General features: G+C 58.4%; 55 protein-coding genes (2 of these 55 only partly in view). 24 read left to right on the plus strand and 31 right to left on the minus strand.

Annotated features, from left to right (window positions below; genetic code table 11):
- Positions 1–676, minus strand: the 5' portion of a protein-coding gene (locus tag DI396_RS05015) for a DUF6456 domain-containing protein (protein ID WP_235851747.1). 458 nt of this gene lie to the left of the window's left edge; only the first 676 of its 1,134 coding nucleotides appear in the window; the start codon lies at positions 674–676; its stop codon lies off the left edge, out of view.
- A gap of 258 nt (positions 677–934) precedes the next feature.
- Between DI396_RS05015 and DI396_RS05020 the strand changes: the two genes are divergently transcribed.
- Complete coding sequence (locus DI396_RS05020) at positions 935–1,222, plus strand: DUF6477 family protein (protein ID WP_110795089.1); 288 nt, start codon at positions 935–937, stop codon at positions 1,220–1,222.
- Positions 1,223–1,577: 355 nt separating this feature from the next.
- Here DI396_RS05020 and DI396_RS05025 read toward each other — a convergent pair whose 3' ends face one another.
- Complete coding sequence (locus tag DI396_RS05025; RefSeq protein ID WP_110795375.1) at positions 1,578–3,125, minus strand: trimethylamine methyltransferase family protein; 1,548 nt, start codon at positions 3,123–3,125, stop codon at positions 1,578–1,580.
- A gap of 196 nt (positions 3,126–3,321) precedes the next feature.
- Here DI396_RS05025 and guaA point away from each other — a divergent pair, with 196 nt between their 5' ends.
- The 10 genes from guaA (at position 3,322) to DI396_RS05070 (ending at position 13,719) form a co-directional block, all read left to right on the plus strand.
- Positions 3,322–4,884, plus strand: a complete 1,563-nt coding sequence (gene guaA / locus DI396_RS05030; RefSeq protein WP_110795376.1) for a glutamine-hydrolyzing GMP synthase — start codon at positions 3,322–3,324, stop codon at positions 4,882–4,884.
- 149 nt (positions 4,885–5,033) lie between these two features.
- On the plus strand, positions 5,034–5,954 hold the full coding sequence (locus DI396_RS05035; protein WP_110795090.1) for a DMT family transporter: 921 nt from the start codon (positions 5,034–5,036) through the stop codon (positions 5,952–5,954).
- 117 nt (positions 5,955–6,071) lie between these two features.
- Positions 6,072–7,025 (plus strand): DMT family transporter, encoded by a 954-nt coding sequence (locus DI396_RS05040; protein WP_110795377.1) that lies wholly within the window; start codon positions 6,072–6,074, stop codon positions 7,023–7,025.
- A gap of 72 nt (positions 7,026–7,097) precedes the next feature.
- Positions 7,098–7,958, plus strand: coding sequence for an ATPase (locus DI396_RS05045; RefSeq protein ID WP_110795091.1), 861 nt, complete (start codon positions 7,098–7,100; stop codon positions 7,956–7,958).
- A gap of 72 nt (positions 7,959–8,030) precedes the next feature.
- Positions 8,031–8,954: a homoserine O-succinyltransferase gene (locus DI396_RS05050; protein WP_110795092.1), complete on the plus strand. Its 924-nt coding sequence runs from the start codon at positions 8,031–8,033 to the stop codon at positions 8,952–8,954.
- 197 nt (positions 8,955–9,151) lie between these two features.
- Positions 9,152–10,021: a polyphosphate kinase 2 gene (gene ppk2 / locus DI396_RS05055; protein ID WP_110795093.1), complete on the plus strand. Its 870-nt coding sequence runs from the start codon at positions 9,152–9,154 to the stop codon at positions 10,019–10,021.
- Complete coding sequence (locus DI396_RS05060) at positions 10,014–10,634, plus strand: TetR/AcrR family transcriptional regulator (RefSeq protein WP_110795094.1); 621 nt, start codon at positions 10,014–10,016, stop codon at positions 10,632–10,634. The genes ppk2 and DI396_RS05060 overlap by 8 nt, the downstream gene beginning before the upstream one ends.
- Before the next feature lie 102 nt (positions 10,635–10,736).
- Positions 10,737–11,030 carry a hypothetical protein gene (locus tag DI396_RS16400; protein WP_162617159.1) on the plus strand — a complete coding sequence of 98 codons (294 nt, stop codon included), beginning with the start codon at positions 10,737–10,739 and terminating at the stop codon, positions 11,028–11,030.
- The gene (locus tag DI396_RS05065; RefSeq protein ID WP_162617160.1) at positions 11,030–12,784 is read left to right on the plus strand and encodes a methyl-accepting chemotaxis protein; all 1,755 of its coding nucleotides are present in this window, start codon (positions 11,030–11,032) and stop codon (positions 12,782–12,784) included. The genes DI396_RS16400 and DI396_RS05065 overlap by 1 nt, the downstream gene beginning before the upstream one ends.
- 293 nt (positions 12,785–13,077) lie before the next feature.
- On the plus strand, positions 13,078–13,719 hold the full coding sequence (locus tag DI396_RS05070) for a hypothetical protein (protein WP_162617161.1): 642 nt from the start codon (positions 13,078–13,080) through the stop codon (positions 13,717–13,719).
- Positions 13,720–13,936: 217 nt separating this feature from the next.
- Here DI396_RS05070 and rpsI read toward each other — a convergent pair whose 3' ends face one another.
- From rpsI to DI396_RS05085, 3 genes are all read right to left on the minus strand, one after another.
- Entirely contained in the window at positions 13,937–14,428 is a 492-nt protein-coding gene (gene rpsI / locus DI396_RS05075; protein ID WP_110795097.1) for a 30S ribosomal protein S9, read from the minus strand.
- Positions 14,429–14,431: 3 nt separating this feature from the next.
- Positions 14,432–14,893, minus strand: a complete 462-nt coding sequence (gene rplM / locus DI396_RS05080; RefSeq protein ID WP_110795098.1) for a 50S ribosomal protein L13 — start codon at positions 14,891–14,893, stop codon at positions 14,432–14,434.
- A gap of 174 nt (positions 14,894–15,067) precedes the next feature.
- On the minus strand, positions 15,068–15,505 hold the full coding sequence (locus DI396_RS05085; protein ID WP_235851748.1) for a PaaI family thioesterase: 438 nt from the start codon (positions 15,503–15,505) through the stop codon (positions 15,068–15,070).
- Positions 15,506–15,565: 60 nt separating this feature from the next.
- Here DI396_RS05085 and DI396_RS05090 point away from each other — a divergent pair, with 60 nt between their 5' ends.
- From DI396_RS05090 to gluQRS, 4 genes are all read left to right on the plus strand, one after another.
- Entirely contained in the window at positions 15,566–16,351 is a 786-nt protein-coding gene (locus DI396_RS05090; protein ID WP_110795099.1) for an enoyl-CoA hydratase, read from the plus strand.
- A gap of 299 nt (positions 16,352–16,650) precedes the next feature.
- The gene (locus DI396_RS05095; RefSeq protein WP_235851749.1) at positions 16,651–17,970 is read left to right on the plus strand and encodes a cytochrome-c peroxidase; all 1,320 of its coding nucleotides are present in this window, start codon (positions 16,651–16,653) and stop codon (positions 17,968–17,970) included.
- 46 nt (positions 17,971–18,016) lie between these two features.
- Positions 18,017–19,366: a methylenetetrahydrofolate--tRNA-(uracil(54)-C(5))-methyltransferase (FADH(2)-oxidizing) TrmFO gene (gene trmFO / locus DI396_RS05100; protein WP_110795101.1), complete on the plus strand. Its 1,350-nt coding sequence runs from the start codon at positions 18,017–18,019 to the stop codon at positions 19,364–19,366.
- Between the two features lie 4 nt (positions 19,367–19,370).
- Positions 19,371–20,216, plus strand: coding sequence for a tRNA glutamyl-Q(34) synthetase GluQRS (gluQRS, locus tag DI396_RS05105; RefSeq protein WP_110795102.1), 846 nt, complete (start codon positions 19,371–19,373; stop codon positions 20,214–20,216).
- A gap of 36 nt (positions 20,217–20,252) precedes the next feature.
- On the opposite strand, the gene hisI is transcribed toward gluQRS, so the two are convergent.
- Positions 20,253–20,645: a phosphoribosyl-AMP cyclohydrolase gene (hisI, locus tag DI396_RS05110; protein ID WP_110795103.1), complete on the minus strand. Its 393-nt coding sequence runs from the start codon at positions 20,643–20,645 to the stop codon at positions 20,253–20,255.
- Between the two features lie 90 nt (positions 20,646–20,735).
- On the opposite strand from hisI, the gene DI396_RS05115 reads away from it, so the two are divergent.
- Both DI396_RS05115 and DI396_RS05120 read left to right on the plus strand, forming a co-directional pair.
- On the plus strand, positions 20,736–21,188 hold the full coding sequence (locus DI396_RS05115; RefSeq protein ID WP_110795379.1) for an iron-sulfur cluster assembly scaffold protein: 453 nt from the start codon (positions 20,736–20,738) through the stop codon (positions 21,186–21,188).
- A 73-nt stretch (positions 21,189–21,261) separates the two neighbouring features.
- Positions 21,262–22,677 (plus strand): methyl-accepting chemotaxis protein, encoded by a 1,416-nt coding sequence (locus DI396_RS05120; RefSeq protein ID WP_110795104.1) that lies wholly within the window; start codon positions 21,262–21,264, stop codon positions 22,675–22,677.
- A gap of 284 nt (positions 22,678–22,961) precedes the next feature.
- Here DI396_RS05120 and DI396_RS16835 read toward each other — a convergent pair whose 3' ends face one another.
- The 5 genes from DI396_RS16835 to sciP form a co-directional block, all read right to left on the minus strand.
- Complete coding sequence (locus tag DI396_RS16835) at positions 22,962–23,084, minus strand: hypothetical protein (RefSeq protein WP_268876830.1); 123 nt, start codon at positions 23,082–23,084, stop codon at positions 22,962–22,964.
- 147 nt (positions 23,085–23,231) lie between these two features.
- Positions 23,232–25,322: an ATP-dependent DNA helicase RecG gene (gene recG, locus DI396_RS05125; RefSeq protein ID WP_110795105.1), complete on the minus strand. Its 2,091-nt coding sequence runs from the start codon at positions 25,320–25,322 to the stop codon at positions 23,232–23,234.
- Between the two features lie 8 nt (positions 25,323–25,330).
- Entirely contained in the window at positions 25,331–27,469 is a 2,139-nt protein-coding gene (gene ligA, locus DI396_RS05130) for an NAD-dependent DNA ligase LigA (protein ID WP_110795380.1), read from the minus strand.
- 305 nt (positions 27,470–27,774) lie between these two features.
- Complete coding sequence (gene ctrA, locus DI396_RS05135) at positions 27,775–28,491, minus strand: response regulator transcription factor CtrA (protein WP_110795106.1); 717 nt, start codon at positions 28,489–28,491, stop codon at positions 27,775–27,777.
- Between the two features lie 100 nt (positions 28,492–28,591).
- Entirely contained in the window at positions 28,592–28,870 is a 279-nt protein-coding gene (sciP, locus tag DI396_RS05140; protein ID WP_110795107.1) for a CtrA inhibitor SciP, read from the minus strand.
- 210 nt (positions 28,871–29,080) lie between these two features.
- Here sciP and mnmA point away from each other — a divergent pair, with 210 nt between their 5' ends.
- Positions 29,081–30,226 (plus strand): tRNA 2-thiouridine(34) synthase MnmA, encoded by a 1,146-nt coding sequence (mnmA, locus tag DI396_RS05145; RefSeq protein WP_110795108.1) that lies wholly within the window; start codon positions 29,081–29,083, stop codon positions 30,224–30,226.
- A 44-nt stretch (positions 30,227–30,270) separates the two neighbouring features.
- On the opposite strand, the gene lpxB is transcribed toward mnmA, so the two are convergent.
- The 13 genes from lpxB to pyrH all read right to left on the minus strand — a co-directional run bounded on the left by lpxB (position 30,271) and on the right by pyrH (position 42,833).
- Positions 30,271–31,428, minus strand: a complete 1,158-nt coding sequence (gene lpxB / locus DI396_RS05150) for a lipid-A-disaccharide synthase (RefSeq protein WP_110795109.1) — start codon at positions 31,426–31,428, stop codon at positions 30,271–30,273.
- The gene (locus DI396_RS05155) at positions 31,425–32,351 is read right to left on the minus strand and encodes an LpxI family protein (RefSeq protein ID WP_110795110.1); all 927 of its coding nucleotides are present in this window, start codon (positions 32,349–32,351) and stop codon (positions 31,425–31,427) included. The genes lpxB and DI396_RS05155 overlap by 4 nt, the downstream gene beginning before the upstream one ends.
- A gap of 8 nt (positions 32,352–32,359) precedes the next feature.
- The gene (gene lpxA, locus DI396_RS05160; protein WP_110795111.1) at positions 32,360–33,160 is read right to left on the minus strand and encodes an acyl-ACP--UDP-N-acetylglucosamine O-acyltransferase; all 801 of its coding nucleotides are present in this window, start codon (positions 33,158–33,160) and stop codon (positions 32,360–32,362) included.
- Between the two features lie 5 nt (positions 33,161–33,165).
- Positions 33,166–33,627 carry a 3-hydroxyacyl-ACP dehydratase FabZ gene (gene fabZ / locus DI396_RS05165; RefSeq protein ID WP_110795112.1) on the minus strand — a complete coding sequence of 154 codons (462 nt, stop codon included), beginning with the start codon at positions 33,625–33,627 and terminating at the stop codon, positions 33,166–33,168.
- Positions 33,628–33,745: 118 nt separating this feature from the next.
- Positions 33,746–34,399 carry an OmpH/Skp family outer membrane protein gene (locus tag DI396_RS05170; RefSeq protein ID WP_235851750.1) on the minus strand — a complete coding sequence of 218 codons (654 nt, stop codon included), beginning with the start codon at positions 34,397–34,399 and terminating at the stop codon, positions 33,746–33,748.
- A gap of 64 nt (positions 34,400–34,463) precedes the next feature.
- A complete protein-coding gene (gene bamA, locus DI396_RS05175) occupies positions 34,464–36,824 on the minus strand; it encodes an outer membrane protein assembly factor BamA (protein WP_110795114.1) in 2,361 nt (786 codons plus the stop codon).
- 170 nt (positions 36,825–36,994) lie between these two features.
- Positions 36,995–37,129 (minus strand): hypothetical protein, encoded by a 135-nt coding sequence (locus DI396_RS16840; protein WP_268876832.1) that lies wholly within the window; start codon positions 37,127–37,129, stop codon positions 36,995–36,997.
- A gap of 172 nt (positions 37,130–37,301) precedes the next feature.
- Entirely contained in the window at positions 37,302–38,639 is a 1,338-nt protein-coding gene (rseP, locus tag DI396_RS05185; RefSeq protein WP_110795116.1) for an RIP metalloprotease RseP, read from the minus strand.
- 61 nt (positions 38,640–38,700) lie between these two features.
- The gene (gene dxr / locus DI396_RS16575) at positions 38,701–39,870 is read right to left on the minus strand and encodes a 1-deoxy-D-xylulose-5-phosphate reductoisomerase (RefSeq protein WP_204362795.1); all 1,170 of its coding nucleotides are present in this window, start codon (positions 39,868–39,870) and stop codon (positions 38,701–38,703) included.
- A 3-nt stretch (positions 39,871–39,873) separates the two neighbouring features.
- Positions 39,874–40,665, minus strand: a complete 792-nt coding sequence (locus DI396_RS16580) for a phosphatidate cytidylyltransferase (protein ID WP_204362796.1) — start codon at positions 40,663–40,665, stop codon at positions 39,874–39,876.
- An 11-nt stretch (positions 40,666–40,676) separates the two neighbouring features.
- Entirely contained in the window at positions 40,677–41,426 is a 750-nt protein-coding gene (locus tag DI396_RS05195; RefSeq protein ID WP_110795117.1) for an isoprenyl transferase, read from the minus strand.
- Between the two features lie 21 nt (positions 41,427–41,447).
- Positions 41,448–42,014 carry a ribosome recycling factor gene (gene frr / locus DI396_RS05200; RefSeq protein WP_110795118.1) on the minus strand — a complete coding sequence of 189 codons (567 nt, stop codon included), beginning with the start codon at positions 42,012–42,014 and terminating at the stop codon, positions 41,448–41,450.
- Between the two features lie 81 nt (positions 42,015–42,095).
- Positions 42,096–42,833: a UMP kinase gene (pyrH, locus tag DI396_RS05205; protein ID WP_110795119.1), complete on the minus strand. Its 738-nt coding sequence runs from the start codon at positions 42,831–42,833 to the stop codon at positions 42,096–42,098.
- 151 nt (positions 42,834–42,984) lie between these two features.
- Between pyrH and miaA the strand changes: the two genes are divergently transcribed.
- Both miaA and DI396_RS05215 read left to right on the plus strand, forming a co-directional pair.
- Positions 42,985–43,884, plus strand: coding sequence for a tRNA (adenosine(37)-N6)-dimethylallyltransferase MiaA (gene miaA, locus DI396_RS05210; protein WP_110795381.1), 900 nt, complete (start codon positions 42,985–42,987; stop codon positions 43,882–43,884).
- 79 nt (positions 43,885–43,963) lie between these two features.
- Positions 43,964–44,806, plus strand: coding sequence for a helix-turn-helix transcriptional regulator (locus DI396_RS05215; RefSeq protein ID WP_235851751.1), 843 nt, complete (start codon positions 43,964–43,966; stop codon positions 44,804–44,806).
- Between the two features lie 41 nt (positions 44,807–44,847).
- Here DI396_RS05215 and DI396_RS05220 read toward each other — a convergent pair whose 3' ends face one another.
- Positions 44,848–45,450, minus strand: a complete 603-nt coding sequence (locus tag DI396_RS05220; protein ID WP_110795121.1) for a lytic transglycosylase domain-containing protein — start codon at positions 45,448–45,450, stop codon at positions 44,848–44,850.
- 324 nt (positions 45,451–45,774) lie between these two features.
- On the opposite strand from DI396_RS05220, the gene ssb reads away from it, so the two are divergent.
- Positions 45,775–46,266: a single-stranded DNA-binding protein gene (gene ssb, locus DI396_RS05225; RefSeq protein ID WP_110795122.1), complete on the plus strand. Its 492-nt coding sequence runs from the start codon at positions 45,775–45,777 to the stop codon at positions 46,264–46,266.
- Positions 46,267–46,355: 89 nt separating this feature from the next.
- Here the strand turns inward: ssb and DI396_RS16585 are convergent, their stop codons facing one another.
- Complete coding sequence (locus DI396_RS16585) at positions 46,356–46,493, minus strand: hypothetical protein (protein WP_204362797.1); 138 nt, start codon at positions 46,491–46,493, stop codon at positions 46,356–46,358.
- Between the two features lie 46 nt (positions 46,494–46,539).
- Between DI396_RS16585 and DI396_RS05230 the strand changes: the two genes are divergently transcribed.
- Together DI396_RS05230 and typA are read left to right on the plus strand one after the other, a co-directional pair.
- The gene (locus DI396_RS05230) at positions 46,540–47,562 is read left to right on the plus strand and encodes a lipid II:glycine glycyltransferase FemX (protein WP_110795123.1); all 1,023 of its coding nucleotides are present in this window, start codon (positions 46,540–46,542) and stop codon (positions 47,560–47,562) included.
- A gap of 83 nt (positions 47,563–47,645) precedes the next feature.
- On the plus strand, positions 47,646–49,469 hold the full coding sequence (gene typA, locus DI396_RS05235) for a translational GTPase TypA (RefSeq protein ID WP_110795124.1): 1,824 nt from the start codon (positions 47,646–47,648) through the stop codon (positions 49,467–49,469).
- A gap of 73 nt (positions 49,470–49,542) precedes the next feature.
- Here typA and DI396_RS05240 read toward each other — a convergent pair whose 3' ends face one another.
- From DI396_RS05240 to recA, 3 genes are all read right to left on the minus strand, one after another.
- A complete protein-coding gene (locus tag DI396_RS05240) occupies positions 49,543–49,830 on the minus strand; it encodes a DUF1330 domain-containing protein (protein ID WP_110795125.1) in 288 nt (95 codons plus the stop codon).
- 4 nt (positions 49,831–49,834) lie between these two features.
- The gene (gene alaS, locus DI396_RS05245) at positions 49,835–52,477 is read right to left on the minus strand and encodes an alanine--tRNA ligase (RefSeq protein ID WP_110795126.1); all 2,643 of its coding nucleotides are present in this window, start codon (positions 52,475–52,477) and stop codon (positions 49,835–49,837) included.
- Positions 52,478–52,634: 157 nt separating this feature from the next.
- Positions 52,635–53,726 carry a recombinase RecA gene (gene recA, locus DI396_RS05250; RefSeq protein WP_110795127.1) on the minus strand — a complete coding sequence of 364 codons (1,092 nt, stop codon included), beginning with the start codon at positions 53,724–53,726 and terminating at the stop codon, positions 52,635–52,637.
- A 195-nt stretch (positions 53,727–53,921) separates the two neighbouring features.
- On the opposite strand from recA, the gene DI396_RS05255 reads away from it, so the two are divergent.
- Positions 53,922–54,515, plus strand: a complete 594-nt coding sequence (locus DI396_RS05255) for a gamma-glutamyl kinase (RefSeq protein WP_110795128.1) — start codon at positions 53,922–53,924, stop codon at positions 54,513–54,515.
- Between the two features lie 9 nt (positions 54,516–54,524).
- On the opposite strand, the gene DI396_RS05260 is transcribed toward DI396_RS05255, so the two are convergent.
- Together DI396_RS05260 and DI396_RS05265 are read right to left on the minus strand one after the other, a co-directional pair.
- Positions 54,525–56,828 carry an ATP-binding protein gene (locus DI396_RS05260; protein ID WP_110795129.1) on the minus strand — a complete coding sequence of 768 codons (2,304 nt, stop codon included), beginning with the start codon at positions 56,826–56,828 and terminating at the stop codon, positions 54,525–54,527.
- A 234-nt stretch (positions 56,829–57,062) separates the two neighbouring features.
- Positions 57,063–57,671 carry the 3' portion of an RsmB/NOP family class I SAM-dependent RNA methyltransferase gene (locus tag DI396_RS05265; protein ID WP_110795130.1) on the minus strand. The gene runs 576 nt beyond the window's last position, so 609 of the gene's 1,185 nt are visible here — the last part of the coding sequence; its start codon lies off the right edge, out of view — the gene reads right to left on this strand; the stop codon is at positions 57,063–57,065.

A 57,671-nucleotide genomic window follows, 5' to 3' on the forward strand; every position in this document is an offset into this window, starting at 1 on the left:
CATCTTCCGGCATGTCTTCGCGTGTTTCACCCCAAGGCATTTGCGTGCCTTCAAAGGGGGTTTGCGCCTCGGCAAAACCAGTCGCGGCATTTTCGGCGCTGGCGATCAGATGGTTGAGCGCATTACGCCCCGCCGCCGTGATATGATAGCGTGAAATCCGCCCGGGTGCCTTGCAGACAATCCAGTCTTTGAGCGCCATCGCACGTGCAACATTGCGATCCACCACCGCCGTGCGCGTGGTGCGCCCGTCTTCGGTGTCGCGCACGACCACAGCTTTATCCATTTCAGCGGCAACCGCTAAAACGGCGCCGTTTTCGCACAAGCGCCGCAGGATTCGCCGGCCATCACAGGCCAGCACTTCCTCGCTCGGTGCGGTCTCGTCGCAGATCCCGTTTTCCTTCATAGCAGCGGTTTCCTTTCCATCAAAACCGGGGTTTGAGGGAAAATGAATACGGCCGAGAGAACGTAAGGCTTCGTCCACCAACAGATCGTCGCGCAGGTTTTCAAACCGCCGAATCTGTCTTAGTACGGTTGAGGCATGGCACCCTTCGGCACGCGCCAGAGCACGGATCGAAAGACCCGCTTCAGTATGTTTTAGGTAGCGTTTCGCCGCCTGTGGCACCCAAGTCGGCATCCGCGCCGATCTGTGTTTGGTGGACGCTGTCGTCTCCAGCATAATTCATCCCCTATTATTCTGGAAAATAGTGGCCTGCGGGCTGCCCCCAGCTTTCTACACAACCTAAAGCTTAATTGGTTACCCGTAGGTTAATATTTTCGCAATCTTCATCATGGTTGATAAAAGATAAATAAATTCAAAGGCTACGTACGGTCTACCCGCCTCCGCGCAACACCCGCTTAAGTTGTGCAAGAGTTTTTTCATCATGTCGCATAATTGACGCATAAGACGTCCGCGACCCTAAGAATGGGAAGACCAATGCAAGATATCCTCGGTATGCTCACCACTCTCCGCCGCCCTCGTCTTTTGATCCGTGCCGCGCGCATCGGAATGGAGGATTACCGCCGCGATCACCACCTGCGCCGCCTGCTTGGGCACGGTGCGCTGCCGCGCAGCGGCGCCGCCCTGCTCCGGTTGATGGAGATGGAAGCCGATCTCAACGATCTGCGCCGCCAAAGCAACGCGTCCTATTCGGTGATCAATCACGTGGACCTGCTGATTGCGATGATGGCAGAGGCGCAAATCCTGCGGAATACTGCCGGATAAACACCGCCAGCCGATGATTGGCCTGTTTCAACACGGTACGGGGTGGCTTCTTCGCCGCCCCGAACCGTTTCTGCACGGGCCACCCGATACGGTCATAACACCAGCCAATGGCCGCCATCGCAGAACACAGCATCGGCGTCGCGCGGGGGGCTAACCGCCGCGACTATGATCGATATACCCAAAAAGAAACAACGCGCCGATATTCGATCGATATCGCAACGGCACAGATCGGCGGCTCCGAGCACAGGGGAAGCCACATTCATCATCCCGCTGGGACGCGGCGAAAGACCACTGGAGTGTGCCAAACCCAACAGCGCGCGAAACCATTAACGGCGGATTGGGGCGCCCCATCACATCACCCGAACGCATCCGGCATCGAGGCTTTTTTCTCGGCCACATAGGAGTCGAGCCGTGCCTTGATCTCCGGATCCAGCGGCGGCGGCGTATAGTCACCCAGCAGTTTTGCCACCCGCGCCGTGGCCAGGGACGCGGTATCGCGTGCGCCCTCATCGGACCATGTCTCGAACGGTTTGTAATCAAGCAAATCACTGCGCCAAAACGCCTCTTTGAAATTCGCCTGCGTATGGGCACAGCCAAGGTAATGCCCCCCCGGTCCGACCTCGCGCAGCGCATCGAGCGCCTGCGCATTCTCGTCCACTGCGACACCCTGTGCCATTTTATCCAGTGTCCCAAGCTGATCCGCATCCATCACAAATTTTTCGAAACTGGCCACCAAACCACCTTCGAGCCATCCGCAGGCGTGTAACATGAAATTCACCCCTCCGAGCAACCCCGCATTAAGCGTATTTGCCGTCTCGTAAGCCGCCTGCGCGTCGGGCAACTTCGATCCGCACAGCCCGCCACCGGACCGGTATGGCAATCCCAAACGTCGCGCCAATTGTCCCGCGCCATATAGGATTTGACTGGCCTCCGGTGTCCCGAAGGTGGGCGCGCCAGAATTCATATCGATCGAGGTCACAAAGGTGCCAAAAATCACCGGTGCCCCCGGGCGGATCAGCTGGCTATAGGCGATGCCCACCATGACTTCGGCCAAAACCTGCGTGAGCGTCGCGGTCACCGACACCGGCGCCATGGCCCCGCCCACAATAAAGGGAGAAATGATCGCCGCTTGGTTGTTCTTGGCATAGACTTCGAGCGCACCCATCATTGTTTCGTCGAAGGTCAACGGCGAATTGATATTGATCAGTGACGTCATCACCGTATTTTCTTGGACAAAGGCCTTACCGAAGAGAATCTCGCACATCTCGACACAATCCTGCGCCCGGCTGGGTTCGGTGACGGACCCCATGAACGGCTTATCCGAAAGTGTCATATGCGCCAGCAGCATATCCAAATGCCGCTTATTCACCGGCACATCCGTCGGCTCGCAGACCGTGCCCCCCGAATGGTGCAGATATTTCGACATATAGCCGAGTTTCACGAATTTCTGGAAATCCGCCATGGTCGCGTACCGCCGCCCGCCCTCAGCATCGCGCACAAAAGGCGGGCCATAGACGGGCGCCGTCACAAGGTTTGTCCCGCCGATCACCACGTTGCGGTCGGGATTTCGGGCATGCTGGGTAAACTGCGCTGGCGCAGTTTTACATAGATCGCGCACCATACCCTTTGGGAAACGCACCCGTTCGCCTTGCACATCGGCTCCGGCCTGGCGCCAGCGTTCCAAGGATTGCGGATTGCCAGTGAAATTCACCCCGATTTCCTCAAGAACGACTTCGGCATTGGATTCGATGATCGTCAATGCGGCCTCGTCCAACACCTCATAATTGGGGATCTTACGCTCGATATATTTAGCGCATTCAATCTGCACGGCGGAACGCGCCGCGCGCCGCGCCGCGCCGCCACCGCTTCTTGCCCGTCTGGTGGGTGCTGTTGCTTCGGCCATAGAGTGATTCTCCCCTTCCATGCGCAAACCTGCGATCATCTCGCCCTATTTAGCGCCAAAGCCCCAGTCCAAAGCTGCGGTTTTGCGCCCTATGCGAGGCGAAAGCGACATGAACGCGCGCGACCATCCTCGAAAACCGCTCATGAGGGGCCCACGCCCTCTTGCGCGCGCGCGCGCCGCGCCCTATTGCCAAGACATGATCCAGACATCCCATGACCGCCTTCTTATCATTGACTTCGGCTCTCAGGTGACCCAGCTGATCGCGCGGCGCCTGCGCGAGTTGAATGTCTATTGCGAAATCCACCCCTATCAGAACGTCACTGACGCGTTTCTGGCCGACTTTGCGCCGAAAGCCGTGATCTTCTCCGGCGGTCCAGCTTCGGTCATGACCGAAGCCTCTCCACGGCCGCCCGAGTGTATTTTTGACCTTGGCGTGCCCATCCTCGGCATTTGCTATGGGCAGCAAGTAATGATGCATATGCTCGGCGGCAAAGTCGAACGCGGCCATGGAACGGCCGAATTTGGCCGCGCCTATGTGACGCCCTCGGACGACCGCATTGATCTGCTCAGCGGTTGGTTCCTTGAAGGCCGCGAGCAAGTCTGGATGAGCCATGGCGATCATGTCTCTGCCATTGCGCCCGGTTTCGAAGTCTATGGCACCTCGCCCAATGCGCCCTTTGCGATCACCGCAGATACATCGCGAAATTTTTATGCGGTGCAATTCCACCCCGAAGTGCATCACACGCCGAACGGCGCAACGCTTTACGAAAACTTCGTGCGTCTCGCCGGGTTCACCGGCGATTGGACCATGGAAGCCTACCGTGAGCAGGCCATCGCAGCAATCCGCGAACAGGTTGGCGACAAGCAAGTCATCTGCGCCCTCTCCGGCGGTGTCGACAGCTCGGTCACCGCGATTTTGCTGCATGAGGCCATTGGCGATCAACTGACCTGTGTGTTTGTCGATCATGGGCTTTTGCGCCTCAATGAGGCCACCGAAGTCGTCAAAATGTTCAGAGAGAGCTATAATCTCAACCTGATCCATGCGGACGAAAGCGAACTGTTTCTGGGCAAGCTCGAGGGCGTCTCGGACCCCGAAACCAAACGCAAAATCATCGGCGGCCTTTTCATCGACGTGTTCCAGAAATACGCCAATGACATTGAGGGAGCCGAATTCCTCGCCCAAGGCACGCTCTACCCCGATGTGATTGAATCGGTCAGCTTTTCCGGCGGCCCGTCGGTGACGATCAAATCGCACCACAATGTTGGCGGACTGCCCGAAAAAATGGGCCTTAAGCTGGTCGAGCCTTTGCGCGAGCTTTTCAAAGACGAAGTGCGCGCGCTTGGCCACGAATTGGGCCTGCCCGCATCCTTCATCGGTCGGCACCCGTTCCCTGGTCCCGGCCTTGCGATCCGCTGCCCCGGCGAGATCACCCGCGAAAAACTGACGATCTTGCAGCAGGCCGATGCGGTCTACATCGACCAGATTCGCAAACACGGTCTCTATGATGAAATCTGGCAAGCCTTTGCCGCGATTTTGCCGATGCGCACGGTCGGCGTGATGGGCGACGGGCGCACCTATGACTATGCGCTTGCCCTGCGCGCGGTAACCTCTGTCGACGGGATGACGGCAGATTACTACCCCTTCACCCACGAGTTCTTGGGCGAAACCATGACCCGTATCATCAACGAGGTGGATGGCATCAACCGGGTGTTCTACGATGTAACATCAAAACCCCCCGGCACCATCGAACTCGAATAACCCATCCGCCGGATACAGCGTAATGCCCCGCCCGTTTGGGATCGGGGCATTTGCATGTTCGGCGCAAGGATGGCGCGCCCGCAGCTTGCCCTCCGTTGGGATTTTAGCTTAGCTGTCGCGCGTCGCACCATTTGCCGGACACTTTCACGATGACACATGCCGCAGCCATTCCGCACACCACGGGCCCGGAAATTTTGCGCGCGGCGCTTTGGACCTCCGGGGCGATTGCGGCCTTCTCGCTCATGGCAGTGGCCGGCCGCATATTGGGCAGCACCCACGACACCTTTGAAATCATGGCCTATCGCAGCCTCGTTGGGTTTCTCATCGTCTGTGCCATTCTCACCGCGCGCGGCATGTGGGGACAAATCACAACCCGCCGCCTTGGTCTGCACCTGATCCGCAATACGGCACATTTCACCGGTCAGAACCTATGGTTCTACGCCCTTGCCATCACCCCGCTGGCACAGGTTTTCGCCCTCGAATTCACCACGCCGCTTTGGGTTATCTTGTTGTCGCCCCTGTTCTTGGGAGAACGCTTCACGATCATCAAACTTGTCTGTGTGCTGCTCGGGCTTGTCGGCATTTGGGAGGTCACCCAAGTGGGAAATCCCTTCGCAACCGACAGCGCGTTTCAAGGCGGCGCCGGCCTCATCGCCGCCGCCATCTCCGCGATTTTCTTTGCCACGTCGATCATTACCACCAAGAAACTCACCACCATGGCCAGCGTGCCGTGTATCATGTTCTATCTTACCGGCATGCAAGCGCTGCTCGGTCTGGCCTGCGGCTTGGCCGATGGCACAATGGCCCTGCCCACGGCGCAAACCGCACCTTGGCTTATCCTCGTCGGCGCCGCCGGACTGTCGGCGCATTATTGCCTGACCAATGCGCTCAAAACCGCGCCTGCCACCATCGTCGCGCCACTGGATTTCATCCGCCTGCCGGTGATCGCCGTCCTGGGGCTGGTGTTGTTTGGCGAGCCGATCACCCCCTCTTTGATCTATGGCGCGGCGCTGATCTTCATCGCCAATTACATCAACATCTGGTTCGAGACCCACCGCAAGCCCGCCTGATTGCATGTGCTTTTGACCTATGGACGAATGGTTCCATAAAAACGGCTGACCGCTGCGGCCCGCAATTGCGCAACTTCCGGATTGCGTGTGACACGCCTGCGCACCAATACTATGGATATGACACACCCCGTCCCCACGCCCACCACCGCCCAGATCACCGCCTCGCCCCGCGCTTGGGCGGAGCTCATGTTGCTTGCTTTGATTTGGGGCGGATCGTTTTTGTGCAATGCCGTCGTGCTGCGCGAGGTCGGCTTTGCCACCGTTGTTGCCTTCCGTGTGAGCGGCGCGGCTTTGGTGCTTTGGGCCTATGTTCTGCTGCGCGGCCTGCGCGTCCCGATGGACCTGCGAATGTGGGGCGCATTTGCGGTGATGGGGCTTTTGAACAACGCCCTGCCCTTCACCTTAATCACCTTCGGCCAACAACATATTCCCTCCGGCCTAAGCGCAATCTTGAACAGCACGACCGCCGTCTTCGGCATTCTGATCGCCGCGATGGTTTTTGCCGACGAGCGCCTGACCGCGCGCAAGCTCATCGGGGTGAGCCTTGGATTTTGCGGCGCCGCGACCGCCATCGGCGTCAAGGCAATCCATGCCTTTGACATCACCTCGGTCGCGCAACTCGCGTTGATCGGCGCGGCCATCTGTTATGGGCTGTCGGGCGCTTGGGCGCGCGCGCGGCTCACCAACGTCAGCCCGCAAATCGCGACTGCGGGCATGTTGACCTGCTCCAGCGCAATGATGATCCCCTATGCGTTGTGGACCGAAGACCTGCCGCGCCTGACATACTCCGCCGCCACATGGGGCGCGATTGCCTATCTGGCCGTTCTGGCGACCGCAGGGGCATACCTGTTGTATTATCGCATTGCCGCATCGGCGGGGGTTGGCAACCTGCTTCTGGTCACGCTCTTGGTGGCACCGGTGGCCATTGCCCTTGGCGCGCTCGTTTTGGGCGAAAGCCTTGCCCCCAAAGCCTATGCGGGATTTGCCTTACTGGCCGCCGGTTTGGTGATCATCGACGGGCGCATTCCGCGCCGCCTGCGCGCTTGGCGCCACAAAGCCGTGCCGAAGTAATCGCCGCACATGCATTGGGTTTGACCCCCCTGTGTCCACGCGATAGCAACGCAGGGCAGAGAGGGACCTCAGATGATCTATACTTCCGCAGCCGATTGGCGCAGCGCCACGCATAAAAAAGTGCTCTTTTTCGGCATGTCTGGCCTTGGCAAAACCCATGTGTCCAACGTCCTGCGCGACAGCGGAAACTGGTTTCACTATAATGTCGATTACCGCATCGGCACGCGCTACATGGGCGAATTCATCGCCGATAACGCCAAAATGGAAGCCATGAAAAACCCGTTTCTGCGCGATCTGCTGATGTCGGATTCGATCTTTATTGGATCGAACATCACCTTTAACAATCTGGCGCCGGTCTCGACCTATCTGGGCAAACCGGGGGATCCGGCCAAGGGCGGTTTGCCCTTTGCCGAATATTGCCACCGTCAAAACCAATTCCGCGAGGCCGAGATTGCCGCACTTTACGACACCGCGACCTTTAGTGCGCGCGCCGAAGCCCTTTATGGTTATCCGCATTTTGTTTGCGATACCGGCGGATCGATTTGCGAATGGGTCGATGTGGACGATCCCGATGATCCGCTGCTCTGCGCCCTGGAGCAGGAAGCTTTGATGGTCTGGATCAAGGGCAGCGACGCCCATACCGCCGAACTGATCCGACGGTTTGATAAAGCCCCCAAACCCATGTCCTACCAACCCGAATTCCTCGAACGGATCTGGAACGCATATCTTGACCAAGAGCAATGCGCCCCCGAAAAGGTCGATCCCGATGCCTTCATCCGCTGGACCTATGCGCAGGCCCTGGCGCACCGCCAACCGCGCTATGAAAAAATGGCGCGGCGCGGCGTGACCGTGAGCGCCGATGAAGTTTACGCCGTACAAAACGAATCGGATCTCACCGACATGATCGCCACGGCACTAGACCGAGCGGTCTAGGCCCCCTATATCGTAAGACCCGCCCCGAAATCCGCGCGATCGGGGCCGCCCGCCGTTCAAAGGATCTCTGCCATGCCGATCAAAATTCCCGCTGACCTACCCGCCTATGACGTGCTGACGCGCGAAGGTGTGTCGGTGATGACCGAGGATCAAGCAGCGCGGCAAGACATCCGCGCCCTGCGCATCGGGCTTTTGAATCTGATGCCGAAGAAAATTCAAACCGAGAACCAATTTGCACGGCTCATCGGTGCAACGCCGCTGCAAATCGAATTGACGCTCATTCGCATGTCCGAACACGAGGCCCGCAACACCGCCGCCCAACATATGGAAAGCTTTTACCACGCCTTTTCAGAAATCCGTGCCTCGGGTCAAAAATTCGACGGTTTCATCATCACCGGCGCCCCGATCGAACATCTGCCCTTTAGCGAGGTGACCTATTGGGACGAACTCCGCGAGGTATTTGAATGGACCCAAACCCATGTGCATTCCACCGTTGGCGTATGCTGGGGCGGCATGGCGATGATCAACCATTTCCATGGTGTTCAAAAATACATGTTGGAAAAAAAGGCTTTGGGCTGCTGGCGGCATGACAATCTGTCGCCCGCTTCGCATTACCTGCGCGGGTTCTCGGATGATTGCATTGTGCCAGTGTCGCGTTGGACCGAAATGCGCCAACCGGAAATCGATGCGGCCAACGGGCTAATTACTCTGCTCGGCAGCACAGAGGTCGGGCCGTGCCTTGTCGAAGACCCCGCACATCGGGCGCTCTATGTATTCAACCATCTGGAATACGACAGCGACACCATCAAACAAGAGTATGACCGCGACGTGGCCGAGGGCAAACCCATCGACGTGCCGGTAAACTATTATCCTGAAGACGATCCGGCGCAAAAACCGCGCAACCGCTGGCGCAGCCACGCGCATCTGTTTTACGGCAACTGGATCAACGAGATCTACCAAACCACACCCTATGACATGGACGAAATTGGCCGCTAGCCGCACCCACAAGCGAACATATTGAGTGCGCGGATCGGCCGCGCGGGGGGCTCTCTCGCGCCCAACCGTGCCGACATCGGCACGTGGCCCGCGCGTTACGTCCGGGGAGGCCGGCCACAGTCAGCGAGCGCCGAGCGGCAGCGATTGCGCATCCTGCACGCGCTTGCCATAGTGGCAACAACATGAAGGAGAGGCGCATGGAACTGCCCTTTGACGGCGCGATCAGCGCATATTTCAACACCGAGGCCCCCGAGAACATCCGCAACGCCATTCGCCGCAGCGACAAAGATGACATTCTCAATCCCGATTACCCCCATCCCGAACGGATGAAACGCAAAGCCTATGAAGCCGAAATGGCGGCTTTGCAAATAGAGATGGTCAAATTGCAAAGTTGGGCAAAGGAAACCGGCCAACGCATCGCGATTGTCTTTGAGGGTCGTGACGCCGCCGGAAAAGGCGGCACAATCAAACGCTTGCGCGAGAATCTTAACCCACGCGGCGCGCGGATTGTTGCGCTTCCCAAACCGACCGAAACCGAGGCAACGCAATGGTATTTCCAACGCTATATCGACCATCTGCCCGCCGCAGGCGAACTCGTCGCCTTTGACCGCAGTTGGTATAATCGCGGCGTGGTCGAACATGTCTTCGGCTTTTGCACCCCCGCGCAACGGGAACATTTCTTTCATCAAGCTCCGGATTTCGAACGCATGCTGGTGGACGACGGCATTCATCTGGTGAAAATCTGGCTCAATGTCGGGCGCGCCGAACAGCTGCGCCGGTTCATCGACCGCGAACGTGATCCTCTCAAGCATTGGAAGCTGAGCTGGATTGACGTGGAGGGGATGAAGAAATGGGACGCCTATAGCGCCGCCATTCAAGAGACATTGACCCGCACCCATATCGAACAAAGCCCGTGGCACATCATCCGGTCCGACGACAAACGCCGCGCGCGGCTTGCTGCATTGCGGCTGCTGCTGACGGGCTTGGATTACACCCACAAAGACGCAAAGGCTCTGGGTGTGCCGGATCCTAAAATTTGCGGCGGGCCGGACAATTGGGATGCCTAAGAAGCGCGGATATCACCACGGCAACCTGCGACAGGCCTTGGTCGAGGCCGCGCTCGGGTTGATCGAAGCCAAGGGCCCGACCGGATTCACCCTGTCGGAGGCCGCCAAACAAGCCGGCGTCACCCCCGCCGCCGTTTACCGCCACTTCGAAGGCCGCTCGGATTTGATCGCCGAAGCGGCCAGACAGGGCTATGAGATCTTCGCCGATGTGATGCAATATGCCTTTGACAGCGGCCAACCCTCGGCTTTGGCGGCCTTCGAAGCCACCGGGCGTGCCTATCTGGCCTTCGCGCGTAAATACCCCGGCCATTATATTTCAATGTTCGAAAGCGGCATTTCGGTCAATCGCACGCCAGAGCTTGCGGCGGCTTCGGCCCGTGCGCGCGCGGTGATGGAACGCGCTGCGACCGAATTATCGGAACATATCCCACAAGACAAACGCCCCCCCGCCGCGATGTTTTCGGCCCATATCTGGGCCATGTCCCATGGCGTCGTCGAACTCTTCGCCCGCAACAGCCCCGGCAGCCAAAGCCCCTTTCCTCCCGAGGATTTATTGGAAAGCGGCATTGGCGTTTATCTGCGCGGTCTGGGGTTGATTGCACCGGACAGCTGACGCTACGTCAACCGCTAGAGCCAAGTCATTCGACCGCCTCGAATCTGATTTTAAGAACGTTTTAAGGCCAACATGACATCACATCACACGAAAGGTGGTGCGATGCGCGCGATACTCTCTGCTTCGATCTGGCTGATCTGCCTCGCCGTCACACCGGCGTTTATGTTGCTCAAGCCAGCCCCGTTAGAGGGGCTTGTCTTGGTCCTGCATGGGCCGTGGACAGATGGCGCGCACCTCATCGAAACCGCAGGCGGCCATCCGGTTGGCCCCCTGCTCGCCCCAATGGCCACGATGGCCAATGGCGGCCCAGAATTTATCAGCGCCGTGCGGCGTGCGGGGGCATGGGGGGTAAGCGACGCCACCCTCATCGCCCAGATTTGCGGAGTAGAATTATAATGACAGGCACCATTTCAAACGATTTTGAAACCTCCCGAGATCAAGCCTCGCGCATTCTCGGCGTGTTGGCTGTCGCAGCCACGGGGCCGGTCACAGTGGCCGGATGGTTCGCGCAAGGCACCCTCACCGTGACTTTGCTCGCGTCGGTCTTTTTCGCCATCGTCGGCATCGCGGGCGCCCGAATGAAAGGTCGCGCCGCACGCATCACCGTTGCACAGGCCCTAACCGGACAGGCCATCGTTCTCAATGCCGCCCTCATGGGGAATCCGTTGCAAATCGACATGCATATGGTCTATTTCGCTGTTTTGGCGGCGCTGGTAATGACTGCGGGCCTGACGGCCCTGCTACTGTCTGCGGCAACGATCGCCGTGCACCATCTGACGTTGACTTTCCTATTTCCGGCCTTGGTCTATCCTTCGACGGATCTGCTCTTAAACATCGGACGCACCAGCTTTCATGCCGTCATCGTCGTTGCAGAAACGGCTGCGCTTGCCTTTGCCATTCGCACCCGTATCCGGCTTCATAAAGCGGACGAAGCCCGTCAGGCCGAAGTCCGGAAATCCGCCGAAGAAGCACAAGATGCCCTGGCCCGCGCCGAAGCCGAAAAAAGCCGCGCCGAAACCGCGTTGAAAAAGGCCGAAGCCGCGATCAAAGCCGCCGCCCAAGCCCGCGACGACGCCGAAGTCGCCCGAAAGGTCGCCGAGGAAGGCGCCGCAGCAACCCGTGCCGCCCAAGCAGAAAACGACGCACAACGCCAACGCCATTTTGACGAATCGCGATACGCCGTCGGTGTTCTTGTCAGCAAACTTGAGCAATTTGCCGATGGCGACATGACCGCGCGGCTGACCGAGGAGATGCCAGAAGCCTTTATCGAAGGCGCCAAAGCCTATAATGCGGCTGTGGAACGGGTGGCGCCGGTGATGCGGGATGTGATGCATCAAACTCGCCTGATCCAAATGCAGTCCGGCGAAATCACCGCATCGGCCGAAGAGCTCGCCGTGCGCACCGAACATCAAGCCGCAACCCTGACAGGCATTTCCCAATCGCTTGGCGGATTGACGGATCTGGTCGGCGTTGTCTCGCGAGATGCCGAACACGCCCGCAACCAAACCCAAGGCGCCAGCGACAAAGCGCATCACGGCGGCGAAGTCATGGACAAGGCCATCAGCGCGATGGACGAAATCGTCAGTTCCTCCACGGAAGTGCGCAAATTCATCTCTGTTATCGAAGAAATTGCTTTCCAAACCAACCTTCTGGCGTTGAATGCCGGGGTCGAAGCGGCCCGGGCCGGCGAAGCAGGGCTCGGCTTCGCCGTGGTCGCCACCGAGGTGCGGGCTCTGGCCGCGCGGTCCTCTAACGCCGCGCGCAAGATTGATGCACTGATCAACACCTCCTCGGAGCAAATTGCCGGCGGTGTGGTATTGGTCAAACGCACCAGCGAGGCGCTTGATGATATCAAATCCGCCGTCGATGACATCGCCCGAGGGATGCAAACCATCGCAACATCGACCGAGCGACAATCTTCGGAATTGAGCAACGTAAACACCTCGATCAAGGAACTTGATCTGGTGACTCAGCGCAATGCCGCAATGTTTGAAGAAACCACGGCCGCCAACACAAAACTGTCGAACAACGCCAAACATCTGGCGGATCTGACCGGTCGCTTCCGGATCGAAACCGATGACGGCGTGGCACAGGCCGAATGGGATCGCACCGCGCGCCGCCGCGTCCAACCGGACCGCAGAGCCGGGTGAGCCTAAGCAATAAGCAAGCGCGCGTGCGTGTACCCGCATATGCGGCACAACCCTCAGGCGGCTCCACATCGGGGCCGCCTTTTTGTCACCTGCATTCTGTCCGCTGCGCTCTGATCTTTGCACTCTGCACTCTGCGGCAAAAACCGCTCGACAATGCCGGTACCATATCATAGTAAAAAAGTCAGGTTTAAAGCCAGTCTCCGCCAGCCGCACCTACTCCATACACGCATGTCCTAATTGGGCGGCGTGATACGCTTATAGTGCAAGACATCGCACGCATCGGGACACGACAAATGACATATCACCCTCTTACCTTGGCCGCATGTGCGGCGAGTTTCGCCTTGCCCCTTGCGGCAAATGCCGCCCCAACCGTCACCGCAGGGGGCGCGCTCACCTTTGGCTTTGCCGCCGAAGACGACATGAACCACAGCTCAACCACCGGCGAAGCCTTCATCGGCGTCGAAAACAACGGCTTTCATGGTGAATTGTGGATTGGATCACTCTATCAAGACCCTAACGATGACGCGGAAATCGAGCTGAGCTTTGGCTATGGCAGTGAGGCCGGATCGCTCGGATACGACATAAGCTATATCGGCTACTTCCTCTCCGACGACGGCTATCAAAGCAGCGGCATCGGCTTTGAGCTAAGCCATGACTTGACCGCAGGCATCGCCGGCGCGCTCTATTTCGAGGTCGATACCGACACTGGTGATCTGACCAGCGAGCTGTCCCTCTCCGGTGCCTTGAGCGATAAACTCGAACTGCACGGCATGATCGGTGCTGCGGATGCAGATGATAACACCTATGGTGAGATCGGCTTGGCCTATGGCCTGTCCGACACCACCGCGTTGGAAGTGCTCTATGAAGATGCAGATGATAGCGAAGCGACGATCTCGCTGATCCTCAGCTTCGAAATCGGCCTTTTGGGCGGCTAGGCCAAACCCGGCGCCGGCGCAGCCTGTGCCAATAGATGTCAGACCCTGTGCCTGTTTTCCCTCGGAGTGCAAGGTTCGACACCCGAAGGGCCGCTCGATCGAGCGGCCCTTTTTGCCTGCCACGGTGCAACACTCGCCTTCAGAACCACAACAGAAAATGCGAAAGGGCCCGCAAATGCGAGCCCTTTCAAATAGTGTAAGCTTCTGGAAAACCAGATTAACGCTTCGAGAACTGGAAGCTACGACGCGCTTTGCGCTTACCGTATTTCTTACGTTCCACAACACGGCTATCGCGTGTCAGGAAGCCGGCGGCTTTCAAAGCGCCGCGCAAGGAGGGTTCGTAAAGCTGCAAAGCTTTCGAAATGCCGTGCTTGACCGCACCGGCTTGACCCGAAAGACCGCCACCTTTGACCGTGGCAACAACGTCGAACTCACCTTCAACACCGGCAACGGTGAAAGGTTGGCGCAGGATCATTTGCAAAACGGGGCGGGCAAAATATGTGTCTTGCTCCTTACCGTTTACAGTGACCTTGCCGGAGCCCGGCTTGATCCAGACGCGGGCAACCGCATCTTTACGCTTGCCAGTGGCATAAGCACGGCCAAGCGCGTCACGCACCGGCTCACGCGGGGTCAGATCCTCGACGGAAACCGCTGCGGTTTCGGTCACGGCGCCTTGAAGCTCTTCAAGGGAATTGATTTGATCAGCCATTTCTTAGCTCCGCGTGTTCTTGGAGTTCATGGATTTGACGTCCAGCACGGTCGGCGCTTGCGCCTCATGGGGGTGCTCGGCGCCAGCATAAACGCGCAGGTTGGTCATCACCTTACGGCTCAGGCTATTGCCCGGCAGCATGCGCTTGACGGCGGCGGTCACAACGCGCTCGGGGTGCGCACCGGTCAGGATGTCATCGGCGGTGCGGCTTTTGATGCCGCCCGGATGGCCTGTGTGCCAGTAGTATTGCTTTTCGGCGCGTTTTTTGCCGGTCAGCTGGATTTTGTCGGCATTGATCACGATGACATTGTCACCCATGTCCATATGCGGCGTGAAAGTGGCCTTGTGCTTACCGCGCAGGCGCATAGCGATGATCGACGCAAGACGGCCCAAAACAACGCCTTCGGCGTCGATCAGGATCCATTTCTTGTCGATATCTGCCGGTGTCGCAGAGAAAGTTTTCATGGCAGGATTACCCTTGAGTTTTAGTGGAGCGGTAAGGGTCACCCCCCACCTCAAATGTGATGGGCGGGTTATATAGACCCCAATGCGCAGGTCAAGCACAGCAAACACAATTTACATTAATAAAAACAATGGCTTGCAAATTAGGTATCTATATACCCCACAATTTCACACCCTTTAGTCCCGTGGCGGGATCGAATAGGTCAACGTCGCGCGCGCCACCGGCGACTCCATGCCCTCGGAAAGTAAAAGCACATCCCCAACCGCCAAGGCACGGCCCAGTTTCAACAAAGTGCATTTGCCGATCAAATCAACATTCGCCACGGGCTTGCGCATGAAATCGATTGAACAATTGGTGGTGACGCTCATTGCCTTTGGTCCGATCATCGCCAAGACCGCCACATAAACAGAGACATCGGCCAACCCGAACATTGATGGCCCCGACACGGTCCCGCCGGGGCGCAAATGCCGCTCGGCTGTTTTGAGCCGAACCGTGACCTTCATCGGTTCGACATGATCAATCGCGTAATCACCCCGCACCTGAGGAAACACCTCGTCCAAAAATGTCTCAAGCTCTGCGGCCTGCATCAACACGGGTCTTTCGGTATTTGTCATGCTTTCTTTCCTCTCCCTTTTGTTGGCGCTAGACTTTCGTCAACCGGAGGAGAAGACAAGATGGCAATTGTAGAACGTCACGACACGGGCGCAGTCGCGCGGCTGGTCCTCAACACACCCGAAAAGCTCAACGCGCTCAGCGATGCCATGCTGGCCGATTTGCACGACAGCTTTGACCGCATCGCCGCAGATGACAGCATTCGTGCGGTGATTTTGGCCGGCAATGGCAAAGCCTTCTGCGCCGGACATGATTTAAAGGAAATGCAAGCCGGGCGCGCGGCTCCCGATGGCGGTGCGGAATATTTTGCCGATCTTTTTGCCCGCTGCGGCGCATTGATGGCGCGCATTCAGTCCCTGCCCCAACCGGTGATTGCCGAAGTCAGCGGCATCGCCACCGCCGCCGGATGCCAATTGGTCGCCACCTGCGACATGGCCATTGCCGCCAAAGGCACGCGATTCGGCGTCAACGGCGTGAACATTGGCCTCTTTTGCTCCACCCCGATGGTGGCGCTGACCCGCAATGTGCCGCGCAAGCAGGCCTTTGAAATGCTCTCGACCGGCGCATTTATCCTCACCGACCGCGCCATCGAGATCGGGTTGATCAACCGCGCCGTACCCGCCGAGGAACTTGAAGAGGCGACCATGGAGTTGGCGCAAACTGTCGCCAGCAAACTCAAAGCCGCCGTCAAAATCGGTAAAGAAGCTTTCTACACCCAAGCGGCCATGCCAACCGCCGAAGCCTATGCTTATGCTGGCGCGGTGATGGTGGAAAATATGCTCGATACGGACACCAATGAGGGCATCCAAGCCTTTTTGGAAAAACGCAGCCCAGATTGGCGGCAATAACCCGCCGCAGCCAGAGCAAAATTGAACCTACGGCCCCCTTCCGCCGCCATTTGAAACCGTATATGACGCGGTCGAAAAGCCCAATTTGGGCAAAATCATGCCGCTCCTTTCGAATTTTTATTAAATTTTACCTGCTTAAACCCCTATTTTTTATACGCTTTAGGGCTTTGTTTCCAAATTTGCTCCAATCTGTTTTGGACAATGCCACTTTCCTGCCCCAATTGCTTTTGCTATAAAAGCGGTAGGGGCGATAACAAAAGCTAATTATCGCCATGCGAATATGGGTCACCGCCGTCATCATGTCCCTCCAGGCCAGCCTCTCACTGGCTTATGACATACCGAAGCCGGTGACCCATTCGGACTTCCCCACATTGAATATCAATTCTGTGCTGTTGGGCCGTGATCTGTTTTATGATCCGGTGCTTTCGGGCAATCGCAATATATCTTGCGCCACATGTCATCACCCCGCGCTTGGCACCTCTGACGGCATGTCCCTCTCTATCGGCGAAGGCGGTCGCCACCTTGGCCCCGCGCGCGAAGTCATCAACGGCCAAGAGCCTCACACCCGCATTCCGCGCAATGCGCCTGCGCTTTATAACCTCGGCGCCTTTGAATATGTCACCATGTTCCACGATGGCCGTGTGGAATTGGATGCACAGGCGCGGTTCGGCATCCGCATGCCAGAAGGCAGACGCCTCGAGCGCCCTGTGCCGAATGTGTTGGCCGCGCAAGCGATCTTGCCGATCCTCAGCCCCGATGAAATGGCCGGCCAAGAGGGCGAAAACCCCGTGGCCGATGCGGTGGCCGCCGAACGCATTCACGGGCTGAATGGCGCTTGGCAAATGCTCGCCGCGCGCGTCGAGACGATCCGCGCCTATCGCACCCGTTTTGATTGGGTGATTGGCGCGGATGAGCCGATCCATATCACCCATATCGGCCGCGCGCTTGCCGATTACATCGCATTTGAATTTCGCGCCACCCAAAGCCCTTTTGACGCCTATATTGGCGGAGATCACACTGCGCTGTCCGCTGCTGCCCGTCGCGGTATGGATCTCTTTTATGGCGAGGCCGATTGCGCCGCCTGTCATTCCGGCCCGCTGCAAACCGATCACGGGTTCCATGCCATCGGGGTGCCGCCTCTTGGCCCCGGCAAGGCAAACGGCACCGCACCACATGCAGACACCGGCCGCTTTGCCGTGTCGGGCATCGAAAAAGACGCCTATTGCTTTCGCACCCCGACCCTGCGCAACGTGGCGCTGACCGCGCCCTACAGCCACAATGGCGCCTATCGCAGCCTGCGCGCGATGATCGCCCAACATCTTGATCCGATTGGCGCTTTAACCGGTTATGATCCGGCTCAGGCGCAATTGCATGATCTGCCCGCCCTGCCCGACGATTTCGCCCCGCAGCGTGATCAAGAGGAAATGATCCGCATCGCGGCCGCTTCCGAAATCACCCCGCGCGTGCTGACACAGAACCAAATGGATGACCTCATCGCGTTTCTCGAAAGCCTGACCGACCCAAACAGTGAACGCTTGCAGCTGGGTTTGCCCACGCATGTGCCCTCGGGTCTGCCCGTCGATGCCCCAGGCACCCGGCGCAGCACCGCCAACCGCTGAGCCGCGCCCTCTTCCCTTGCGCCCCGCCTTGCCCTAAATGGCAGGCATGGAAAACACATTGCATATCATCGGCGGCGGCATGGCCGGATCCGAAGCCGCGTGGCAAGCCGCGCAATTGGGCGTCAAGGTCATCATCCACGAGATGCGGCCCGCGGTCGAAACCTTTGCCCATCAAACCGGCAATCTGGCCGAAATGGTCTGCTCGAACAGCTTTCGGTCGGACGATAGCGAACAAAACGCCGTCGGCCTGCTGCATTGGGAAATGCGCGCGGCGGGCGGCATCATCATGGCCTCTGCCGACAAACATCGCCTGCCAGCGGGCGGGGCTTTGGCGGTGGACCGCGAACCCTTTGCGCAATGGGTCAATGACACGCTGCACGCCCATCCGAATGTCACGGTCGAATATGGCGAGATCACCGCATTGCCCGAGGACGGCCATTGGATCATCGCCACCGGCCCGCTGACCTCCTCTGCCTTGGGCGCGGCAATTGCGCAGGAAACCGGCGCCGACGCATTGGCGTTTTTCGACGCCATCGCCCCCATCGTTTACGCCGAAAGCATCAATATGGACGTGGCGTGGATGCAATCGCGTTACGATAAAGGCGAGACCGAAGAAGAACAAAAAGCCTACCTCAATTGCCCGATGAGCAAAGCCCAGTACGAGGCCTTCATCGACGCGCTCTTGGCCGCCGACAAGACCGAATTTCACGAAGGCGAAACCGCCGGCTATTTCGACGGCTGCTTGCCGATCGAGGTGATGGCCGAACGCGGGCGCGAAACCCTGCGCTTTGGCCCGATGAAACCTGTGGGCCTCACCAACACGCATAAGCCCGATGAAAAAGCCTATGCCGTGGTGCAATTGCGCCGCGATAACGCATTGGGAACCCTCCTTAATATCGTGGGCTTTCAAACCAAAATGAAATATGGTGCGCAGACCGAGGTTCTGCGCATGATCCCCGGCCTGGAGGAGGCGCGTTTTGCCCGGCTGGGCGGCATCCACCGCAACACATTCCTGAATTCCCCGACGCTTTTGGATGATCAAATGCGGCTCAAGTCACGGCCGAACATCCGCTTCGCCGGACAAATCACCGGCGTCGAAGGCTATGTCGAAAGCGCCGCCATGGGGTTGTTGGCCGGACGTCTCGCCGCCGCAGAAATTCAGGGGCGCACCATCGAGACCGCGCCGCAAAACTCCGCCATGGGCGCGCTGATCCACCACATCACCGGCGGCGCCGAGGCCAAGACATTTCAACCGATGAACGTCAATTTCGGCCTTTTCGCGCCGCTCGAAGACAGCGGCATCAAAGGCGGGCGGCGAGGACGCAAGGACCGCTACAAAGCCTACACCGACCGCGCCAAGGGTGAATTCAATCAATGGCTTGAAGCGCAAAGCTAACCCTATGATCACCCGCTTCGCTCCCAGTCCCACCGGCCCGCTGCACCTTGGCCATGCCTATTCGGCACTGCTGGGACACCGGATGGCACGGGCGGCGGGCGGGCAGTTTTTACTGCGGATGGAAGACACCGATTTGGAGCGGTCCAAACCCGAATGGGCCGATCTGATCTGCACGGATCTGCGCTGGCTTGGCATCACATGGGACGGGCCAGTGCACAGTCAGGCCGCGCAATTGGACAGCTACGATGCCCCTCTGCAACGGCTCGAAAAGATGGGCTTACTCTATCCCTGTTCATGCAGCCGCGCCGACATCCGCGCGGCGCTTAGCGCGCCGCAAGAAGGCGTGACGCATGAGGTTTATCCGCAGCTGTGCAAATCCCGCCCGATGTCCGATCGCAAGCCCGGCGATGCGCTGCGTCTGCATCTGGACAAGGCGCTTGATCTCATAGCGGGCCGCGAGGTTCACTTTGTAGAGACCGGCGCCGCCCATGCGGGTCACCACGCAATCGACCCCGGTCAAGCGCACCGCGAGATTGGCGATGTGGTGCTCTCGCGCAAAGGCGAGAACATCGTCGCCTATTTCCTCGCCTCCGCTCTTGATGATGCCGCGCAGGGCATCACCCATGTGGTGCGCGGCGAGGATCTTTTTGATTTCACGGCGATACAGGTGATTTTGCTAAGCCTTCTGGATCTGCCGACCCCGATCTATCACCACCATAAATTGATCCGCGACGAAAATGGCAAACGCCTCGCAAAACGCGACGATGCGCGATCGCTACAGACCTACCGCGCGGCGGGCGCAAGCCCCAATGACATCTTCAATATGTTGGGATTTAACCAAACGGTCTAACACCCTCCTGCGGCATGGCACAGGCGACCAATCGGTCTAATCCACCATTGGCGTCATCAACTCGACCTCAACCCCGTCGCGGACCGCCGTGTAGAAACAACTGCGCCGGTTGGTATGGCAGGCCGGCCCCTCTTGGCGCACCATGGCCAAAAGGCAATCGCGGTCGCAATCCACCCGAAAATCAACCAAATGCTGCACATGGCCAGAGCTCTCGCCCTTGATCCAGAAACTTTGCCGCGAGCGGCTCCAATAGGTCACGCGTCCAGTGGACAAGGTTTTCTCGACCGCCTCGGCATTCATCCACGCCATCATCAACACTTCGCCGGTTTCGGCCTCTTGCGCGATACAAGGGATAAGCCCCGCCGCGTCGAATTTAAGCGTGCTTGCATCGAAAGTCGTAGGAGCAGTCATGGCGAAAACCTTTTGCATCTTCTGGCGCTGCCCCTATCTATGGGGAAACGCAGAAAAGGAAAAGCGCCGCATCCCCGAAATGTCGCGCCGATGTGGAAAGGCCCCGAAATGAGCGGCGAAACAGACCTGATCAAACTATACTCGGCCCGGATTCTTGATCTGGCGGCCAACATTCCACACCATCAACGGTTGGACGCCCCTATGGCCACAGTCAAACGCCGCGCTCCGCTCTGCGGATCCACCGTGACCGTTGATCTATCGATCAAAGACGGCCGGATCAGCGCGTTTGGGCAAGATGTCAAAGCCTGCGCTTTGGGGCAGGCCGCTGCGGCCGTCGTCGGCGCGGCCCTCATCGGATGCACCCGCGCCGAAGTGGAAACCGGCCGCGATCAATTGCGCGCCATGCTCAAGGACGGCGCTCCCGCCCCCGCCGCACCTTTTGACGGTTTGGCGGTTTTGGAACCGGCCCGGGAGTATAAAAATCGCCACGCCTCGATTCTTTTGTCGTTAGAGGCCACAGCCGAAGCCTTTGAACAGGCGGAACAAAGCGACTGCGCCTGACACAGGGATCAGACTTAACGCTCTATGAGGATTTATCGGCTAGCCATATGGGCACACCATATGCGAGCACCTCATGAAACCAGATCACGACTTCTCCATACCGACGCTTGACCAAAATGCGCGTGACCGGTTGTCGCAACTGTCGAAAACCGCTTCGACGCTTGGGCGTGAAATCGTCGATATTGCAGGATTTCTTGACCAACTCGAATCCGAAAGCGACGCGCAACTGATGGCTTTGGCTTCGGTCAGAGAAGGATCCACCCACGTCGCAGAGGCCAACGCCGCGGTGCTCCAAAGCGCCGGACAAGTTTCGCAATCGGCGCAGGACGCCCTGACAAATGTGCGCGAATCAACCGGATTTGTCAGCGAAACCAGCAACCTCGCGATTGATCTGGCCCAATGGGTGCAGCAAATTAATGATCATAGCACAGAGGTGCGCGACATGCTCGAAGAGGTAAAAACCTCGAATGAACAAATCGCCACCATCGCCGCACAGGTGAACATGCTTGCCATCAATGCCAAGATCGAAGCCGCTCGCGCCGGCGAAGCCGGCAAAGGCTTTGCCGTGGTCGCAGATGCAATCAATGCCTTGAGCCAGAACACATCAAAAGCGGCGAATGACATCACCGGCACGGTGGGCAGCCTGTCAAATTGGGTGGCACGATTGTCCGAAGGCGCGGCGAAATCAGCGATCAAAGCCGAGGCGCTGCTCGAACGCGGCGACGCTACCGATCGTGCCCTCGTCACCATCGAAGAGCAAGTCGCGGCAAGCCAGGACCAAACCGGGGTGATCCGCGAAGAAGCGGGGCGCGCCAATGAAGCGGTGCAATCGTTCACCCCCTTTATCGCCTCCATCGACGCCTCGTTCAAATCCAACACCGAAGGCGTCAAGGTCGCCCATACCCGTGTTGAAAAGCTGATCGACCGTTCGGAAAAAATGGTGCAGGACAGCGTCGCCATGGGCGGTTCGACCGAGGACGGGCCGATGATCTTGCATGTGCAGGATATTGCGGGACAAATGTCGCAGGCGCTGACCCAAGCTGTCGATAGCGGCCGCATTTCGATGCGTGATCTGTTTGATGAAACCTATGTGCCAATCAATGGCAGTGATCCGGTGCAAGTCACCACCCGGTTTTTGCGTCTGACCGACCAACTCTTCCCACCTTTGCAAGAACCCGCGTCGCAAATCGACAATCGCGTGGTCTTCTGCGCCGCCGTGGATCGAAATGGATATCTACCGACGCATAATCTGAAATTCTCGCATCCGCTCAGCTCCGACCCCGATTGGAACATGGCCCATTGCCGCAATCGCAGGATTTTTGATGATCGTGTGGGATTAAAAGCGGGCCGTAATCAAGAACCGTTCCTGTTGCAGGTCTATCGCCGCGATATGGGCGGCGGAACCTTTGCAATGATGAAAGACCTCTCCGCACCGATCACCGTCAAGGGCCGCCATTGGGGCGGGTTGCGCTTGGCCTATAAATTCTGATCCCGCCCATAAAAAAACCGCCGCTTGCGGGATGCAAGCGGCGGCAAGTGCGCGTCATTTATTTCGCGAAACCGGCGGAGGGATTAGGCAACCTCCGAAGACCGAGGGACAGATCGGCCAAAGTAATCGCACCCAATGGGGATGAGGTGTGATGGCAGCGAAAGACGCAGGCAGGTGGTTCTTAAACTCCTCTAAAGTTATAACAGTTCCATGTCATGAGGCCAAAAAGAGACGAAGCTGGGCGCGGTGACGACCCAAAAGCGTCCGCCTCTCAAACGGTTTGATCAAACCAGACCGGGCAAATGCAATCCCACCAACAGCATGACCATCAACGCCGCCGCGCCAATGGCATCTTGCAACAAGGTTTCAGGCGAACGTGCAATCACGGCTTTAATCTGAGCAAACATTTGGGTGCCTCCTGATGTGCGGCGCTGTCATGCGATCCGCTTCGTTGCACCTTTGTTCTCACAAATCTTAACCAGGGTAAAGAACTTTATGAGAACATTTGCGGATAAAATTGCATCCCGACCGGAACATCCGCCGATAAATTCAGGCTAACCCACTGATATCAAGCGAATTGCCTCGTCCTGCCCCATCAACCATAAAAGAACGCGCGCCGCCTGCCCGCGCGCAGTGGTCAGGTCCGGATCCTCGGCCAAGAGCTTACGAGCATCGCTTTGGGCCGTCGCCATCAACCCCGCCTGCGCCTCCACATCCGCAACGCGGAATCTCGGCAGACCTGATTGCGCCGTACCAATCAAATCGCCCGCCCCACGCATTTCCAAATCCACCTCGGCAATACGAAACCCATCTTCGCTTTCGCGTAGGGTAGTCAACCGCCGCTCCCCGGCGGCACTTAGCGGCGATTGATAGAGCAGCAAACAAGTCGAGGCCGCCGTGCCGCGCCCGACCCGTCCGCGCAATTGGTGCAACTGCGCCAACCCAAAGCTTTCGGCACGCTCGATCACCATGATCGAAGCATTCGGCACGTCAACGCCGACTTCGATCACCGTGGTCGCCACCAAAACCGCCGTCTCGCCACTTTGGAACGCCCGCATCGCGGCGTCTTTTTCATCGGGCGGCAGTTGCCCGTGCACCAATCCGACCCGCCCCTCGCCAAGCGCCGCGCGCAGGTGCTTGAACCGCTCCTCGGCGCTCGACAAATCGATAATCTCGCTTTCCTCGACCAAAGGGCAAACCCAATAGGCCTGGCGCCCTTCGGCAATCGCGGTGCGCAAATGCGCGACCACCTGCTCCATCCGTCCGGTCGAGATCATCGCGGTCTTGATCGGCAACCGTCCGGGCGGTTTTTCATCCAGAACCGAAACATCCATATCCCCATATTGCGCGAGGGCGAGGCTGCGCGGAATCGGCGTGGCGGTCATCACCAAGACATCCACCCCCGCGCCCTTGCGGCCCAATTCAAGCCGCTGTCGCACCCCGAACCGGTGCTGTTCGTCCACCACCGCGAGACGCAAATCGTCAAATTCAACATCCTTTTGAAACACCGCATGCGTGCCGACAAGAATATTGATTTTGCCAAATTTCAACGCCTCAAGCTTGGCGCGCCGCGCGCCGGATTTGTCACGCCCGGTAAGGATATCCACCACAACGCCGGCGCTTTCAGCCAGGGGGCGCAAACCCTCAAGATGTTGACGCGCAAGGATTTCTGTCGGCGCCATCATCACGCCCTGCCCGCCGGCCTCAACCGCGACCAACAGCGCCATGAAGGCGACCAGCGTCTTGCCTGCCCCGACATCGCCTTGCAAAAGCCGGTTCATCTTGAGCGGCTGCGCCATATCATGCGCAATCTCTTCTACAGCTCGGCTTTGCGCTCCGGTCGGTTGATAGGGCAACGCCGCAAGCACCCGCGATTGCAACGCCCCGGTGCCCCGCGACACCACCCCTTTGCCTTTGCGCATTTTCGCCCGCGCAAGACCCAAGGTCAGTTGATGCGCCATAAACTCATCGTAAGCCAATCGCGCCCGTGCAGGAGCCGTTGCCGCCAGATCTTCGGCCCGTGCCGGATGGTGTGCGGCCTCTAGTGCGGCCCGCCAATCGGGCCAGCTCTCCACCCGTTTTTGCGCCGGATCGATCCACTCGGCCAAGTCCGGAGCTTTGGAAAGCGCAGAGGTGGTCGCCTTGAGCATCACCGCCCGCGTCACCCCCGCCGTCAGCGGATAAACCGGCTCAAAAACCGGAATATTGCCGGCCTCTTCCACAGGCAGCATATAGTCGGGGTGCACCATATTCACGATGCCATCGAACAATTCGACCTTACCCGACACCACACGGCGGGCGCCTTCGGGCAATTGCGCGTTTAAATACCGATCGTTTGCATGAAAGAACACCAATTGGAACGCGCATTTGCTGTCTTCCACATTGATCCGATACGCGCCGCCGCGATTGCGCGGAGGACGATGCGGCCCCACCAGAACCTCAACCGTCAAATGCGCAGGTAAATCAGCGCCTTGCACCGTATCCCTCACCCTGCGATCAATGCCCGAATGCGGCAAGGTCAACAACAGATCACGCGGGCGTTCCACATGCATATTGGCAAAATTCTGCGCGATCTTCGGGCCAACACCCTCCAGCGTGGTCAAAGCCGCAAACAGCGGAAAAAGCGCCTCTGGTCTGCTGCTCATAATCTGTCTCAGAGCCCCGCAATCAAATCAAGCCAGCCATCTTCATCCAGCGTTTCAATGCCCAATTCCACCGCCTTTTTCGCCTTGCTGCCCGCCCCGGGCCCGGCAACCAGAAGATCGGTTTTGGCCGACACCGAACCGGAGACTTTGGCGCCCAACCGTTCGGCTTGCGCCTTGGCTTCGGCGCGGCTCATTTTCTCCAACGTACCGGTAAACACCACGGTTTTGCCTGCAACGGGGCTGCCGTCTGTTTTGGGCTGTTCGGCATCCTCGATGGTTAGATGCGCCGCCAATGCCTCAATGCTTTTGCGTTCCTGAGGTTGGGCAAAGGCCATCACCAGACTGCGCGCCATGACCTCACCCACACCATCGATATTGAGCAGCGCCTCCCAATCGGGCCCCGCGCACCCCGCCGCGCCCACCATCGCGGTTTCGAGTGCGGCCCATGACCCGTAGCGCCGCGCGATCAAATTGCTGACTTGTTCCCCGACATGACGGATCCCTAGAGAGAACAAAAACCTCCCCAGACTTATTTTTCTTTTACTTTCAATTGCATCGAACAGTTTTTTCGCGCTTTTATCGCCCCATCCCTCACGGTTCTTGAGCTGCTGCATGCCTTGGCCATACCGCGCCTCAAGCGTGAAAATATCGGCGGGAGTTTTGATCCATCCGTCCTCATAGAACTGTTCGACCTGCTTCGCGCCCAACCCGTCGATATCAAAGGCTTTGCGCGACACAAAATGTTTGAGCTTTTCCACCGCTTGGGCAGGACAAATGATCCCCCCCGTGCAGCGGCGCACCGCGTCCCCCTCTTCGCGAATTGCTTCCGATCCACATTCAGGGCAGGTGGAAGGGAAAACATAGGGCTTTGCCGATTTTGGACGTTTGGACAAATCGACATCGGCAATTTTCGGGATCACGTCACCGGCCCGGTAGACCTGCACCAGATCGCCAATGCGAATGTCCTTGCCCCCCCTGATCTCACCGCCCTTGGCATCCAATCCGGCGATGTAATCCTCATTGTGCAGGGTGGCATTCGAGACCACAACGCCCCCCACAGTCACCGGGTCGAGCCGCGCCACCGGGCTGAGCGCGCCTGTGCGCCCGACCTGAATATCAATCCCTTCAAGCCGGGTCCAAGCCAGTTCGGCCGGAAATTTATGGGCAATCCCCCAACGCGGCGTGGTCGAACGAAAGCCGAGCCGCGCCTGCAGCGCCAAATCGTCAACTTTGTAAACCACGCCGTCGATATCATAGCCCAGCTCGGGCCGCATCTCGGCGATGCTTGCATAATGGGCAAGCATCGCATCGGCCGTCTCGCACACCTTTGTCAAAGGGTTCGTCGGGAACCCAAGCGCATCCAAACGGTCAATCGCGCCCATCTGGGTCTTTGCCAAAGGGGCGGAAATCTCGCCCCAGGCATAGGCAAAGAATTTGAGCGGGCGGGCACGGGTGATCTGGGCATCCAACTGCCGCAATGATCCTGCCGCCGCGTTGCGCGGATTGGCAAAGCTCTTGCCACCGCGCGCCTCTTGGCCCGCGTTGAGCGCGGCGAAATCAGCGTGAGACATATATACTTCGCCGCGCACCTCCAAGACATCCGGCGCCCCCGTCAAGCTGTGAGGAATATCCGCGATCATCCGTGCATTGGCGGTGACATTTTCGCCCACGCCGCCGTCGCCGCGGGTGGCAGCCTGAACCAGCGCGCCGTTCTCATAGCGTAGGGACAGGCTGAGCCCGTCAATCTTCGGCTCGGCGGTAAACAGCAAAGGCGCGTCCTCGTCGAGCGACAGGAATTTGCGCACCCCGCGCACGAAATCATACAGATCATCATCGGTGAACACATTGCCGAGCGACAGCATCCGCACCGCGTGGGTGATTTTACCAAACCCCTCCGCCGGAGCGGCGCCGATTTGTTCGGTCGGGCTATCATCGCGCTTAAGCTCGGGAAACCGCGCCTCGATCGCAGCATTGCGACGTTTGAGAGCATCGAACTCGGCATCGCTGATCACCGGCGCATCGTCGGTGTGATAGGCGGTATTGGCCTTTGCCAATAGCGGCGCCAAACGGGCTAATTCGGCGCGAGCCTCGTCCACGCTCATTGCGTCAACCGCGATCTCGATTGCCTGCTGCGTTGCCACCACCATCTCCCTGTTCCACGCCACCTTGTCGCCAAAGTGATAGGTCGCCCCCGCCCGCCCGTAAAGTGGCACCGCGCGTTTTTCCTGCAGCCGTTCCAACCCCATATCGGCACGCCAACAGTAGTACCCGCCTGCAAAACTCCGCGATGCGACATCGGGTGATAGAACCCGAACGTGCGAAAGGCCCGCATCGCAAGGATACGGACCTTTTGAAAAACGCTGTGATGGCGAGCCCTCAGGTTAAAAAAGTGGATCCGATGGAACTCTCTATGCGCTGCCTAGACCCCTACATCAGACAGATGCATAGATCATTACGCACCCATAGCGATACGTTGATCATCGATTTCATTCGGCTCCGGATCGCGCAAAACATAACCGCGTCCCCAAACCGTTTCGATGTAATTGTCGCCGCCGGTGGCTGTGCTGAGTTTTTTGCGCAGCTTGCAAATAAACACGTCGATGATTTTCAACTCCGGTTCATCCATTCCGCCATAGAGATGATTGAGGAACATTTCCTTGGTCAGTGTCGTGCCCTTACGCAGCGACAGAAGCTCCAACATCTGGTATTCCTTGCCGGTCAAATGTACGGATTTTCCCGCGACATCCACCGATTTCGCGTCCAGATTGACGGCAATTTTTCCGGTTTTGATAACCGATTGCGAATGGCCTTTTGACCGGCGGATGATCGCATGGATGCGAGCCACCAATTCTTCGCGATGGAAAGGTTTGGTCAGATAGTCATCTGCTCCAAAACCGAATCCTTTAATTTTGTTTTCTGTGTCGTCCGCACCCGAGAGAATCAGGATCGGCGTATCGACACGCGCCAGCCGCAGCTGACGCAGAACCTCATGTCCGTTCATATCGGGCAATCCGAGATCCAAAAGGATAAGATCGTAATCATAAAGCTTTGCCAGATCGATGCCTTCTTCGCCCAAATCCGTCGTATAGACGTTCAGGTTGGCATGGGTCAGCATAAGCTCAATACTTTTCGATGTTGTGGGGTCATCTTCCACCAAAAGCACGCGCATGGGACGTTTCTCCGCTATTATTCTAGATTTTTACTAGAATTAACCGTGTAAGAAATTAGTTAATCACTCGTTACTATTGTCCCACTTTAACACAAACAACTTAAAGTTGTCGATATTTTTGCACCTGTGTGGCTTTGAGCGCTTCTTCGCCGTGTTCTGTAACAGCTGAAAGCCATTCACGGAATTCATCTTTGGACAATCCGTAGCGCGCCATCGCCTCGTCTTGTGAAATTAAACCATAAACAACGCCGCGCACAACGGCTGCTTTGCGTGATGCGACCCATCGGCGCGTCGAATCAGGCGGTAAATCAGCCCGTGTCATCACGGTTCCGTCGCTCAGCGTCACGGCTCTTGGCCCATCTACTTTCTTGAGATACATGGCGGTACACCCTTATTGCATACCATGGTCTAGCCCCATGCTGATTAATGAGCTATGAAACGCGGCCTTGTGAGTAGTTCACATTTTCCTATATTCCCTCATATATCGGCGACAGATTGCGGCAATACCTGTTATGCCCCGCCCTGCCGCCACTGTGTAAACGCCCCGCGCCGCCGCATTATCACCCATTGCCCGATCCGGAGACCTCTTATGTCGCTTGATGACACCCCTGTTTTGAACTCGCTCGGCTTTGCCAAACCACCCGCGCAAACCCGCGTGGTTGTGGCCATGTCCGGCGGCGTCGACAGCTCTGTCGTCGCGGCGATGTTGGCCGAGGAAGGTTATGATGTGGTCGGCGTTACCTTGCAGCTATACGATCATGGTGCGGCCCTGGCCAAGAAAGGCGCCTGTTGCGCCGGCGTCGATATCCATGATGCGCGCCGCGTGGCCGAAGAAATGGGCTTTCCGCATTACGTTCTGGATTACGAGAACATCTTCCAAGACGCGGTGATCGATGAATTTGCCGACAGCTACCTTGCCGGTGCAACGCCGGTGCCGTGCATCCGGTGCAACGAGCGGGTGAAATTCAAAGACCTGCTCGAAACCGCCAAGGATCTGGATGCCGATTGCATGGCCACGGGGCATTACATCCAACGGGTGATGGGCGATGCAGGACCGCAATTGCATTCCGCCGCCGATGCCAACCGCGATCAAAGCTATTTCCTGTTCTCGACCACGGCGGAGCAATTGGACTACCTGCGTTTCCCGCTTGGCCATTTGCCCTCCAAAGACGCCACCCGCGCCTTGGCGGCGAAATACGGGTTGGCGGTCGCGGATAAACCCGACAGTCAGGATATCTGTTTTGTGCCCAACGGCAACTATGCCTCGGTGATCGAAAAACTGCGCCCCGGCGCGGCGGAGGCCGGCGAGATTGTCGATACTGAGGGCAAGGTTCTGGGCACGCATAATGGCGTTATTCACTATACCATTGGCCAACGGCGTGGGCTTGGCATCGGCGGCTTGGCCGATCCGCTCTATGTGGTGCGCCTCGATGTGGACAAAAAGCACGTCATCGTCGGGCCGAAAGAATTGCTCTCGACCCGCACCATTCCGGTGCGCGAAATCAATTGGATCGGCGACGGCAAGTTGACCGATGTGGCAGAGCGCGAAATCACCGTGCGGGTGCGCTCGACCCGTCCGCCGCGCCCTGCGATCCTGCGCCCGATTTCCGAAACCGAAGCAGAGGTGGAATTGCTCACCCCCGAAGAAGGCGTCTCGCCGGGGCAGGCATGTGTGTTCTACGATCCCGAAAGCCCGCGCATCTTTGGCGGCGGATGGATTTGGCGCGGCTATTGAGCCACAGGTTCAAGCGCCGCGCGACCTATGCGCGGCGATCCGGTTTAGTGACCCAATCCGCGTAAAACCGCCCGCGCGGCGCGCTCTCCCGGTGCCATGCCGCCCTTGCCCAGACGTTCCATCGTTAGGGCCATCGCTGCGCGTTGCGCATCCGGCGCGGCGAGCACATCAAGCACCCCCGCCGCAATCGCATCGGGTTTGCACGCCTTGCCGATGAATTCGGGGATAACCCGCGTTTCGGACACGAGGCTGACCAACGTCACGGTGTCCACCTTGAGCATCCGGCTGATGATGACCCGGCTGAGCCAGCTCATGTCGTAGGCGATGACCATCGGCGTATCGGCCGCCGCCAATTCCAACGACACGGTACCCGACGCCGCAAGCGCCATATCGGCGGCCTTAAACGCCGCGCGCTTGAGCGTGCCATACTCCTCTGGCGTCATGCCCGTCGGGTCCAAGATCACCGTATCGACCGGCCAATCGCATACTGCTGCGCGCACGGCTTCGGTAACATTGTCCGTGGTCGGCACCACGATCCGCATATCCGGATGCGCCGCCATCACCGGCCCGAGCGCCGCGCCAAACACCGGCGCCAAACGCCCCACTTCGCCGCGCCGCGATCCGGGCAGGACAAGCATCATCGGCGCATCACCAATACCGTGATCGGCGCGAAATGCCTTTGCCGCAATCGTATCGGCCGCGGGTTCCGCGACAACCGGATGACCGACAAAATCGCATTCCATCCCCGCCTCGGTCATATAAGGCGGCTCGAAAGGGAACAGCGCCAAAACATGGTCGATCACTTGGGCCATCTTCGCCGCCCGGCCCGCGCGCCACGCCCAAACCGTCGGCGCAACATAATGCACGGTGCGAATATCCGATTTGGCCTTGACCCGCCGCGCCACACGCAAGGAGAAATCGGGGCTATCAATGGTGATCAACACGTCCGGTTTGGCGGCCACCACCGCTTCGGCGGTCTCGTTGATCCGCCGCATGAGATGGCGATATTTCGGCAGGATCTCTGCAATACCCATGACCGATAATTCATCCATCGGAAACCGGCTTTGCAGGCCATTACTCTCCATCAACGGTCCGCCAACGCCTTGAAATTGGACGTCGTTTTGCAAGGATTTCATCCCCTGCATCAATGCTGCGCCCAATTTATCGCCCGAAGCCTCGCCCGCGATGATGAACACCTTCATGCGGTGTCCTCGCTCTGTGGATCCCGAATCCATAAGAACATATTCATCGCGTCCAAAATCGCCACCACACGCGGCAGGTCCAGCACCATTACACCGCCCGCCTCAATGATGATTCCGTCGAACCCGCCCTCGGCGGCATGCATTGCCGTTGCAGGGCCAATCGTCGGCAGATCTGCCCGGCGGTCCTGATCCGGTTTTGGCGCTTTGAACAACACTGCACCCGGCGCCGCTTTGGGCGCTTGCCGTGCGTCTTGCGCCTCCCGGATCCAAGCTGTCACCGTCTCCGCCAACCACTCCACAGCCGCACTCAGGGGATCGCCATCCCCGTATGGAGCTTCATATACCTCGTGAAACTGGGCCAACATCGCATCGGTGCCGGCATCATCTTCGCGGGCCAAAACCACACCATCGCGGATCACACAGGCTTGTCCGACATCGGCGGCACCCATTTCGGCGATGATCTGCTGCCCGAGAATGGCGTCGCGGCGATGACGCGGTTGGGGCTGCGCCTTGGTCGGCACGCCGGCCGGTTGCGTCAGATCCGCAACCAATTCATTCGCAGCACGTATGGTAAATCCGGTTTGCTCGAAAATCTGCATCACAACCCGCAAAGCGCCATCATCGCCCTTGGCCAATGCGTGCTGAAACAGCGGCGCCAACGGCAGGGTCTCTCGGTCAAGCGCCGCAGGATCAATCTCCGGGCGATCAATCGCACCGCAGAGGCAAACATCGGTCACGCCCTCCTTGCCCAAGCGCAACAAAAGCGATCCCAGATGTTCGATGCGAAAGGTCAGATCCGGCGTCACGCCCGCAGGCAGGTTTCCCATAAGCGCACATACAAAGGGCCGGGCGGCGCCCGCGTTCACCTGTGCCTCAACGATCTGCGCCGGAAGGGTCCCGCGCCCTGCGATCAGAGCCAGCATCTGCGCATCTACCGCGGCGTCAGGAAGGAGCGATCACTCGTTCCAGTAATGAAATCAACGATTTGGCGCACATATGTGCTTTCGGTTTCATCGCCCAAACGCCGCGCACGGGTTTGAAAGGTGCCTTCGCCTTGCGCCAACATTTGAAACGCCGCGCGCAGGGCGGTGATATCGCTACGTGGCACGCCGCGGCGTTTCAAACCGACCAAATTCAACCCGTCCAATTCACCGCGCGGTGCTTGAACCAAACCGTAAGGAATGACGTCATTGGTCACCATGGTGACCGCGCCAATGATTGCGCCTTGGCCGATGCGCACCCATTGATGCACCCCGACCAAACCGCCGATGATCACGTCATCTTCGATCACACAATGCCCGGCCAAAGCCGCGCTATTGACCACGACCACACGGTTGCCGACCTGTACGTCATGGGCGACATGGCTGCCCGCCATAAACAGACCGTCATCACCCACACGGGTGACACCACCGCCGCCTTCGGTGCCGGCATTCATCGTCACATGTTCACGGATGCGGTTGCGCGCGCCGATCTCAAGGCGTGATTTTTCGCCCTTGAATTTAAGATCTTGCGGAATTTCGCCAATACACGCGAAAGAGAAAATCACCGTCTCTTCGCCCACCACCGTATCGCCGGTGACGACAACATGGCTTTTGAGCTCCACGCCATCGCGCAACACCACCTCAGGGCCGATATGACAAAACGGGCCGATGCGCACGCCCTGCCCGATTTGCGCGCCTGTCTCGATGACGGCGCTCGGGTGGATTTCGGTTTCGGATGTCGTCGCGGCCATCTGGCTCACTCCTTTGGCAGGTCCATCATCGCGGTAAATTCGACTTCGCAGGCCATTTCGCCATCAACCGATCCCACGCCGCCGAATTTCCAAACCTTGGCCCCCGGTTTGCCGCGCAGTGTTTCAAGCTTCATTTCAACCACGTCACCGGGCACCACCTTGCGGCGGAATTTGCATTTGTCGATGGCCATGAAATACACCAGCATATTCTTGTCTGCCATCTCAAGCGCCACGCCAACCATCACCGCCGCCGTTTGCGCCATCGCCTCAACGATCGTCACGCCGGGCATGATCGGATTTCCCGGGAAGTGACCTTGAAAATGCGGCTCGTTCATTGTGACATTCTTGATGCCTGTCGCGGATTTATACCCATCGATGTCGACGACTTTATCCACCAATAGAAACGGATAGCGATGCGGAATGATCTGTTGGATCAACTGGATATCTGCGGTTTTCAGATCGCTCATGACATGTCCTTTCGCGACGCGCGCACTGGCCTGCGGCCCTCTATTGGCCCCGTTTTGACCGGCCCGATTGGCGCGGCCCGCCCTGAGTAACAACTCCCCCGCCGGGCGGCAAGACGCGTCACTCCTCCGATGGCGGTTGCGCCACATCTTGCGCCGGTTCGGGTGCGGAGGGCGTCAGCGCCGCCTTCCCGTCCTGGTCATTGTCTTCAGCGTTATTTTTTTGGGAGTCTTGGGGCGTGTCTGCCCCCCCTTCCAATGCGCCGCCCGTGCCAATCGCCGCATCGACCCGTTCAATCGCCAGAGCAGTGACATCAACACGATCAAGCATTTTGAGCACATAGCGCCGCTCGATCAACACGCCGGCGCCGATTTCCTGCATCAGGTCGGTCAAAACCGGATCTGCGGCCCGCAAAAACAACCTTTGCGCGGCCTCGTTGTCCTGCCCCAACGCCGCAACCTTGACGTCTTGCTCGCGGCGGATGCGTTGCACTTTTTCGTCGAACTGATCCGCCAGAGCGCGAAAATCTGCCGGAGCCAAACCAGCGCGATCTTCGGTTAACTTGCGTTCTTCCTCGACAAGCGCGGCTTCGATACTGCGATTTTCAGCCATGAGCGCGGCGCGACGGGTTTCAAAATCCCGCGCGACCCGGCCACCAAAGGCCGACTCCAAAAACAAGCGATCCAGATCAATCACCGCGACAGAGTTTTGCAACGTTTCGTCCGGATGGCCGATGCTAAATCCCGCACCGCCCAATCCTTGCGCCCGAACCACCGGCGCAGGCACCGCAGCCAGCGCTGCCGCGATTATCAGAAAGGACGCCCGCTGCCACATCGGCTTAGAACGCGGTCGAAATCGACAGATCGAAGGTTTGCTCTTTGTCGTAGGCTTCTTTTTCCAACGCATGGGTCCAGTTAAAGCGCAACGGCCCAACCGGCGTTGTCCAGAACAACGACAGACCAATAACCTGACGCGCCGATCCGCTTTCATAGAGGACATCTGTCGTCCCGGCCGTGGTGGAGGAATTCAGCCCCCATACCGAACCGATGTCATAGAAGGCACCGCCGCGCATGCCGTATTCTTCGGGGATGCCCAGAGGGAATTCAGCTTCGAACCGTGCCACGGCAAACATATTCCCGCCCAAGGCATCGTCGACCCCGGCACCGTCATATTGACGCGGACCAATACCATCGGGATCAAACCCGCGCATGATCGCACCGCCAAAACCGAAACGGTCGGTCACTCGGCTGGCATCGGATCCAGAAAAGCTCAAGGCGCCACCTTCGATCGACGCGCGCAATGTCACTTCGTCGTTGAAGACAGTGGTTTGCGCCACGGCCTTGGCTGTGGACCGGATAAATTGCACATCACCGCCCAGACCGGCCAATTCCTGACCGAAGACAAAGGAAACCCCGGCATTCGGGTTCAACCCGCGACGGCGGCTCTCGTAGGAATACTGATAGCCGATACCGCTGGAGATCAGGCCGCCTTGATCCGCTTCAGCCCGCAAGATCGATCCCAGATTAGAGGTCGCATCATAGCTCATATCGGTCGATTTGGCGAAATAATGCATCCGCAGGCTGCCCATCTCGCTGACCGGGAATGTAATGCCGGTTTGAAAACTCCCGATTTCGGTATCATACAGCGCGTATTGATTGTCCGTACTGGAAAGACCGGCGGAAATATCAAACCGCAAATCCCGGCCCAAAAATGCCGGTTCCGCGAAGGAGAAGCTGTAATCGGTATCCGCATCAGTGCCCGCGACGGTAAAGCCAAGCTGCTGCCCACGCCCCAAGAAGTTGCTTTCTTTAAAGCTTACCACAAGCCCAAGGCCGCCATTGGTGCTATAGGTGCCGCCAAAGGACAGCGAGCCGGTGGTTTTCTCCTCGACGTTCACATCGACCACGACTTTATCGGGGCTGGACCCCTCGCGGGCGTTCACATCGGCATTGGCGAAATACCCCAAGCTGCGGACCCGCTCGGCGCTTTCACGAATTTCACGCGGATTGAAGGGATCGCCCTCGACGATACGGAATTGGCGGCGGACCACTTGATCCAATGTCGTGGCGTTGCCTTCGATATCGATCCGTTCGACAAAAACCCGCGGGCCTTTGGACAGGACAAATTCGATATCCAATGTCAGATCGCGTTCGTTGCGGGTCACGCGCGGTTCGATGCGCATGAAATCAATGCCCTTTTGCACCGCGAGCCGTTCCATCCGCACAATCGAATTTTCGATATCCACCGGCGAATACACCTGCCCGGTTTTAATCTTCAAAATCGCGTCGAAATCATCCGCGTCTGCATCGCTCATTTCCGATACGGTGGTGATCTCGCCAAGACGGAATTGTTGTCCCTCTTGCACATTGAATGTCACGAAATAGCCGTCACGTTCGCGCGCCAGCTCGGCATTCACCGAGGTCGTGCGAAAATCAACATAACCGCGCGACAGATAAAAATCGCGCAAAACCTGTTTATCAAACTCGATCCGGTCTTCGACCACCGTGTCCCGTTTGATCAAAAGCCGCAACAGACCGGCTTGCTTGGTGCTCAGCACACGGCGCAGGCGGCTGTCGGAAAAGGCGCGGTTTCCGACAAAACCAAGACGCGAAATTTCGGTCACGCCACCTTCGAAGATTTCAAACACCAAATCGACACGGTTGTCGCTGCGGCGGATGATACGCGGGGTCACGCGGGCCGACACACGGCCCTCATTGGCATAGGCTTCGCTCAGCGCGGCGGTATCGCGTTCGGCGGTGGTAGGGCTGAACACAAGGCGCGAACGCGATTGAATCACCTGCTCGAGAACCTCATCCTTGATCCGGCGATTGCCCTCAAAGCTGATGCGGTTGATCGTCGGATATTCTTTCACCGCGATATTCAACGTATTGCCGCGCGGCGAAATCTCGACGCTTTCAAATAATCCCGAACCCAAAATCCGTTGATAAGCGGCGTTCAACTCACCAGCAGAGATGGTTTGCCCCTTGCCGATTCCTGCATAGGACAGGATCGTGCTGGCATCCACGCGTTGATTGCCATCGATCGAAACGTTGGAAAACCTGTAGCTTTGCGCATAGGCGGCCTGCGGCGCAATGCCCGAAGCTGTTGCAATCGTTAGGAAAGCTGCCGTGCTCAAAAGCCGGAGTGTTGCATTTTGCCCGACGGGTTTTTGACGCCCGTTCTCAATATTATTGGTCATGTGTCAACCCAGTCTGACGTGCCATTTTGCACCTTGCTATCCCTATAGCACAGCCTTGTCAAAACCGCAAAATAGAGTGGCGCCCAATGGGCGCCTCACAAGGGGTTGGGTTCATTACAATTTGTGGCACACAGGCATCATGCCGAAGGGAAAAACGCCCCGCGCCGGCGTCAGTTCACGCCGATCGAGCCGACAAACGCACCGGCCATCAACGCCACCACAATGGTCGCGATATAAAGAATCCGGTCCCAATTGATCGAGAACAACAGGCTCAGCCCGCGATACCCTTGCGTAATGGTTTGCATCTCAACAGCCCCTTGGCGCTTTGACAGGTCTGCGGCGCATCTGCCGCCAATGCGCGATAAATCGCACGTCATTATGCCGCGATCAGGGCGCAAATACGGCAAAAGCATGGCGGCGCGCAGGTTGCCCCGCACGCCGCGATTGAATTTATTGGCTTATTTAAGCCCGAGCGCCTTAGCAGGTCAGATCATTGAACAGTGCAAACAACATCAGCGACAACACAATCGTCATGCCGATCGCCATCAACACCTGCATGACTTTTTCATTCGGTGGACGCCCCGCGACGGCTTCATAAGCGTAAAACACCAAATGCCCCCCATCCAGCATCGGAATCGGGAAGAGGTTCAAAAGACCCACCGCCGTCGACAAAACCGCAATGAACCAAACAAAGCTCTCGATACCTTGGCTGGCTTGCGCCTTGGAAATTTGCGCAATCGAAATCGGCCCCGCCATGTTGCAGCTGCTGATTTTGCCGGTGATCATATGCCATAGTCCCGACACCGAACCGCGCATGATCGCACCGGTTTGGTTTACGCCGGCCCAAACCGATTGACCGATGCCCAAAGGCTCGGTCGCCGGTTCAAAGGCAAAACCGCCCGCGATCCCGATCCGCCAATTGGTCGCGAAACTGCCGCCCTCTTGCGGCTCATCCGTGGCGCGCGGGGTCAGCACGAAATCAAGCATCTGCCCATCGCGCCACACTTCGAGATCCAAAGGCGCCCCTTCGGAGGCTTCAACGGCGGTTTTCAACTGTGCAAAGGCGGCAATCGGCGTGCCGTCGATGGCGGTGACCACATCCCCGACCTTCATGTCGATTTCATAGGCGGCGGATTTGGGCGACAGTTGCGTGACAATCGGCGGATAAAGGAACGGCCCGTCCACGACCATTTCACGGCCCTCGCGCAACACCGTGTAATCCAGAACAGGTTGCTGCGGCAGCGCCTCGGCCAACGCGTCAAACCCCGACGCATCCTCGAAGGACGGCACGTCCATGCCCTCAATCTGCAAAATCTCGTCGCCGGGCATCAATTCAACAACCGCCGGACCCGTCGGGCGCATTTCACCCACGGTCAAGGGTTCGGACACCTGCCCACGCAGGGCAATCACCACGGCAAACACCGCAATCGACAACATGAAGTTAAATAGCGGCCCCGCCACAACCGTCGCCGCCCGCGCCCACAAAGGTGCGCCATGCATAGTGTGGCGCAACATCTCTTCGGGCATTTCTTCCATCGCCTCGCCGTCTTTGCCCGACGCCGCATTGGCATCGCCCAAAAACTTCACGTAGCCGCCAAAAGGCAAAAGTGCGAATTGCCATTTCGTGCCGCGTTTATCCATGCGCGAATAGATCACCGGCCCGAAGCCAAGGCTGAACACCTCTGCTTTGATCCCCGACAGACGCCCGATAATGTAATGCCCGTATTCGTGGATCGCCACGATCACCGAAAGCGCCACGACAAAGGCCGCGAGGGTTCCCAACAGGCCGCCGAACTGCGGAATAATCTCCAGCATTATGCGTGTTCCTCTGCTCTAATGCCCTTTTGGGCGTTTCTTTTGGGCGCTTTGGCGGGGCTTACCCCATCCGCGCCATGATTTTATCCGCCGTCTCGCGCGCAATCTGGTCGGTTTTATGAACGTTATCTAGGGTAATCTCGGCATCAATATGGCATCCGTCCGATGACATTTGCGCGAGCGCCGCCTCAACCACATCGGCCATTTGCAAAAACCCGATCCGCCCGGCGATGAACCCGTCTAGCGCGCGTTCTTTGGCCGCGTTGAACACCGCCCCTGACAATCCGCCCGCCGCCATGACCTCGCGTGCAAGCCGCAACGCAGGATACCGCGCCTCATCAGGCGCACGAAACTCCAACGTACCAAGCGCCGCCAGATCGAGCCGCTCGACCGGCAGATCGCGGCGCTGCGGATAATGCAGCGCATACCCGATCGCATGACGCATGTCCGGCGCGCCCAGATGCGCCATCAACGCCCCGTCATTGAACCCGACCAAAGCATGCACCATGGATTGCGGGTGCACCAGAACTTCGATTTGCTCTGCGCGTATATCGAAATACTCTTTTGTTTCAATGACTTCTAGCGCCTTATTAAACATAGATGCGCTATCGATCGTGATGCGTTGCCCCATGTCCCAATTGGGATGGGTCGCGGCCTCTGCCGGTGTGGCATGGGCCAATTTTTCCATCGGCCAATCACGAAATGCGCCGCCCGATGCGGTGATGATGATCCGCTCGACGGCCGAGATCTCTTCGCCCACCAGCGCTTGGAAAATTGCTGAATGCTCGCTGTCCACCGGCAAAATCCGCGCGCCGGACGCCCGTGCCGTCGCCATCAACAATGGCCCCGCCGTCACCAGCGATTCCTTATTGGCCAAAGCCAAGGTGGCACCGCCCTGCAAGGCGATTAAACCCGGCGCAAGCCCCGCCGCGCCGACAATCGCAGACATCACCCAATCGGCCGGCATGGCCGCCGCCTCAAGCAAAGCCGCCCGTCCGGCGGCCGCCTTGACGCCGCTTTGGCCAAGCGCGGCGCGCAAATCATCAAGGCGGTTTTCATCCGCCGTGACCGCCACCTGCGCCCCTAGCCGCACCGCATCTGCCGCGAGCTGCGCGATGTTCTGACCGCCGGTCAGGGCCACCACATCATAGTCTTGCGGCGCGCGTGCGATCAGATCAATCGTGCTTTGCCCGATTGAGCCGGTCGCACCAAAAATAGAAACCCTGCGCATGGATCAGCCGATCCCCGGCGGGAAAGCAATCAATTGCCCCGCGATCAACACAAACAGCGCCGCACCGAGCATGCCGTCAAACCGGTCCATCAACCCTCCGTGCCCCGGGATCAGGTTCGAACTATCCTTGACACCCATTTTACGCTTTACCGCGCTCTCGGAAATATCGCCAATTTGCGACGCCATCGACACCGCCACAGACACGCCGATGATCTGCACATTCGCGCCCAGCACGATCATGCAAATCCCCCCGACAATCCCCGCGCCGATCCATCCGGCCACGGTGCCGGACCATGTTTTCTTGGGGCTGACCCGCGGCCAGAATTTCGGACCGCCGATAAAACGGCCCGCAAAATAACCGAGGACATCCGTGACCACGACAGTGACCACCAGCCACAACAGCCACTCCATCCCCCAATCGCCCCGCAATTTACCCATGCCGAAACTGGCCAAAACGATCATGGCCGCAAACACCAGATAGAGCGCGCGATTGTGTTTGAGCAAAGCAATGCCGGCCATCACCGGCGCCAAAAGTAGCGGCAAGGCCAAGCCGCCCGGCAAATACAGTGCCGCCAAAACGGCCGCGCCGCCCGCAAAGCCAAGCTGCAGCGCCGCACTATGCGCCGCCGGATGCAGCATCCGCACCAATTCCCAAATCATCACGCCGCAAACCACAGCAATCAAGGCCGCGAACCACAGCCCCCCCGCCACAATCGCGCCCAGCCCGACGGCAACCATCGCCACACCGGACACCGCCCGCGCAACCAGATCGCTCCAATTCGATGTGCTACTCATCGCGCCTCACATCACAGTTTGACCGCGCCAAACCGACGGTCGCGTTTGCCATAATCCTTTACCAACCGCGCCAGTTCCGCAGCAGTAAAATCCGGCCAGAGGGTTTCGATAAACTCGTATTCCGCATAGGCCGATTGCCAGAGCAGAAAATTCGATATCCGCGCTTCACCGGAGGTGCGGATCACAAGGTCAGGATCAGGTAAAACGCAAGTATCCAAATACTTTGGCAGCGTTTCCTCATCCACTTTTTCGGGATCGAGTTTCCCCGCCGCCACATCTTGCGCCAAGCGTTTCGTCGCCCGCGCCACCTCGTCGCGGCTGCCATAATTCAGCGCGATAGTCAGATGCACGCGATCATTGCCTGAGGTCATTTCTTCAAGCTCGTCCATCAACAGGACCAACTTGCGATCCAAACGCACCCGATCACCGATGAACCGCACCCGCACGCCCTCGTCGGCCAGGGCTCGTGCTTCTTTGGTGATATAACGGCGGAACAGGCTCATCAGCCCCGCAACCTCGACCTGCGTGCGTTTCCAGTTCTCGGTGGAAAAGGCGAAAATCGTCACGTACTTGACGCCCAGATCTGGACAGGCCTCGACAACCTCGCGCACACGTTTGGCACCGGCATGGTGACCAAACAGGCGCGGCCGCCCACGCCGTTGTGCCCAACGACCATTGCCATCCATGATGATCGCAACATGGCGCGGGCCGTTTTGGACGGCATCCGGCGCGCTTAGGCGTTTTTCGTCCGTCACGGCCATCGCCCGCTCCTCATCCGCGCCTTAAACCTGCATGATCTCTTCTTGTTTATGCTCCAATGCCGCATCAACCGCCTTGATATATTTATCGGTCAAATCCTGCACTTCGCTTTCCCAGATCTTTTGATCATCTTCGGACATGCCATCGTTTTTGGCTTTCTTGATCTGATCCATACCGTCGCGGCGGATATTGCGCACCGACACCCGGGCGTGTTCGGCATATTGCGCGGCAACGCGGGTCAAATCGCGGCGGCGCTCTTCGTTGAGTTCCGGAATCGGCAACATCACAATTGTGCCGTTCGTCTGAGGATTGATCCCCAAGCCGCTGTTCATAATGGCTTTTTCAACGGCTTGCACCATAGACTTATCCCACACATTGACCGTGACCATACGCGGTTCGGGCACGTTGACGGTCCCAACCTGATTGATCGGCGTTTTTTGTCCGTAGGCCTCGACCATCACCGGCTCCAACATCGAGGCCGACGCGCGGCCTGTGCGCAAGGAGGCAAACTCGGTCTTCAAAGCAGACATTGCCCCATCCATGCGACGGGTCAAATCATCGGTATCAATCATAAATTCTTCATCAGCCATCTTCTTATCGTCCTTCTCGTGGCTTATCGGCGCGCCGCGCGTGGCGGGCCGCCCTATGCTCTTTGTTGCGCTACAATAACGTCAATCACCCACGGTTGTATAGGTGCCTTGCCCCGACAGAATGCCGCGAAATCCGCCCGGCTCGTCGAGGGAAAACACGATGATCGGCAGGGAGTTGTCGCGCGCCAAAGCAATGGCGCTGGCATCCATAACGCCCAGATGTCCGGCCAGGACCTCGTCATAGCTGACCTTCTCATAGCGTTTGGCATCCGCAAATTTCACCGGATCCTTGTCGTAGACACCGTTGACCTTGGTGCCTTTGAAAATCGCCTCGCACGCCATTTCATTGGCGCGCAATGTCGCGGCGGTGTCGGTGGTGAAGTAAGGGTTTCCGGTGCCGGCGGCAAAAATGCACACCCGCTTTTTTTCCAAATGGCGCACGGCGCGGCGGCGAATATAGGGCTCAGCCACCTCATTCATTGTGATGGCCGAAATCACCCGCGTATGAATACCCAATTCTTCAAGCGCCGATTGCATCGCAAGCGCGTTCATCACCGTGGCGAGCATCCCCATATAATCGGCGGTGGTGCGTTCCATCCCCTGTGCCGACCCTTGCAGACCGCGGAAAATATTGCCGCCGCCAATCACCATGCAAATCTCGACCCCCATCTGTTGCACGGTTTGCACTTCGCGTGCGATCCGCTCGACCGTGGGGGGATGCAATCCAAACCCCTGATCGCCCATCAAGGCCTCACCAGAGATTTTCAACATCACACGTTTGAATTTTGTGGTGGGGATGGGGGTGTCAGTCGAGGACATCGCGGCGCTCCTAAAGCAAGTCTGAGGCGGGATCGTATTGGCCCGCAAAATGTCGCAAATCGGCGGCAGGTTCAATGCGCGATTGTCGCTTCGGGCACGCAGCATGCTCATGCCCCTCGAAAACCCGACAAAGGCGCAGTAAAGAAGCACCATGAGCACCGCATTCGATCCCCTTTCCGCCATCTCTGCCCATGATCATGTGTTGATTGCCGGGCCGACCGCCTCTGGCAAATCTGCCCTCGCGCTCCAAATCGCGGCGCGGCACGGCGGCATCGTCGTCAATGCCGATGCTTTGCAAGTTTATGACAATTGGCGGGTGCTCTCGGCGCGCCCCTCACCAGAGGAAGAAGCCGCCGCACCCCATGCGCTTTACGGTCATGTCGCATATGATGCGCCCTATTCGGTTGGCCATTGGTTGCGGGATCTGGCGCCATTGCTGGAAGGCGGTCAGAGATTGATCATCACCGGCGGCACGGGGCTATACTTCACCGCCCTGACCCGCGGCCTTGTGGACATCCCGCAAACCCCCGACGCCCTGCGCAGTAAGGCCAATGCCCGCATTCGCGCCGAAGGTCTCGATCCGATGCTGGACGAATTGGACGCAGCCACCCGTGCGCGGATCGACGTGCAAAATCCAATGCGGGTGCAACGCGCGTGGGAGGTATTACAAAACACCGGTCGCGGGTTTGCCGATTGGCAAGATGCCACGCCGCCGCCGCTCCTGCCGTTGGACCGCTGCGTGCCGGTGCTGTTTGATGTGGATAAGGATTGGCTCAATGCCCGCATCGCCCGGCGTTTTGAGGCAATGTTGGAACAGGGCGCCTTGGACGAGGCCCGCGCCAACCTCGACACATGGGATATCGAGCGCCCTTCGGCCAAAGCCATCGGCGCGCCAGAGCTGATCGCCCATCTGCGCGGCGAAATTTCGCTCAATGCGGCGCAGGAGGCCGCAACAATCGCCACACGCCAATTCGCCAAGCGGCAAAGGACATGGTTTCGGTCAAAAATGGCCGATTGGCACCGCTACAGGCCGGATTTCGCTGACAATTGATCTTTTGGCACAATTTTGCTCTCAATTCCGGCGCAATTTCGGTTTAAACAAAGGCAAAGCAAACCATGAGAGTCGCGCCGTGCCAAGTAACATTCCCTACGCCGACCCCGATCAGGCCCGTTTACCGGTGCCAAAGGTCCACAGCCTTGCGCAGCTGACCGCCGGCGCGCCGTGGCGGCTTGAATTGCATCATGCCCGCGCGGCGCATTTGCTGATCTGGACCACGCGCGGTCAAGGTATTTGCACCCTTGGCGGGCTGCGCCGCGGCCTCGGCGCCCATAACCTGTTGGTGATCCCCGCCGGCACCTTGATGTCGATTGATTTCGGCAAACAAGGATTCGCACAGGCGGTGGAAATCCCGACAAAATGCGGCGTCGCCTTGCCGGATGAACCGATGATCCTACGTCTGCGCGACGCCCAGACCCAAGGCGAGCTGACCGCCATTCTCGATGCGATGACCCGCGAACAAAATGCCGCGCGCCCCTTCGTCGGAGAAGCCATGCTGGCCCAAGGCGCCCTGCTTTCGGTCTGGCTGCGCCGTGCGCTTTTGGCCGAAGAAGACGTCCCGCGTCAGAACGCGGCCGAACGTCTGACCCGCGCCTTTACCGCGCTTGTGGCCCGCGACTACCAATCGGGCAAACCCATGGCCGATTATGCCGCCGCACTTGGCGTCACACCGACCCATTTGACCCGCAGCTGCAAACAGGTGACCGGACAAACCGCCGCCGACCTGATCACCGAGGCGACCCTACATGCCGCCCGCGAACGGTTAGAGCGCGGCGCCCTGCCGATCCAAACCATCGCGGCCGAATTGGGCTTTGGCAGCGCGGCCTATTTTACCCGTTTCGTGCAACATCACACCAGCCGCACGCCGAGCGCCCTGCGCAAATTCGCACAAGACCGCAGCCGCGCATCACCTTAATAATGCGCCGCAAGATGTTACTTTAAAAGAAAATAGTGAGGTCAGCTGCCCCAGATTTTGCGCACATAGAGTTGCGTCTCACGGTAGGGAGGCACGCCGCCGTATTTCTCCACCGCGCCCGGTCCGGCATTATAGGCCGCCAAAGCCAAACGCCACGAACCGAACTTGCGATATTGCATCTTCAGATAACGCGCACCGCCTTCGAGGTTTTGCTGCGGATCATGCGGATTGACCCCCAATACAGCAGCCGTGCCGGGCATCAATTGCGCCAAACCCACGGCCCCCTTGTGCGACCGCGCCCGGACCTTCCACCCTGATTCTTGCTGCACCAGACGCAAGAACAAATCCTCTGGCACGCCGTGTTTGCGCGCCGCATCCCGCGCCACATTCAACAGCGGACCTTTGTATTTGCCGCGATACGTCGGCGCGCCGTATTTGCTTGGGATCGCGACGCTTTTGGGCTGCAGCCGAACAGAATTCGCGTATTGCTTCGAGGCCCGACTGTCGAGCACCCGCGTTTGCTTGGAAAACAGATGCGTGCTGGACCGGGTCGAGAACATATCGGCATGGACCGCACGCGGTCCCGTAAGTGATGCTGCCGTTCCGATCACCAGAACCGCCAAGCCAAAGGCCGGTTTACGCATTATCTTTGTCCCTAATCCCTCACGCAAAGCACCCGCTGTCCCTGCGGGGTCTGCTCCACGGCGCTAAGCTACGCGCCCGCGCGCCGGTTTTGAACCCTTGGAGGGAGAATTTAACCCCACAGGCGGCGTATTACGCAAAAATTCGCCCATTCCATGCGAATTTCACCGTATATCCCCGACGGCCAGCGACCCCGCGCGCCATGATTCGCCCCGCTGCCTGCACCGCGCCGGGAATTGCTCCCTGAAATTGCCCATTGCCGCCCGCCCCCCAAGATGGTGTAACTTACCCTTCAAGAGAGACAAGATTCTGCGGGAGGCTCACGCATGGCCGGTTCGGTTAACAAAGTAATTCTCATCGGCAATTTGGGGCGTGATCCCGAGGTGCGCACATTCAGCAACGGCGGCAAGGTTTGCAATCTGCGCATTGCGACCTCCGAGACCTGGAAAGACAAAAACACCGGCGAGCGCAAGGAACGCACCGAATGGCATTCGGTGGCGATTTTCCAAGAGGGTCTCGTTCGGATCGCCGAGCAATATCTGCGCAAAGGCTCGAAAGTCTACATCGAAGGCAAATTGCAAACCCGCAAATGGCAGGATCAATCCGGCGCGGATCGCTATTCCACCGAAGTGGTACTGCAAGGTTTCGACGGCGTATTGACCATGCTCGACGGGCGCAATGACAACAGTGGCGGCCAAGGCGGCAATTATGGTGGCCCCTCCTCGGGCGGCGATTATGGCGGATCGAGCAGCAGCTCGGGCGGTGATTTCGGCGGCGGCGCGCCCTCGCGCGACATCGACGACGAAATCCCGTTCTAAAACCTCTGGCCCCGCGCCAAAATGGCCAAGCGCCGCGACCGACACCTTGCAAAGAACCGTCCCGCCATTGGGCGGTTCTTTTGTATTGATTACACCACCAATGAAACCAACGCCGCCAAGGCAAAGGGCACCGACAGCAGGCACGCCAACAGCAGCGCCGCCCATAGGGTCGGGCGCGGTCCGGGGGCGGTTTTCCCGAAAACTGCAGTGGAAGACTGGCGTTTCATATCCGCATTAACCACGTTTTAGGTTTTCAAAGGCTTAACTCGGCCCATGTCCCATCGTGCCGCCGACGCTGCTAACACCCGATCTGACCATAAATTTGACATTGACTGGCACCCTGCCCGTCGATGCCCTCTGCCTGCGGGCGCAGAGCTGGCGCCGCTGCAACAACATCCCGCCTATGCCGCCGCGCTGACCCAGTCCTCGAGCGCAAGCGTTCACGATATGCGCGCGGCGTTGATCCATCACGGTGGCCGCGTGGTCGGGCGGGCACAACTGTTGTTGCGGCATCTGCCGGTGCTTGGTCCCGTTGCCTATCTGCCGCGCGGGCCACTGTGGTGCGATGCGGTGCCTGAAAGCGTGAAACATCAAGCCCTGCGCGCCCTGCGCTCCTCGCTGCGCGCGGCGGGCGTGCCTTCGCGGATCTGGCTTGCCAATGCCGAGGATGCGGCTGGCGCGGATCATCTGGCCCGCATCGGGTATCTGCCTGTCATCACGCCGCAATATGTCGCGGAGATCGACCTTTCCGGCGATCAAGACACCCGCCTCGCCGCGCAACACGGCAAATGGCGCAACCGGCTGCGCCATGCCCAAACGCAAGCTTTGCATGTCGCCCACCGCCCCTTGAACCCTGCGCAAGACGGGTGGCTTTTGGCGGCAGAGACCGTGCAACAGGGTGTCAAAGGTTACCGTGCCCTGCCCGCCGCCTTTGCGGCGCAATATCCCAACGATCAAACCCGTCTGTTTTTGGCTGAAAACCGCGGCGAGGTGATTGCCGCCATGTTGATCTTGCGCCACGGCGCAGCCGCCAGTTACCACATCGGATGGAGCAGCAACGCGGGAAGATCGGTCTCGGCGCATAATCTGCTGCTCTGGCAAGCCTCCAATTGGCTGGCGCGCAAGGGTGTGCTACGATTTGACCTCGGGTCGGTGGACACCGATGCTGCCGCCGGGTTGGCCCGCTTCAAACTGGGTGCAGGGGCCGATTTGCGCGCCCTCGGGCCAACCATGCTCTATACGCCGTCCGTCGCCCATCTGGGCAAGATCAGGGGCCATCTTAAGCACGCGGCGTGAAATCGCACGGTTTCGCGGCTTTCCCTCTGGTTTTTTCTGCGGATGCAGTATAGGCGGCTGAACGAACAACCAAAGGGACCCCCATGGACCTGCGCAATATCGCCATTATCGCCCACGTTGACCACGGCAAAACCACGCTTGTGGACGAACTTTTGAAACAATCCGGTGTTTACCGCGAAAACCAAGCCACGACCGAACGTGCGATGGACAGCAATGACCTCGAGCGCGAGCGCGGGATCACCATTCTGGCCAAAGCCACGTCGGTCGAATGGGGCGGCCACCGCATCAACATCGTCGACACCCCCGGCCACGCCGATTTCGGCGGCGAAGTGGAGCGCATTTTGTCGATGGTGGACGGCGTTGTCCTCTTGGTGGATGCCGCCGAAGGCCCGATGCCACAAACCAAATTCGTGACATCCAAGGCGCTTGCGCTTGGTCTGCGCCCGATCGTTGTGCTGAACAAAGTTGACAAGCCCGACGCCGAGCCCGACCGCGCGCTTGACGAATGCTTTGATTTGTTCGCCTCGCTGGGTGCCAATGACGATCAACTTGACTTCCCGCATATGTATGCCTCGGGCCGCAATGGTTGGGCCGATATGGAACTCGACGGACCGCGCAAGGATTTGACCGCCCTGTTCGAAATGGTGCTCAAACATGTGCCCGCGCCTGCGCAATTGTCGCGCCGGGACGAGCCCTTTACTATGCTCGCGACCACTTTGGGTGCCGATCCGTTCATCGGGCGCCTGCTCACAGGCCGTGTCGAAAGCGGCACGCTCAAAGCCGGCGACAGCCTCAAAGCCGTCAGCCGCGATGGCACCTTGATCGAAACCTTCCGCGCCACGAAAATTCTGGCCTTCCGCGGTCTGTCGCAGCAACCGATTGATGTCGCCGAAGCCGGCGACATTGTCTCGATCGCGGGCATGACCAAAGCCACCGTCGCCGACAGCCTTCTGGATCCTTCGGTGAACGAACCTTTGCCGGCGCAACCGATTGATCCGCCCACCATCACGGTGACCTTTGGCATCAACGACAGCCCCCTTGCAGGCCGCGATGGCAAAAAGGTCCAGTCCCGTGTCATCCGTGACCGGTTGATGAAGGAAGCTGAATCCAACGTTGCGATCAAAATCTCCGACACGCCCGGCGGCGAGGCCTTCGAAGTTGCGGGCCGCGGCGAATTGCAAATGGGTGTTTTGATCGAAAACATGCGCCGCGAAGGATTCGAATTGTCGATCTCGCGCCCGCAGGTTCTCTTCCAAGAAGGCGAGAATGGCGAACGCCTTGAGCCGGTCGAAGAAGTCACCGTCGATGTGGATGATGAATACTCCGGCGCCGTGATTGAAAAACTCACCGGACCGCGCAAAGGCGATCTGGTCGAGATGAAGCAAAACGCCGGTAAAACCCGCATCGTCGCCCATGTGCCGTCGCGCGGATTGATCGGCTATCATGGCGAGTTTCTGACCGACACCCGCGGCACCGGCGTTCTCAACCGCGTGTTCCATTCCTGGGCCCCGCACAAAGGTCCGATCCCCGGACGCCGTGCCGGTGTTCTGATTTCGATGGAAAACGGCCAATCGGTCGCCTACGCATTGTGGAACCTCGAAGATCGCGGCAAAATGTTCATCGGTGCGCAGGCCGACGTTTACACCGGCATGATCATCGGCGAACACAGCCGTGAAAACGATCTCGAAGTGAACCCGCTCAAAGGCAAGAAGCTGACCAACGTGCGGGCCTCCGGCACCGACGAAGCGGTCCGTTTGACCACGCCTGTGACCCTCTCTTTGGAAGAGGCGATTGCCTATATCGACAATGACGAATTGGTCGAAGTGACGCCGAATTCGATCCGGATGCGCAAACGCTATCTCGACCCGCACGAGCGCAAGCGGAACGCCAAACTCTCCGGTCAGTAAAATCCGGTGAAACCCATAAAAACGGGGGCCAATCGGCCCCCGTTTTGCATTTCCACATCAATGGTGAAAAGGCTTATTCGTCGATCTCGACGACCATCAATTCGCGTTCAGATGCACCGCGCGCATGGCTTAACGCCTCTTGATAGGCCTCGGAATGGTAACATTTTTCCGCATCCTCGATCGATGGGAACCGCGCCACAACATTGCGCGCGCGTTCCTTACCTTCAAGCTGCACGAACCGCCCGCCACGGGCCATAAATGCGCCGCCATGCGCCGCAATCGCGGGGCCGGCCAATGCGGCGTATTTGGCATAGGCTTCGGGGTCTGTCACCGTGACATGGGCAATCCAGAGTGCGGTCATCTATCTATCCTTTGATCAGAGCTTCGACAGCGGCAATCGCCGCTTCTGCGTTGCTGGCATCTTTCGCGCCGCCTTGGGCCATATCGGGGCGGCCACCGCCGCCCTTCCCGCCAAGTTCCGGCACAGCCGCCTGCACCATCGCCACCGCCGACAAACGGTCGGTCAAATCATCGGTCACGCCGGCGGCAACGGCCACCTTATCGCCATCCGCGATCAACAAAACCGCGCCCGAGCCGAGCTTGGCCTTATGTTCCGCAATCAGCGCGGGCAGATCTTTGCCCGTCACGCCTTGAAGCACCTGCGCCATAAATTTCGTGCCGCTGATCTCTTTGACTTCGGCATCCGATCCGCCCGCCATCGCCAATTCACGGCGCAACTGCGCAACCTCATTGCTGAGTGCCTTGCGCTCGTCGAGCAATCCCTGCACCCGCTCGACAATCATTGCCGGTTGGGTTTTGAGCATTCCTGACAATGCCGTGATCCGGGCGGTTTCATCTTGAAGATAGGCAAAGGCCGCCTGCCCGGTCAACGCTTCGATCCGCCGCACGCCTGCGCTTGAGGCGCCTTCGGCAATGATCACACAAAGTCCGATATCACCGGTTTGCTTGACATGGGTGCCGCCACAAAGCTCGAGGGAATAGGTGCTTCCGTCCAAACCCTTACCGGTATTGGCGCGGCCCATCGATACGACGCGCACTTCGTCGCCGTATTTCTCGCCGAACAAAGCCTGTGCGCCCAATTCGCGCGCATCATCCGGCGTCATGATACGGGTTTCGACGGCGGTGTTCTGGCGGATATAGTCGTTCACATCCGCGCCGATCTTAATCAATTCTGCCTCGCTGACCGGAGCGTTATGGGAGAAATCAAAGCGCAAGCGATCCTCTGCATTGAGCGATCCGCGCTGCGCCACGTGGGTGCCGAGCGTTTCGCGCAATGCCTCATGAAGCAAATGCGTCGCCGAATGGTTGGCACGGATGGCGCTGCGCCGCTCGTGGTCAACCAGCAACCGCGCGCCTTCGCCTTTGGCAATCTCCCCCTCGACCACTTCGGCAAAATGGATAAACACATCCGCCGATTTACGGGTGTCGGTGATTTTTGCCACGCCCGTGTCGGTGCGAAGCACGCCGGTATCACCAACCTGCCCACCGCTTTCTGCATAAAACGGCGTTTGGTTCACGGCGATTTGCACCGTCTCGCCGACTTTGGCCGAGGGCACTGCGGCCCCCTCTTTGACCAGCGCCACAATCTGCCCTTCCGCGCTTTCCGTGTCATATCCGAGGAATTCGGTGGTGCCGGATTCGCGCGCAATATCGAACCAAATCTCGGCATCCGCCGCCTCGCCCGAGCCCGACCAAGCCGCGCGCGCCTTGGCACGTTGCTCTTCCATCGCGGCGTCAAACCCTTCGGTGTCCACCTCGCGGCCTTTTTCACGCAATGCATCCTGTGTCAGATCAAGCGGAAATCCGTAGGTGTCATAGAGTTTAAACGCTGCGGCCCCCGGCAAAGCCGCGCCTTCCGCCAGGTCCGACAATTCATCATCGAGCAGTCGCAAACCACGATCAAGCGTTTGTTTGAAACGGGTTTCTTCCAGCTTCAATGTCTCTTCAATCAGGCTCTGCGCCTGGCGCAATTCCGTATAATGCCCACCCATCTGGTTGACCAAAGCCGGCACCAAACGGTGCATCACCGGATCTTTTGCACCAAGCAAATGCGCATGACGCATGGCGCGGCGCATAATCCGGCGCAGCACATAACCGCGCCCTTCATTCGACGGCATCACCCCGTCAGCAATCAAGAAAGAGGTCGACCGGAGATGATCCGCAATCACGCGATGATGCACATTCCCGGGGCCATCGGGATCTTGGCTGGTGACATGTGCCGAGGCTTCGATGAGAGCACGCATCAGATCGGTATCGTAATTGTCATGTTTGCCCTGAAGCAGCGCACCAATCCGTTCCAACCCCATGCCGGTATCAATGGATTGCATGTCGAGTGCCCGCATCGAGCCATCCTCGAACTGTTGGTTTTGCATGAAAACCACGTTCCAGATTTCAATAAAACGGTCGCCATCCTCATCCGCAGATCCGGGAGGACCACCCCAAATATGATCGCCGTGGTCATAGAAAATTTCGGAGCAAGGACCGCAAGGACCGGTCGGCCCCATTTGCCAAAAATTATCCGAAGTGGCGATGCGGATAATCCGGTCTTCGGGCACGCCGAGTTTCTTCCAGATTTCGAAAGCTTCATCATCGGTATGGTAGACCGTGGTGAGCAAACGGTTCTTATCAATGCCAAAATCTTTGGTCAAAAGCTCCCATGCAAACGGGATGGCTTCGGTTTTGAAATAGTCGCCAAAGCTGAAATTTCCGAGCATCTCAAAAAATGTGTGGTGGCGCGCGGTGTAGCCGACATTATCGAGGTCGTTATGCTTCCCCCCGGCGCGCACACATTTCTGGGCTGACGTCGCCCGCACATAGTCGCGCTTTTCAACGCCGGTAAAGCAGTTTTTGAACTGCACCATGCCGGAGTTGGTGAACATCAATGTCGGATCATTGCGCGGTACAAGCGGCGAGCTGTCCACAATTTGATGCCCTTGACGGGCAAAATAATCGAGGAAGGTCGAGCGAATGTCGTTGAGCGAGGCCATGAGGTACTTTCCAGCAAATGCGAGCGTTTGGGATGATTTATCTGCCCCCGCGCCGCATGTCCACTGCAACAGTGTTTACCGGATCACCGGCACAAGCACCGGCCATGATTAAGGCCGCCTTACGCGGCGGCCTTAATGTAAAACAATGACGTTTAGATCAGGATTCAAACATCTCATCACCATCACTGCCAGTGTCGCCGCCGCCTTCATGCTCCATATCGAACTCAAGCCCATGCGCCGCGCGGATCTTGTCTTCGATCTCCATCGCCATCGGGCCGTTTTCTTTCAAAAACACTTTGGCATTCTCGCGCCCTTGTCCGATGCGCTCATCGCCATAGGAGTACCAACTGCCGGATTTATCGACGACACCCGCCTTAACGCCAAGATCGAGAAGCTCGCCGGTTTTCGAAATACCTTCGCCATACATGATATCAAATTCCACCTGCTTGAAGGGTGGCGCAACTTTGTTCTTCACCACTTTCACGCGGGTAGAGTTGCCCACCACTTCATCGCGGTCCTTGAGCGAACCAATCCGGCGAATATCCAACCGCACGGATGAATAAAACTTGAGCGCATTGCCGCCGGTTGTGGTTTCGGGGCTTCCGAACATCACGCCAATTTTCATCCGAATCTGGTTGATGAAAATCACCATGCAATTGGAGCGGCTAATCGAGCCGGTCAGCTTACGCATGGCCTGGCTCATCAAACGCGCATGTACGCCGACCGAGCTATCGCCCATTTCGCCTTCCAACTCGCTCTTCGGGGTCAGGGCCGCGACCGAATCGACAACGACCATGCTCACCGCGCCGGACCGCACCAACGTATCGACGATCTCCAAGGCCTGCTCGCCCGTATCAGGTTGCGAGATCAAAAGCTCGTCCACATTGACGCCAACCCGTTTGGCATATTGCGGGTCCAATGCATGTTCTGCATCGACAAAGGCGCAAACTCCGCCCTTTTTTTGCTCCTCGGCAACGCAATGCAGCGTCAAGGTGGTTTTCCCGGAGCTTTCGGGCCCATAGATCTCTACAATCCGGCCTTTCGGCAATCCGCCAATCCCAAGGGCAATATCCAAGCCAAGAGAACCGGTCGAGGTCGCTTCGATATCGGGCAAGGCGCTGCCATCCCCGAGCTTCATGATCGACCCCTTGCCAAATTGGCGTTCGATTTGCGCCAGCGCACTGTCGAGCGCCTTTTGCTTGTCCGCTTGTTTCTTGCTGTCCATTTTTGAAAGCTCTGCCGTTGCCATATCTGTTTATTCCTTATTCCATACCCAGCCGCGCGCGGCAATCTTGCATGATGTTCCAGCCTTGTTCTCGATCAATATGAGATCAAAAAGAGAACATTTCAATCGAAATCTTTTCTTCCACTCTATTTTTTGCCGTGCCAAACCGTTAGTTTACAGCAAATGAACGCGCCGCACGCAGGGAGCAAGATCCGGTAAATGTTGATATTTTCCAAAGCAAAGCTGGTGTTCCTGTCGATGCCAAAGACCGGAACAACCGCCTATGAAACCGCGCTGTCCCCCTTTGCTTCGCAATATGTCTGCGACCCGCCCGAGCTGAAACATGCGCCGGTCTATCGCTACAACCGGTTTTTCCGGCCGATGTTGGAGAAATTCGTCTCGCCCGACATTGAGACCCTGGCCGTCGTGCGTGAACCGATCGATTGGCTCGGCAGCTGGTATCGCTACCGCCACCGTCCCTTCCTTGCCGGGAAGCCGACATCGACCGCAGGCATGAGTTTTGATGCCTTTGTGCAGGCCTATTGCAAGGGCAGCCGCCCCGCCTTTGCCAATGTTGGATCACAGGTCAATTTCGTCAAACCGCAACCCAATGGCACCAAGGTGGACCATCTGTTCCGCTATGAGAACCAATCGGGATTGTTGACGTTTCTCGAAGAACGCCTCGGGATAAAAATCGAATTGGCCCGCGAGAATGTCTCGCCTGCCATGCCATTGAGCCTGTCGCCCGAGGTCGAGGAAAAGCTGCGCCGCAAATGCGCCGAAGAGTTCGAACTTTGGGAAAGCATCACATAAACGCGCGCATCACGCTGCGCGCGGATCGACCACCATTTGGCGTTGCACGGTTTCCGTCAGCTCATTGAGCGAGAACGGTTTGGGAAGGAACACCGAATTGGCGATGCGTTTCTGGTTGTCGCCAAAGCTTTCCTCGGCATAGCCAGAGACAAAGACCACGCGCACATCTGGGCGCATCTTGAGCGCCTCGCGCACCCACGTCGGCCCATCCATCCCCGGCATCACCACATCGGTTACAAAGACATCAACGCGCAAATCGGCTTCTTCCAACACTTTGAGCGCCTCTTCGGCGGAATCCGCCTCCAGCACTGTAAAGCCGCGCATTTTCAACGCGCGCGACGCAAAGGCCCGCACCGGGGCTTCGTCCTCGACCAACAAGACCACACCGTCAGCGGCCTCATTCTCTTCGGGCTGCACCTTCTCCACCTTCGGCACAGGCGCTGCCACCGGCAGCTCTTCGTTCACCGGCAGCAACAAGGTAAAGGTCGTCCCCTCGCCCGGTATGCTGTCGGCAAAGATAAACCCGCCGGTTTGTTTGATGATCCCGTAGGCCGTCGACAGACCCAATCCGGTGCCCTCGCCCGTGCGTTTGGTCGTGTAGAAAGGTTCGAACACTTTTTGCAACTTATCTGCGGGAATTCCGACCCCGACATCAATGACCTTCACACAGACATATTCACCCGGCGGCACCACCGCGCGATCCCGGTCCATCGGCGTCTCAAAATGCTTCGATGCGGTTTCGATGCGGATTTCTCCGCCCTCCGGCATCGCATCACGGGCATTTACCACAAGGTTCATCAGCACCTGCTCAAGCTGGCGTTTGTCGGCACGGATGGATGGCAACACCGGATCATGGCTGAGGGACAGGGTCACGCGTTCGCCCACCAAACGGTTCAGCAAATGGGTCAGGTCCGACAAGGTATCGCGCAGATCAAGCGTTTCAGGCCGCAAGGTTTGTTTGCGCGAGAAGGCCAATAGCTGCCCGACAAGCGCCGCCGCCCGGTTGGCATTCTGGTTGATCTGCACCAGATCTGCGTAATCGCTATCGCCCTGATCATGGCGCAACAACAGCAAATCACAATGTCCGGAAATCGCGGTCAAAAGATTGTTGAAATCATGCGCAACGCCGCCGGCCAATTGACCGATCGCCTGCATCTTTTGGCTTTGGACGAATTGCGCTTCGAGCGTTTTCAATTCGGTCGCATCATTCAGAACCGCGATCAAGGCCGGTTCGCCATCATCGGTGATCCGTTTTAACGTCACCTGCACAAAAACCTCTTTGTCCTCGCGGATCACCCGCAAGAATTCGCTGTGCTGCAACCCGCGCCCTGCTGCGGCTTCGCGCAGCCATTCCGAGATCGAGCGGCCCAGCCCCTCCATCAGGTTGGACATCAGCATCCCGTCAGAGCTTTGAATTCCCAAAAGTTGCCGCGCCTGCCGGTTCGACAACTGAACTTCGCCGCTATGGGCGATCTTCAACAACGGCACCGGCAGCTCTTCAATAAAGCTCCAGCCGCTGCTGCTTGTGTCCTGCTCTATGTCGGCACCCGGCAAGAGGATCAATTCGCGTCGCCCTGCGCTGGCGTCGACCTCGGTCACCAAACACGGCACAACACCGTCCGCCGTCGCCACATCATTGATCCGCCCGCGCCGCACCGGCAATTCGCAAAACACCCGGTCCAACGATTTCGACCGCTCGCCCACCAGACGCCGCGCCGCATCATTCATAAAGAGGATCGCATCATTGCGCCCGACGGTCAGCATCGGCAGGCTAAACCCGTCGGAAGGACGGGCCGTCGGCGCACGTTCCCCCATGCATTCGAGCCGCCATAGAAAGCTGTCCTCGCCGACCAGATGCACACCCAGCCGCATATGCCCCTTGCGGGTCACCACGTCTTCGCGTGCCGCGCCGCCGGCCTGTGCGCGGGTTTGCAACCGGAACAACACCGCACCCGGATTGCCAAAAATATCTGTCAGCACCCCGGCCAATGTGGTGGAATCCTTGCCACCAAATCGCGTCTGCGCCGCCGCATTGCGATGTATGATGGCGCCATCCCTGTCCGTGATAAAGCTGGCAGCGGCATCATGCTCGACAAACCCGGCGATGGTATCAAACACGCCCTTGCGCCCACGCGTGCCCCAGGCAGAGATCAGAACAATCACCACACAGAGGAAAAACAAGCTCCCCGCGATGAGAGAAAATCCCTTTTGTATCGTGGGGTTATCAAGCAAAAAGGACGCGCCGGCGAAGAACAGGGCCAACGACAACAACACCGCGATACGCGGTTTAATTCGTGACGACGCCCGCGTCATCGGACCGGGTGAAAGTGCGGTAAAGGCCACGTGTGTTTCCCATTTTTCGATTCTGCTCAATGCATTAGCAGCAAAAAACCTTAACGAGACCTTAAAAAAAGAGAAAGCCCTCGCACGAAAACACGTCAGGATTGCGCGCTAGAAAGCATGGCGAAACATAAAATATCGCATGCCCGCACGCCCCTATCGGCACGCATAGCAATAGGCACCGGGCCGCGCGCGGGGACGCTTCGCTCAGGAAATTGACGCCGCGTCGCGGGAGAATTGCGCGGTGAAAAAACCGTCCCCCCCATCAAGAAGCGTCCATGCCCGCTGCGCATTCACCGACCAACCGGGATGACGATGCAAAAATTCCGTCACCTGTGCGGTATTTTCCGGCTCCAGCATCGAACATGTGGCATAGGCCAACACCCCATCCGGCGCGACAAAATCCACTGCATGATCCAGAACCTCTGCCTGAATCGCGGTCAATTCGGCCAAACGTGCTTCGGTCAGGGCCCATTTGCCTTCGGGCGCGCGCCGCCATGCCCCCGACCCCGAACAGGGCGCATCGCAGAGCACCACATCAAACCCCGCCTCATTGGGCAGGTCTTCAGGCGCAACAACCGTGATCCGCGCCCCTGCCCGCGCCGCGCGATCCGGCAGGTCTTTCATCCGCTGCGGTGCGATGTCATGGGCGACAATCTGCGCCTCAGGGAAGGCTGCAGCCAAGGCCAGGGCTTTGCCACCGCCGCCCGCGCAGTAATCCAGAATGCGCGCCGGCGTTTGCCCCGACAATGCATCAATCACGGCTTGGCTCGCGCCGTCCTGCAATTCGACCAAACCGTCTTGATAGCTGCGCGA

The organism is Litorivita pollutaquae, from assembly GCF_003205515.1.
GTDB classification, from domain to species: domain Bacteria; phylum Pseudomonadota; class Alphaproteobacteria; order Rhodobacterales; family Rhodobacteraceae; genus Litorivita; species Litorivita pollutaquae.

Bases quoted from the DNA above. Each gene is read 5' to 3' on its own strand.
- miaA (WP_110795381.1), top strand. From the start codon at position 42,985: ATGAGCACCGCATTCGATCCCCTTTCCGCCATCTCTGCCCATGATCAT.
- lpxA (WP_110795111.1), bottom strand. From the start codon at position 33,160: ATGGCCGCGACGACATCCGAAACCGAAATCCACCCGAGCGCCGTCATC.
- DI396_RS05085 (WP_235851748.1), bottom strand. From the start codon at position 15,505: ATGACAAATACCGAAAGACCCGTGTTGATGCAGGCCGCAGAGCTTGAG.
- DI396_RS16835 (WP_268876830.1), bottom strand. From the start codon at position 23,084: ATGTTTGCTCAGATTAAAGCCGTGATTGCACGTTCGCCTGAAACCTTG.
- ctrA (WP_110795106.1), bottom strand. From the start codon at position 28,491: ATGCGCGTGCTTTTGGTGGAAGATGACCCCACAACATCGAAAAGTATT.
- rpsI (WP_110795097.1), bottom strand. From the start codon at position 14,428: ATGGCTGATCAAATCAATTCCCTTGAAGAGCTTCAAGGCGCCGTGACC.
- guaA (WP_110795376.1), top strand. From the start codon at position 3,322: ATGATCCAGACATCCCATGACCGCCTTCTTATCATTGACTTCGGCTCT.
- dxr (WP_204362795.1), bottom strand. From the start codon at position 39,870: ATGCGCAGGGTTTCTATTTTTGGTGCGACCGGCTCAATCGGGCAAAGC.
- ssb (WP_110795122.1), top strand. From the start codon at position 45,775: ATGGCCGGTTCGGTTAACAAAGTAATTCTCATCGGCAATTTGGGGCGT.
- DI396_RS05025 (WP_110795375.1), bottom strand. From the start codon at position 3,125: ATGGCCGAAGCAACAGCACCCACCAGACGGGCAAGAAGCGGTGGCGGC.
- DI396_RS05120 (WP_110795104.1), top strand. From the start codon at position 21,262: ATGAAACCAGATCACGACTTCTCCATACCGACGCTTGACCAAAATGCG.
- ligA (WP_110795380.1), bottom strand. From the start codon at position 27,469: ATGGTGGTGGCAACGCAGCAGGCAATCGAGATCGCGGTTGACGCAATG.
- DI396_RS05045 (WP_110795091.1), top strand. From the start codon at position 7,098: ATGATCTATACTTCCGCAGCCGATTGGCGCAGCGCCACGCATAAAAAA.
- fabZ (WP_110795112.1), bottom strand. From the start codon at position 33,627: ATGAGCGATCTGAAAACCGCAGATATCCAGTTGATCCAACAGATCATT.
- pyrH (WP_110795119.1), bottom strand. From the start codon at position 42,833: ATGTCCTCGACTGACACCCCCATCCCCACCACAAAATTCAAACGTGTG.
- recG (WP_110795105.1), bottom strand. From the start codon at position 25,322: ATGAGCAGCAGACCAGAGGCGCTTTTTCCGCTGTTTGCGGCTTTGACC.
- DI396_RS05050 (WP_110795092.1), top strand. From the start codon at position 8,031: ATGCCGATCAAAATTCCCGCTGACCTACCCGCCTATGACGTGCTGACG.
- DI396_RS05220 (WP_110795121.1), bottom strand. From the start codon at position 45,450: ATGCGTAAACCGGCCTTTGGCTTGGCGGTTCTGGTGATCGGAACGGCA.
- recA (WP_110795127.1), bottom strand. From the start codon at position 53,726: ATGGCAACGGCAGAGCTTTCAAAAATGGACAGCAAGAAACAAGCGGAC.
- DI396_RS05035 (WP_110795090.1), top strand. From the start codon at position 5,034: ATGACACATGCCGCAGCCATTCCGCACACCACGGGCCCGGAAATTTTG.
- DI396_RS05040 (WP_110795377.1), top strand. From the start codon at position 6,072: ATGACACACCCCGTCCCCACGCCCACCACCGCCCAGATCACCGCCTCG.
- DI396_RS16580 (WP_204362796.1), bottom strand. From the start codon at position 40,665: ATGAGTAGCACATCGAATTGGAGCGATCTGGTTGCGCGGGCGGTGTCC.
- DI396_RS05115 (WP_110795379.1), top strand. From the start codon at position 20,736: ATGAGCGGCGAAACAGACCTGATCAAACTATACTCGGCCCGGATTCTT.
- DI396_RS05195 (WP_110795117.1), bottom strand. From the start codon at position 41,426: ATGGCCGTGACGGACGAAAAACGCCTAAGCGCGCCGGATGCCGTCCAA.
- DI396_RS05060 (WP_110795094.1), top strand. From the start codon at position 10,014: ATGCCTAAGAAGCGCGGATATCACCACGGCAACCTGCGACAGGCCTTG.
- DI396_RS05070 (WP_162617161.1), top strand. From the start codon at position 13,078: ATGACATATCACCCTCTTACCTTGGCCGCATGTGCGGCGAGTTTCGCC.
- DI396_RS05065 (WP_162617160.1), top strand. From the start codon at position 11,030: ATGACAGGCACCATTTCAAACGATTTTGAAACCTCCCGAGATCAAGCC.
- DI396_RS16840 (WP_268876832.1), bottom strand. From the start codon at position 37,129: ATGCAAACCATTACGCAAGGGTATCGCGGGCTGAGCCTGTTGTTCTCG.
- DI396_RS05255 (WP_110795128.1), top strand. From the start codon at position 53,922: ATGTTGATATTTTCCAAAGCAAAGCTGGTGTTCCTGTCGATGCCAAAG.
- DI396_RS16400 (WP_162617159.1), top strand. From the start codon at position 10,737: ATGCGCGCGATACTCTCTGCTTCGATCTGGCTGATCTGCCTCGCCGTC.
- DI396_RS05095 (WP_235851749.1), top strand. From the start codon at position 16,651: ATGTCCCTCCAGGCCAGCCTCTCACTGGCTTATGACATACCGAAGCCG.
- typA (WP_110795124.1), top strand. From the start codon at position 47,646: ATGGACCTGCGCAATATCGCCATTATCGCCCACGTTGACCACGGCAAA.
- trmFO (WP_110795101.1), top strand. From the start codon at position 18,017: ATGGAAAACACATTGCATATCATCGGCGGCGGCATGGCCGGATCCGAA.
- sciP (WP_110795107.1), bottom strand. From the start codon at position 28,870: ATGTATCTCAAGAAAGTAGATGGGCCAAGAGCCGTGACGCTGAGCGAC.
- DI396_RS05090 (WP_110795099.1), top strand. From the start codon at position 15,566: ATGGCAATTGTAGAACGTCACGACACGGGCGCAGTCGCGCGGCTGGTC.
- lpxB (WP_110795109.1), bottom strand. From the start codon at position 31,428: ATGAAGGTGTTCATCATCGCGGGCGAGGCTTCGGGCGATAAATTGGGC.
- rplM (WP_110795098.1), bottom strand. From the start codon at position 14,893: ATGAAAACTTTCTCTGCGACACCGGCAGATATCGACAAGAAATGGATC.
- DI396_RS16585 (WP_204362797.1), bottom strand. From the start codon at position 46,493: ATGAAACGCCAGTCTTCCACTGCAGTTTTCGGGAAAACCGCCCCCGGA.
- mnmA (WP_110795108.1), top strand. From the start codon at position 29,081: ATGTCGCTTGATGACACCCCTGTTTTGAACTCGCTCGGCTTTGCCAAA.
- DI396_RS05240 (WP_110795125.1), bottom strand. From the start codon at position 49,830: ATGACCGCACTCTGGATTGCCCATGTCACGGTGACAGACCCCGAAGCC.
- alaS (WP_110795126.1), bottom strand. From the start codon at position 52,477: ATGGCCTCGCTCAACGACATTCGCTCGACCTTCCTCGATTATTTTGCC.
- gluQRS (WP_110795102.1), top strand. From the start codon at position 19,371: ATGATCACCCGCTTCGCTCCCAGTCCCACCGGCCCGCTGCACCTTGGC.
- frr (WP_110795118.1), bottom strand. From the start codon at position 42,014: ATGGCTGATGAAGAATTTATGATTGATACCGATGATTTGACCCGTCGC.
- DI396_RS05260 (WP_110795129.1), bottom strand. From the start codon at position 56,828: ATGACGCGGGCGTCGTCACGAATTAAACCGCGTATCGCGGTGTTGTTG.
- ppk2 (WP_110795093.1), top strand. From the start codon at position 9,152: ATGGAACTGCCCTTTGACGGCGCGATCAGCGCATATTTCAACACCGAG.
- DI396_RS05020 (WP_110795089.1), top strand. From the start codon at position 935: ATGCAAGATATCCTCGGTATGCTCACCACTCTCCGCCGCCCTCGTCTT.
- bamA (WP_110795114.1), bottom strand. From the start codon at position 36,824: ATGACCAATAATATTGAGAACGGGCGTCAAAAACCCGTCGGGCAAAAT.
- rseP (WP_110795116.1), bottom strand. From the start codon at position 38,639: ATGCTGGAGATTATTCCGCAGTTCGGCGGCCTGTTGGGAACCCTCGCG.
- DI396_RS05230 (WP_110795123.1), top strand. From the start codon at position 46,540: ATGTCCCATCGTGCCGCCGACGCTGCTAACACCCGATCTGACCATAAA.
- DI396_RS05155 (WP_110795110.1), bottom strand. From the start codon at position 32,351: ATGCTGGCTCTGATCGCAGGGCGCGGGACCCTTCCGGCGCAGATCGTT.
- hisI (WP_110795103.1), bottom strand. From the start codon at position 20,645: ATGCAAAAGGTTTTCGCCATGACTGCTCCTACGACTTTCGATGCAAGC.